The sequence below is a fragment of the Lentibacillus sp. genome, from assembly GCF_035301675.1.
Lineage (GTDB): Bacteria > Bacillota > Bacilli > Bacillales > Amphibacillaceae > Lentibacillus.
In genome coordinates this window covers 1-57,671 of sequence record NZ_DATGTT010000109.1, presented here as the reverse complement: position 1 = coordinate 57,671, position 57,671 = coordinate 1, and the positions used below count along the sequence as shown (strand labels likewise).

At 45.5% G+C, this 57,671-nt stretch carries 52 protein-coding genes and 3 riboswitches (1 of these 55 running past the window's edge); of the genes, 44 read left to right on the top strand and 8 right to left on the bottom strand.

What is annotated here, in order from left to right; genetic code table 11:
* From VK097_RS15080 to VK097_RS15015, 14 genes are all read left to right on the top strand, one after another.
* On the top strand, positions 1 to 907 hold the 3' portion of the coding sequence (locus VK097_RS15080; RefSeq protein WP_324212627.1) for an ABC transporter ATP-binding protein. Its footprint begins 689 nt before the window's first position; only the last 907 of its 1,596 coding nucleotides appear in the window; its start codon lies off the left edge, out of view; its stop codon occupies positions 905 to 907.
* Positions 891 to 1,670 carry an energy-coupling factor transporter transmembrane component T family protein gene (locus VK097_RS15075; protein ID WP_324212626.1) on the top strand — a complete coding sequence of 260 codons (780 nt, stop codon included), beginning with the start codon at positions 891 to 893 and terminating at the stop codon, positions 1,668 to 1,670. The genes VK097_RS15080 and VK097_RS15075 overlap by 17 nt, the downstream gene beginning before the upstream one ends.
* A gap of 142 nt (positions 1,671 to 1,812) precedes the next feature.
* Complete coding sequence (locus VK097_RS15070; protein WP_324212625.1) at positions 1,813 to 2,187, top strand: hypothetical protein; 375 nt, start codon at positions 1,813 to 1,815, stop codon at positions 2,185 to 2,187.
* 244 nt (positions 2,188 to 2,431) lie between these two features.
* Positions 2,432 to 4,522 carry an MMPL family transporter gene (locus VK097_RS15065; RefSeq protein ID WP_324212624.1) on the top strand — a complete coding sequence of 697 codons (2,091 nt, stop codon included), beginning with the start codon at positions 2,432 to 2,434 and terminating at the stop codon, positions 4,520 to 4,522.
* A 297-nt stretch (positions 4,523 to 4,819) separates the two neighbouring features.
* Positions 4,820 to 5,074, top strand: coding sequence for a YkvS family protein (locus VK097_RS15060; RefSeq protein ID WP_324212623.1), 255 nt, complete (start codon positions 4,820 to 4,822; stop codon positions 5,072 to 5,074).
* Complete coding sequence (locus VK097_RS15055) at positions 5,071 to 5,214, top strand: FbpB family small basic protein (RefSeq protein WP_324212622.1); 144 nt, start codon at positions 5,071 to 5,073, stop codon at positions 5,212 to 5,214. The genes VK097_RS15060 and VK097_RS15055 overlap by 4 nt, the downstream gene beginning before the upstream one ends.
* Positions 5,215 to 5,554: 340 nt before the next feature.
* Entirely contained in the window at positions 5,555 to 6,709 is a 1,155-nt protein-coding gene (locus VK097_RS15050; protein ID WP_324212621.1) for a betaine/proline/choline family ABC transporter ATP-binding protein, read from the top strand.
* 13 nt (positions 6,710 to 6,722) lie between these two features.
* Entirely contained in the window at positions 6,723 to 7,367 is a 645-nt protein-coding gene (locus VK097_RS15045; protein ID WP_324212620.1) for an ABC transporter permease, read from the top strand.
* Positions 7,368 to 7,432: 65 nt separating this feature from the next.
* A complete protein-coding gene (locus VK097_RS15040) occupies positions 7,433 to 8,314 on the top strand; it encodes an osmoprotectant ABC transporter substrate-binding protein (RefSeq protein ID WP_414672191.1) in 882 nt (293 codons plus the stop codon).
* Position 8,315: 1 nt separating this feature from the next.
* A complete protein-coding gene (locus tag VK097_RS15035; protein ID WP_324212618.1) occupies positions 8,316 to 8,963 on the top strand; it encodes an ABC transporter permease in 648 nt (215 codons plus the stop codon).
* Between the two features lie 86 nt (positions 8,964 to 9,049).
* A complete protein-coding gene (locus tag VK097_RS15030; protein ID WP_324212617.1) occupies positions 9,050 to 9,607 on the top strand; it encodes a GbsR/MarR family transcriptional regulator in 558 nt (185 codons plus the stop codon).
* Positions 9,600 to 10,493: a beta-keto acid cleavage family enzyme gene (locus VK097_RS15025; RefSeq protein ID WP_324212616.1), complete on the top strand. Its 894-nt coding sequence runs from the start codon at positions 9,600 to 9,602 to the stop codon at positions 10,491 to 10,493. Before VK097_RS15030 ends, VK097_RS15025 begins: the two co-directional genes overlap by 8 nt.
* Before the next feature lies 1 nt (position 10,494).
* Positions 10,495 to 11,466 carry a 3-hydroxyacyl-CoA dehydrogenase NAD-binding domain-containing protein gene (locus tag VK097_RS15020; protein WP_324212615.1) on the top strand — a complete coding sequence of 324 codons (972 nt, stop codon included), beginning with the start codon at positions 10,495 to 10,497 and terminating at the stop codon, positions 11,464 to 11,466.
* A gap of 23 nt (positions 11,467 to 11,489) precedes the next feature.
* Complete coding sequence (locus tag VK097_RS15015; protein ID WP_324212614.1) at positions 11,490 to 11,963, top strand: thioesterase family protein; 474 nt, start codon at positions 11,490 to 11,492, stop codon at positions 11,961 to 11,963.
* A 334-nt stretch (positions 11,964 to 12,297) separates the two neighbouring features.
* Here VK097_RS15015 and VK097_RS15010 read toward each other — a convergent pair whose 3' ends face one another.
* The 3 genes from VK097_RS15010 to VK097_RS15000 all read right to left on the bottom strand — a co-directional run bounded on the left by VK097_RS15010 (position 12,298) and on the right by VK097_RS15000 (position 14,428).
* Complete coding sequence (locus VK097_RS15010; RefSeq protein WP_324212613.1) at positions 12,298 to 13,065, bottom strand: ABC transporter permease; 768 nt, start codon at positions 13,063 to 13,065, stop codon at positions 12,298 to 12,300.
* Positions 13,062 to 13,790, bottom strand: a complete 729-nt coding sequence (locus VK097_RS15005; protein ID WP_324212612.1) for an ABC transporter ATP-binding protein — start codon at positions 13,788 to 13,790, stop codon at positions 13,062 to 13,064. Before VK097_RS15005 ends, VK097_RS15010 begins: the two co-directional genes overlap by 4 nt.
* 143 nt (positions 13,791 to 13,933) lie before the next feature.
* Positions 13,934 to 14,428, bottom strand: a complete 495-nt coding sequence (locus VK097_RS15000; RefSeq protein WP_324212611.1) for a hypothetical protein — start codon at positions 14,426 to 14,428, stop codon at positions 13,934 to 13,936.
* A gap of 439 nt (positions 14,429 to 14,867) precedes the next feature.
* Here VK097_RS15000 and VK097_RS14995 point away from each other — a divergent pair, with 439 nt between their 5' ends.
* From VK097_RS14995 to VK097_RS14970, 6 genes are all read left to right on the top strand, one after another.
* Positions 14,868 to 16,364, top strand: a complete 1,497-nt coding sequence (locus tag VK097_RS14995) for an amidase (protein ID WP_324212610.1) — start codon at positions 14,868 to 14,870, stop codon at positions 16,362 to 16,364.
* A gap of 156 nt (positions 16,365 to 16,520) precedes the next feature.
* A complete protein-coding gene (locus VK097_RS14990; RefSeq protein ID WP_324212609.1) occupies positions 16,521 to 17,486 on the top strand; it encodes an AAA family ATPase in 966 nt (321 codons plus the stop codon).
* Positions 17,483 to 18,751 carry a DUF58 domain-containing protein gene (locus VK097_RS14985; RefSeq protein ID WP_324212608.1) on the top strand — a complete coding sequence of 423 codons (1,269 nt, stop codon included), beginning with the start codon at positions 17,483 to 17,485 and terminating at the stop codon, positions 18,749 to 18,751. The genes VK097_RS14990 and VK097_RS14985 overlap by 4 nt, the downstream gene beginning before the upstream one ends.
* Positions 18,748 to 20,934 (top strand): transglutaminase domain-containing protein, encoded by a 2,187-nt coding sequence (locus VK097_RS14980; RefSeq protein WP_324212607.1) that lies wholly within the window; start codon positions 18,748 to 18,750, stop codon positions 20,932 to 20,934. Before VK097_RS14985 ends, VK097_RS14980 begins: the two co-directional genes overlap by 4 nt.
* 81 nt (positions 20,935 to 21,015) lie before the next feature.
* Positions 21,016 to 21,117, top strand: a riboswitch (purine riboswitch).
* Between the two features lie 406 nt (positions 21,118 to 21,523).
* On the top strand, positions 21,524 to 23,059 hold the full coding sequence (gene guaA / locus VK097_RS14975) for a glutamine-hydrolyzing GMP synthase (RefSeq protein WP_324212606.1): 1,536 nt from the start codon (positions 21,524 to 21,526) through the stop codon (positions 23,057 to 23,059).
* A 71-nt stretch (positions 23,060 to 23,130) separates the two neighbouring features.
* Positions 23,131 to 23,232: riboswitch (purine riboswitch) on the top strand.
* Positions 23,233 to 23,334: 102 nt separating this feature from the next.
* The gene (locus VK097_RS14970; RefSeq protein ID WP_324212605.1) at positions 23,335 to 24,669 is read left to right on the top strand and encodes an NCS2 family permease; all 1,335 of its coding nucleotides are present in this window, start codon (positions 23,335 to 23,337) and stop codon (positions 24,667 to 24,669) included.
* Between the two features lie 158 nt (positions 24,670 to 24,827).
* Here VK097_RS14970 and VK097_RS14965 read toward each other — a convergent pair whose 3' ends face one another.
* The 3 genes from VK097_RS14965 to VK097_RS14955 all read right to left on the bottom strand — a co-directional run bounded on the left by VK097_RS14965 (position 24,828) and on the right by VK097_RS14955 (position 28,472).
* Entirely contained in the window at positions 24,828 to 25,988 is a 1,161-nt protein-coding gene (locus VK097_RS14965) for an MFS transporter (protein WP_324212604.1), read from the bottom strand.
* Positions 25,989 to 26,277: 289 nt separating this feature from the next.
* Positions 26,278 to 26,814 carry a peptide-methionine (S)-S-oxide reductase MsrA gene (gene msrA, locus VK097_RS14960; protein WP_324212603.1) on the bottom strand — a complete coding sequence of 179 codons (537 nt, stop codon included), beginning with the start codon at positions 26,812 to 26,814 and terminating at the stop codon, positions 26,278 to 26,280.
* 98 nt (positions 26,815 to 26,912) lie between these two features.
* Positions 26,913 to 28,472: a hypothetical protein gene (locus VK097_RS14955; protein WP_324212602.1), complete on the bottom strand. Its 1,560-nt coding sequence runs from the start codon at positions 28,470 to 28,472 to the stop codon at positions 26,913 to 26,915.
* A gap of 229 nt (positions 28,473 to 28,701) precedes the next feature.
* On the opposite strand from VK097_RS14955, the gene VK097_RS14950 reads away from it, so the two are divergent.
* On the top strand, positions 28,702 to 29,409 hold the full coding sequence (locus tag VK097_RS14950) for an MOSC domain-containing protein (protein WP_324212601.1): 708 nt from the start codon (positions 28,702 to 28,704) through the stop codon (positions 29,407 to 29,409).
* A gap of 3 nt (positions 29,410 to 29,412) precedes the next feature.
* Here VK097_RS14950 and VK097_RS14945 read toward each other — a convergent pair whose 3' ends face one another.
* Positions 29,413 to 29,847, bottom strand: coding sequence for an Hsp20/alpha crystallin family protein (locus tag VK097_RS14945; RefSeq protein ID WP_324212600.1), 435 nt, complete (start codon positions 29,845 to 29,847; stop codon positions 29,413 to 29,415).
* Between the two features lie 214 nt (positions 29,848 to 30,061).
* Between VK097_RS14945 and VK097_RS14940 the strand changes: the two genes are divergently transcribed.
* The 14 genes from VK097_RS14940 to VK097_RS14875 all read left to right on the top strand — a co-directional run bounded on the left by VK097_RS14940 (position 30,062) and on the right by VK097_RS14875 (position 44,734).
* On the top strand, positions 30,062 to 30,694 hold the full coding sequence (locus tag VK097_RS14940; RefSeq protein WP_324212599.1) for a DUF2179 domain-containing protein: 633 nt from the start codon (positions 30,062 to 30,064) through the stop codon (positions 30,692 to 30,694).
* 101 nt (positions 30,695 to 30,795) lie between these two features.
* Positions 30,796 to 30,895, top strand: a riboswitch (purine riboswitch).
* Positions 30,896 to 31,435: 540 nt separating this feature from the next.
* Positions 31,436 to 31,927, top strand: coding sequence for a 5-(carboxyamino)imidazole ribonucleotide mutase (gene purE, locus VK097_RS14935; RefSeq protein ID WP_324212598.1), 492 nt, complete (start codon positions 31,436 to 31,438; stop codon positions 31,925 to 31,927).
* Complete coding sequence (gene purK, locus VK097_RS14930; RefSeq protein ID WP_324212597.1) at positions 31,914 to 33,044, top strand: 5-(carboxyamino)imidazole ribonucleotide synthase; 1,131 nt, start codon at positions 31,914 to 31,916, stop codon at positions 33,042 to 33,044. The genes purE and purK overlap by 14 nt, the downstream gene beginning before the upstream one ends.
* Positions 33,041 to 34,342, top strand: a complete 1,302-nt coding sequence (gene purB, locus VK097_RS14925; RefSeq protein ID WP_324212596.1) for an adenylosuccinate lyase — start codon at positions 33,041 to 33,043, stop codon at positions 34,340 to 34,342. Before purK ends, purB begins: the two co-directional genes overlap by 4 nt.
* Positions 34,342 to 35,055, top strand: coding sequence for a phosphoribosylaminoimidazolesuccinocarboxamide synthase (gene purC, locus VK097_RS14920; protein ID WP_324212595.1), 714 nt, complete (start codon positions 34,342 to 34,344; stop codon positions 35,053 to 35,055). Before purB ends, purC begins: the two co-directional genes overlap by 1 nt.
* Positions 35,052 to 35,303: a phosphoribosylformylglycinamidine synthase subunit PurS gene (purS, locus tag VK097_RS14915; RefSeq protein WP_324212594.1), complete on the top strand. Its 252-nt coding sequence runs from the start codon at positions 35,052 to 35,054 to the stop codon at positions 35,301 to 35,303. Before purC ends, purS begins: the two co-directional genes overlap by 4 nt.
* A complete protein-coding gene (purQ, locus tag VK097_RS14910; protein ID WP_324212593.1) occupies positions 35,300 to 35,983 on the top strand; it encodes a phosphoribosylformylglycinamidine synthase subunit PurQ in 684 nt (227 codons plus the stop codon). Before purS ends, purQ begins: the two co-directional genes overlap by 4 nt.
* Entirely contained in the window at positions 35,967 to 38,186 is a 2,220-nt protein-coding gene (gene purL, locus VK097_RS14905) for a phosphoribosylformylglycinamidine synthase subunit PurL (RefSeq protein ID WP_324212592.1), read from the top strand. Before purQ ends, purL begins: the two co-directional genes overlap by 17 nt.
* On the top strand, positions 38,171 to 39,577 hold the full coding sequence (purF, locus tag VK097_RS14900) for an amidophosphoribosyltransferase (protein ID WP_324212591.1): 1,407 nt from the start codon (positions 38,171 to 38,173) through the stop codon (positions 39,575 to 39,577). The genes purL and purF overlap by 16 nt, the downstream gene beginning before the upstream one ends.
* A gap of 18 nt (positions 39,578 to 39,595) precedes the next feature.
* The gene (gene purM / locus VK097_RS14895) at positions 39,596 to 40,618 is read left to right on the top strand and encodes a phosphoribosylformylglycinamidine cyclo-ligase (RefSeq protein ID WP_324212590.1); all 1,023 of its coding nucleotides are present in this window, start codon (positions 39,596 to 39,598) and stop codon (positions 40,616 to 40,618) included.
* Positions 40,615 to 41,184, top strand: a complete 570-nt coding sequence (gene purN / locus VK097_RS14890) for a phosphoribosylglycinamide formyltransferase (protein ID WP_324212589.1) — start codon at positions 40,615 to 40,617, stop codon at positions 41,182 to 41,184. The genes purM and purN overlap by 4 nt, the downstream gene beginning before the upstream one ends.
* A gap of 237 nt (positions 41,185 to 41,421) precedes the next feature.
* Complete coding sequence (gene purH / locus VK097_RS14885; RefSeq protein ID WP_324212588.1) at positions 41,422 to 42,945, top strand: bifunctional phosphoribosylaminoimidazolecarboxamide formyltransferase/IMP cyclohydrolase; 1,524 nt, start codon at positions 41,422 to 41,424, stop codon at positions 42,943 to 42,945.
* A gap of 18 nt (positions 42,946 to 42,963) precedes the next feature.
* Complete coding sequence (gene purD / locus VK097_RS14880) at positions 42,964 to 44,211, top strand: phosphoribosylamine--glycine ligase (protein WP_324212587.1); 1,248 nt, start codon at positions 42,964 to 42,966, stop codon at positions 44,209 to 44,211.
* A 250-nt stretch (positions 44,212 to 44,461) separates the two neighbouring features.
* Positions 44,462 to 44,734, top strand: a complete 273-nt coding sequence (locus VK097_RS14875) for a hypothetical protein (RefSeq protein ID WP_324212586.1) — start codon at positions 44,462 to 44,464, stop codon at positions 44,732 to 44,734.
* Positions 44,735 to 44,883: 149 nt separating this feature from the next.
* Here the strand turns inward: VK097_RS14875 and VK097_RS14870 are convergent, their stop codons facing one another.
* The gene (locus VK097_RS14870; protein ID WP_324212585.1) at positions 44,884 to 45,933 is read right to left on the bottom strand and encodes an NAD(P)/FAD-dependent oxidoreductase; all 1,050 of its coding nucleotides are present in this window, start codon (positions 45,931 to 45,933) and stop codon (positions 44,884 to 44,886) included.
* A gap of 203 nt (positions 45,934 to 46,136) precedes the next feature.
* Here VK097_RS14870 and VK097_RS14865 point away from each other — a divergent pair, with 203 nt between their 5' ends.
* The 9 genes from VK097_RS14865 to VK097_RS14825 form a co-directional block, all read left to right on the top strand.
* Positions 46,137 to 47,129: an ABC transporter substrate-binding protein gene (locus VK097_RS14865; protein WP_324212584.1), complete on the top strand. Its 993-nt coding sequence runs from the start codon at positions 46,137 to 46,139 to the stop codon at positions 47,127 to 47,129.
* Positions 47,130 to 47,295: 166 nt separating this feature from the next.
* Positions 47,296 to 49,035, top strand: coding sequence for an adenine deaminase C-terminal domain-containing protein (locus VK097_RS14860; RefSeq protein WP_324212583.1), 1,740 nt, complete (start codon positions 47,296 to 47,298; stop codon positions 49,033 to 49,035).
* A gap of 129 nt (positions 49,036 to 49,164) precedes the next feature.
* Positions 49,165 to 50,223 (top strand): DUF3048 domain-containing protein, encoded by a 1,059-nt coding sequence (locus VK097_RS14855; protein WP_324212582.1) that lies wholly within the window; start codon positions 49,165 to 49,167, stop codon positions 50,221 to 50,223.
* Positions 50,224 to 50,241: 18 nt separating this feature from the next.
* Positions 50,242 to 50,541 carry a YerC/YecD family TrpR-related protein gene (locus VK097_RS14850; protein ID WP_324212581.1) on the top strand — a complete coding sequence of 100 codons (300 nt, stop codon included), beginning with the start codon at positions 50,242 to 50,244 and terminating at the stop codon, positions 50,539 to 50,541.
* Positions 50,542 to 50,828: 287 nt separating this feature from the next.
* Complete coding sequence (gene pcrB / locus VK097_RS14845) at positions 50,829 to 51,515, top strand: heptaprenylglyceryl phosphate synthase (protein ID WP_324212650.1); 687 nt, start codon at positions 50,829 to 50,831, stop codon at positions 51,513 to 51,515.
* 39 nt (positions 51,516 to 51,554) lie between these two features.
* A complete protein-coding gene (pcrA, locus tag VK097_RS14840; protein WP_414672190.1) occupies positions 51,555 to 53,756 on the top strand; it encodes a DNA helicase PcrA in 2,202 nt (733 codons plus the stop codon).
* A gap of 14 nt (positions 53,757 to 53,770) precedes the next feature.
* Entirely contained in the window at positions 53,771 to 55,774 is a 2,004-nt protein-coding gene (gene ligA, locus VK097_RS14835) for an NAD-dependent DNA ligase LigA (protein WP_324212579.1), read from the top strand.
* Between the two features lie 12 nt (positions 55,775 to 55,786).
* Positions 55,787 to 56,950: a CamS family sex pheromone protein gene (locus VK097_RS14830; RefSeq protein WP_324212578.1), complete on the top strand. Its 1,164-nt coding sequence runs from the start codon at positions 55,787 to 55,789 to the stop codon at positions 56,948 to 56,950.
* Positions 56,951 to 57,202: 252 nt separating this feature from the next.
* Positions 57,203 to 57,671: helix-turn-helix domain-containing protein (locus VK097_RS14825; protein WP_324212577.1), on the top strand; the 469-nt coding region annotated here is incomplete at its 3' end.

Below are 57,671 nucleotides of genomic sequence, written 5' to 3'. Positions count from 1 at the left end.
GAAGCTTTTGGCTGATGATGCACCGGATCGCCTATTCTCAGAACAAAAACAGCTTCTGGAACGTGAAGGCATTTTTTTGCCTGGCGAATTTTCCAGAAGCACTGCATTTTGGGGAAAGCGGAATTGGGGCATGCAATCAGAGGAAAAGGTTCTTACTGTCCGTGATTTGTCTTGTTCCCGTGGAAAACAAAACGTATTGAAGAACGTGAACATGGATGTCCATGGCGGGGAGTTTATTGCCGTTGCCGGAGAGAACGGAGCAGGAAAATCAACGCTTCTTCAGCTGATGGCGGGGCTCCTGGAACCGGACGAAGGGGGCATTTCCATGTTTGACCGCTCACTGCGAAAATGGCAGGAGAACGAATTGCGGAAGCGGATGGGTTTTGTTTTCCAGAACCCGGAACATCAATTTATTACCGATACTGTCTATGAGGAGCTGACTTTCGGGATGAAACTGAGCGGCTATGCCGAAGCGAAGATGGAAAGTGCCGCTGGCCAGCTGATGGAGCAATTTCATTTGAAAGAGCATCGCCACAGCAATCCATTTGCTTTAAGCGGTGGACAGAAGCGTCGGTTAAGTGTGGCAACCGTGCTTGATGAGGCACCGGATATTTTGCTGTTTGATGAGCCGACGTTCGGACAGGACGCTGCCACAACAGCCGAATTAATGGATTATGTCATGGGAGTGAAAGCGAAGGGGACGGCTATAATTTTTGTCACCCACGATATGAATATTGTAGATGCCGCCGATTGTGTTGTTGTTCTGAAACAGGGCAAAGTTGCATTTTCCGGCACACCGAATTCTTTGTGGAAGAAAGAGAGGTTGCTCCATGAAGCCAGGCTGCGGCTTCCATCAAGGTTCCATCAAAAGCAGTGGGAAGGTGAGATTTATGATGTCACCCATTAATCCGTCCATTAAGATGGTTGCCGTCTTGATTCCGGGAATACTGCTCGGACTCACTTATGATGTCTTCACGCCGTTATCATATTTTATATTTATTTTGATTGTCACGATTACGTTGACTGGGATCCCGATTCTGCGCTGGCTGAAGTTTTTTAGTCCATTTCTTATCTTTGCCCTCGGTTTTGCTTGGATGACCATGCTTTATGCCAATCAAACCTTTTCCGGCGGTGAGGAGATTTTCAGCTTCTGGATGCTGGAGGTGACGGCCGAAAGTTTTCAGACTGGGATGAGTGTGGGGCTCAGGTCCCTTTGTTTCGGTGCGCTGTCTTTAATGTTTATCATGACGACGGATTCGACGAAATTAATGCTGAGCTTTATGCAGCAATTCAGGCTGCCGCCGAAAATCACATATGGCATACTGGCCGGCTACCGTTTTCTGCCGGTCTTCCAGCATGAGCTGCAGATACTCAGACAGGCCCACCGTATCCGTGGCATCAGCCGGGCGCGCGGAATTAAAGGAAGAATCAATCAATTTCGCCGTTATGCAATTCCGCTTCTGGCCAATGGTATCCGCAAAGCGGAGCGTGTCTCCATTGCGATGGAGTCGAAGGGATTCACCGGTGACACTGACCGCACGCATTATCATAATATGACTGTCGATAAGCGCGACTGGCTGTTTTTTGCACTAATGATCGGGGTATTGATTGCAGTATTTGTACTGTCATATTACCTTGGGTATTTGAGAATATTCGGAAAGCAGTTTTGAAAGACTTATGGTTGCGGAATACAAATAGATACCTTGTTTAATGCCATCAGGTCATGGAATCTGGTGGTTGCTTTTTTTAATAACTGATAATATGGTTATTGTATTGTTATTTTGGAATGAGTAATGAAAGGGGATAAATATAATGCCAGTTAACCTGCCTGCAAAACAAATCTATATGCTGAACACTATCTCCGGCATTCTGTTCTTCCTGGCAAGCGCCGTCACAAGCCTGGTGACTCCTGTTAACTTTCAAACGATGGTTATTCTCACACTCATCGTCATCGTATACTGGCTTCTGGCTGTGACCTTTACGGGGTTATATAAAACGTCTCGAAATATGAAACAGATACATCTTAAAACGCTGATCAGTATCGTTGTCATAATGATTTTTTTTGCTTTTCAGCAGCTTATGTTTATTAAAATACCATTTTCTGCAAGCACTTCATTTTTCGCTTTTAGTTTAGTGTTTCTGATCTTGCTTCATGTTATGTATTTCCGAACAAGATTTCACGATTGATTCATACTGCCCGTTAAGGCGGGAAAGATACAGGTTCAAAATATCAGAAAATAGGGCATAAGGCTAAGCTTAGGGACTTTGGGGCCCGCCGGCCATCAGGCTGGTGATTTAAGGAATCCATCAGCATAAAACAACTCACAAGAGAATAATAAATACTGATAGTAACTCCCGTTTGTGTCATTTTGTTAGATGTAAAATAACGCTTGTGTAGGCTTAATCCTGCTTCAAAAAGGAGTTTACATAAATGAAACGTTTACTGCAGGCAATTACAGACCCTTTAACAACGAAAAAAGGAATGTGGATAACGCTGGCAATCTGGCTGCTTGGCACGTTGTTGCTTGCCGTCTTTGCCCCAAGTGCCAGAGAATATCAGGTTTCCGGCATTGAGTCCATCCCGGACGATGCCCAGTCAATGCTAGCACAGGATAAGATAGATAACTATTTTGGTGAAAATGATGGGGTGCCGGGTATAATGGTTTTCCAGGCTGATAATGGAGAGGCCGGATTAGCAGATATTTCAGGTTTTCTGGAAACCGTTAAACAGGAAAAAGTCAATGGTGTGACGGGGATTATGCCACTGGAGGATTTGCCGCCTCAGGGCGCCACGCGATTCTTTTCCAACGATGGCACAACCGCAATGATTCCAATGACACTTGATCCGTCCCTGGAATCAGATGAAATGAAAGCTTCAATTGACACTATCTATGATCTTCAAGATAACGAAAATGTGACTATGAAGATTACCGGTCCGGCTGCAATTAGTGCTGACACTACTGAGTTATTTTCCAGGGCGGATATTGTTCTGATCATGTCCACCGTTGGGATTATCCTGGTGCTTTTGGTGGTCATTTACCGTTCACCTTTCCTTGCTTTAATCCCCTTATTGGGTGCGGCGTTTGTCTATGAGGCTGTAAACCAGATACTCGGTCTTATGGGGAAAGCAGGGCTTCAAATCGGACAGCAGTCGTTTTCGATTATGACTATTCTGTTGTTTGCAGCGCTCATTGACTATTCACTCTTTGTATTTTCACGCTACCGGGAAGAATTAAAGCAGCATGACAATAAATATGAAGCTATGAAACTGGCGATGCAAGGAACGGGTGTCCCTATCTTTTATTCAGGCGGCACTGTGCTTGCGGCGATGTTTGTCCTGTTTTTTGCCAATTTTGCCGAATATCGTAATTTTGCCCCGGTCTTTGGAACCGCCGTTGCAGTAGTCTTACTCGCTTCATTGACGCTTGTCCCTGCAATGTTCATGTTATTTGGACGAAAATCTTTCTGGCCAAAAGTACCGCATGTCGGAGATGAACAAGTTAAAACAAGCTCGCTGTGGAGCAAAGTTGGCCGGTTCGTGACCAGGAGACCAGTCAATTCCGCAGCCATCATTGGAATCTTTTTATTGGGCTCCGCAGCGAATGTATTTAATTTGGATTATGAATTCAATACAATGAAATCATTCCCTGATGATATGCCATCTCGGGAAGGATACGAAATCTTGGAAAAGAAATTTGAACCGGGAGATCTGGCGCCGACGACCGTCTTATTGGAGGCAAACGAAGCGGTCAGAGAAAAGGAGCGTCAGGAACTGGAGGATAATATATCAGAACAGCCGCTTGTCGAAAGTGTACGGGTGCAGAATATGACCAATGATCAGAAAGTGATTTCCTATCAAATGACATTTGGAGCGAATCCATATTCCGCTAAAGCAATGGATGCACTGGAGCAAATGATCAATAACCCGAATGATTTACTGGAAAATATTCATTTGCAGGGTGACTTGTATTTTGCCGGGGAAACAGCCACATCCGTTGATGACCGGTCATTGAACAACCGGGATTTAATCGTTATCGTGATCTTGGAAACCGTATTGATTTTCGGTATGCTCATCCTCTTAACACGATCGATCAAAATGCCGTTGTACATGATGGGAACCATTCTTGTCTCCTTTCTGGCAGCTCTTGGACTGGGCACATTATTGACAGATCTTTTGTTTGGTATTGACTCTGTCAGTAACCGTGTACCGCTTTATTCATTCGTATTTCTTGTGGCACTTGGAATAGACTATAATATTATGCTCGTATCACGCTTCATGGAGGAGCGGGAGAAACATCCAGTCAAAATTGCAGTGAAAAAGGCTGTTGCCAATACTGGCGGAGTCATCTCATCTGCAGGCGTAATTCTCGCGGCAACATTCAGTGTTCTGATGACACAGCCTATTCAGCTGCTGTTCGTATTTGGTTTTATTGTGGCAGTCGGCATTTTGCTGGATACCTTCCTGATCAGAGGTGCATTGTTGCCGGGATTGCTTGTGTTGTTTGAGAAAGATGAAGATTAGAACCGCGCATGAATGATTTGGCGGCAGGAACGATTGAGGCGGGTAGTTTAATAATCGTAATCAACAGAAAATAACAGAGTAGGTCAGCGAAGTCATCGTCCGCCCGAATAATCAGTAGAGTGAAGCTTCATTCTTGAAGAGGAGCAGTACAAAAATTTACGCATTTCTGCCACATTTTCACCGAATTTGTGCCAGAATCCTTCTGTAAAGTAGACCATAACCCCCTTCAATAGGGGTAAGGATTAACACGGTTTTATCGTCCAACCTAAAACCGAGCAGAATCCAAGGAGGAGCGAAATGTTTAAACCTGATCGAAACAAGGCCAAACCTGGTGACATCATCGAGTTTGAACAGAATGGCATTTTAGTACAGGGTGAAGTTCTGCCATCGAAGACAACAAACAGTATTGTTGCCGATATATCAGGCATAAAAGGCTATGAAAAGTTGAACCACGGCTACATGAATACTGTTGTCAGTCACAAAAGCTACAGGATCATTGATCAGACGTATGATGCAGTGAGAGAAACTGATTTAGGGAGTGTCTATGGATGAGAGCGAAACCTCTAAAGTTCGAGCAGCTGGTACAAGAAAATAAGCAGGAATTGATGTCTGATGCAAAACAAATCTCTCAGATTGAGCTGCGCCTGGACAAGAAACAAGCAGCAGTAATGAACGAAAAACAAGATGCATAGCGTCATATTGTTTGTATTATAATCCCCCTTTAAAACTTAAATTGAAACAAAACAGACCAAAGAGGCATGATTGAGAAAAATTATTTTTTCTTTAATCATGCCTCTTTTTTTGCTCTGATTACGATTATAGAAAAAAGAGAAAAAGTAAAAACTGTCAGACATGGTCGAAATCTGAAGGAATCCACAGGAATTCTACGATATAAACTTATTAAACTTTATACAATTAAAATTGCACAGATTTTTGAAATTGTATGGCGGTAAATGCTTGTTTGTCTATATGGATCTTTCCTCTATACTTGAAAAAGTGTTCAAACGGTAAGTAATTATGGAGGTGCAAACATTGTTAGAGTTTAAACATGTTTCCAAACAATATTCAGACGGAACAACAGCCGTCAATGATTTAAATCTTAAAATAAAAAAAGGCGAATTTGTTTGTTTTATCGGTCCCAGCGGATGCGGGAAAACAACGACAATGAAAATGGTAAATCGTCTGATTGACATAACGGAAGGTTCGATTCTGGTCGATGACAAAGACATTAGGGAACAGGATGCTGTGGAACTTCGGCGTTCGATGGGTTATGTCATTCAGCAGATCGGGCTGATGCCGCATATGACCATTAAAGAAAACATTGTTCTTGTCGGAACACTATTGAAATGGCCAAAAGAGAAGAAAGATGCACGTGCGCGTGAATTACTGAAGCTGGTTAACATGCCTGAAGAATATTTGGACAAATATCCGCATGAACTCAGTGGCGGACAGCAGCAGCGCATCGGAGTTCTGCGGGCACTTGCAGTCAATCCGCCGCTTATATTGATGGACGAACCTTTCGGCGCACTTGATCCAATCACAAGAGATTCACTGCAGGAAGAGTTTAAAAAACTGCAGAAGGAACTTAACAAAACGATTGTTTTTGTAACCCACGACATGGATGAAGCGCTTAAGCTTGCGGATAAAGTCGTCATCATGCGTGATGGCGAAGTCGTTCAGGCAGATACACCGGAGGAAATTCTAAGGAATCCGGCTAATGAATTTGTTGAGGAATTTCTTGGAAAGGACCGTCTTATCCAGGGAAGACCTGATGTAACGACTGTCGGACAAATTATGGAAGGATCTCCGGTGACAGTACAAACCGGCACAACGCTGAAATCGGCAATATCAACAATACGTGACCGGCGTGTTGACTCATTGCTTGTAGTTGATTCCGATAATACATTGCAGGGATTTATTGATATTGAGGCGATTCACCTAAATTATAAAAAAGCTGATCAAGTAGATGAAGTCATGGAAACAGAAGTCTTTTCGGTTTCCAAAGATAGCTTGCTGCGGGATACCGTTCATAAAATCCTTCGCCGCGGTGTCACCTACGTCCCCGTTGTGGATGAAGAACATAAACTGGCCGGTATTGTGACACGGGCAACGCTTGCCAATCTGGTTTATGACACGATTTGGGGCGACGGTATGGAACTTGAAGAAACAGTAGCTGCAGCAGAATAGGAGGTGCATGGCAATGATGGAATTTTTTGCAGAACATGGAAATGACCTGATTATAAAAACGTGGGAACACTTTTATATTTCACTGGCAGCTATCGTGCTTGGAGTAGTTGTTGCGGTGCCACTCGGGATTATCCTTTCGCGTGTACCGAAATTCGCTGATCGCTTCATTTCATTTATTGGTATTTTACAAACCATTCCAAGTTTGGCGATTTTGGCTTTTTTCATCCCTATAGTCGGTATTGGAAAGATCCCTGCGATACTGGCACTGTTTTTCTATTCACTGCTTCCGATTTTACGGAACACATATATTGGCGTTCGGGACGTTGATAATAGTGTTGTTGAAGCAGGCAAAGGCATGGGAATGAGCAATTGGCAGTCGATTTTAAAGATGGAACTGCCATTGTCACTTCCGGTTATTATGGCTGGTATACGGCTGTCTACCGTGTATTTGATTGGTTGGGCAGCTCTGGCGGCGTTTATCGGCGGCGGCGGTCTAGGTGATTTCATATTTGATGGATTGAATCTATATAAACCGTCGCTGATATTGGCAGGGACAATTCCGGCAACGATATTGGCTGTTATTGCGGATCGTTCGCTTGCTGTGATGGAAAATAAACTAACACCAGATGGATTGAAAACATCCTATGAAGCGTCATAATGTTGGAGGTGAACAAGGTGACAAAAAAGTTATATAGATCGGGTGTCATATTGATTTTACTTGTGATGCTTGCTGGCTGTTCATTACCCGGGCTTACGGGTACGTCACAAAATACGGTTGAAATCGGCTCGCTTACACAGTCGGAATCTGAAATTATGGCACAGATGCTGTCGATTATGATTGAACGGGAAACAGATGCACAAACTGATCTTGTTACAAAACTGGGTTCATCAATTGTGCAGCATCAAGGTATGGAGCGCGGAGATATTGATATATCCAGCACACGTTATACGGGGACAGATATAGCTGGTGCTCTTAACATGGATCCGATTAAGGATCCGGAAAAGGCGTTGCAAACGGTAAAACATGAGTTTCAGAACCGGTTCAATCAGACCTGGGCTGAGACTTATGGATTTGAGAATAGTTATTCCATAGCTGTTACACAGGAATTTGCTGAAGAGAATAATATTGAAACGATATCTGACCTTGAGCCATATGCTGAGGATCTGAGATTCGGTGTTGATAATGCCTGGGTCAACCGTGAAGGTGATGGTTACGAAGGATTTCAAGAGACTTATTTTAAATTTGGTGATGTTTATCCGATGAATCTTGGTCTTGTCTACCAGGCTGCAGCAACCGGGAATATGGATGTTGTTCTAGCCTATTCGACAGATGGAAGGATAAAAGAATTTGATTTGAAAGTGCTGGAAGACGATCAGCAGTTCTTCCCGCCATATGATGCTTCACCTGTTATTAATAATGAAACGTTGGAAAAATATCCGGAAATTAAAGAGATTACAATGCGTCTCGGCAACGAAATTTCCACAGAGGAAATGCAGGAATTGAACTATAGGGCTGATGTCGAACGGGTCAATCCACGAAAAGTCGCCAAACAATTCCTGGAGAAAAATAACTATTTCAAAGATACCGGAAAAGGAGGGGATTGATGTGGAAATGATACAGGAATTTATCAATTATGTGAGTGCGAACAGTGGCTATATTTGGACAGAATTTTACAGGCATTTCCTGATGGCTGTGTACGGCGTATTATTTGCAGCAATCATATCGATCCCGCTGGGTATCCTAATTGCAAAGTACGGTAAATTGAGCGGATGGGTACTCGCAGCAGGGAGCATTATTCAAACCGTCCCGGCTCTCGGCGCTATGGCAGTCATTATGATTGTTATGGGACTTGGCACAAACACAGCTGTTGTGACATTGATCCTTTATTCCATTTTGCCTATCACTCAAAATACGTATGTTGGGGTGAAGGATGTTGATAAAACGGTGGTTGAAGCGGCGTACGCCTCTGGCATGACCCGATTTCAGATATTGCGGATGGTTGAGCTGCCTCTTGCTGTTAGTGTGATCATGGCTGGCTTGCGGACAGCACTTGTTATTGGCATTGGTATTGTGGCCATCGGTGCATTTATTGGAGCCGGCGGACTTGGTGCTATAATTGTGACAGGCACTAACGCCACAGATGGAACACCCATTATCTTGGCAGGAGCGATTCCTACAGCATTAATGGCCATTATTGCTGATTTGGCACTGGGATGGATCGAAAGGAGGCTGCAGCCCGGTAAAGCAACCTAAGATTAAAAACTTCAGAGAGTAAGTTATTGCTTAACAGTTATCAAGAAATTATTTAGGTGTTAATTTTCTAAATAAGGGAGATTGGCATGTCAAATCAAAACGAAAAAATTGAAGATGTGAAAACGCAATTTATTGAAAAAATAACAGATAATATGAATGCTTTTGGGGCCCCGACAAGCGTTGGCCGTGTTCTTGGGATTATTTATATGAACAGGGATCCGATGACGCTGGATGATCTGGCCGCCGAAACGGGTATGAGCAAGACCAGGATGAGCCAGATTGTTCGTGAAATGATTGATATGAACATTGCCGAACGTGTATTTAAAAAAGGTGTTCGAAAAGACCTGTATCAGGTTGAAGAAGACTATTATGAAACATTCATTTCGCTGTTTACATCGACATGGCAAAGGGCAATCAGCCGGAGCCGTCACTTTGAACAAAGGCTCATGAAAAAAATAGATGAATTAAAGCAGGATCCGGAATTGACGAAAGAAAATGAACAGGCAATTAATGAATTGCTGACTGAACTTCACGAATGGACGGAATACTATGATTGGATCCGCAGGGTAAACGACTTTTTCGAAAGCGGAGAAATTTTTAAGCATGTACCTAAACAACAAACAGGAGGCGGTAAAGATGAGTAAAAAAGTAATTCTATCATGTGCGGTGACAGGAGCAGGGGATACAACGGCCAAAAGTCCACACGTGCCGGTAACGCCGAAAGAGATAGCTGATTCTGCGATTAAAGCTGCTAAAGCAGGTGCGACGATCGCTCATATCCATGTGCGTGATCCGGAAACCGGCGGGTTGAGTCATGATGTCAATTTATTTCAGGAAACGGTGGAACGAATTCGCGAATCGGATACCGATGTGATTATTAACATCACGTCCGGTGGCGGCGGTGACTGGGTGCCGAGTGAAGATGACCCGACCAGAGGCGGTGAAGGAACAGATATCCAGACGCCTGAAGAACGCCATGAACCGGTTGGCAAACTGCTGCCGGAAATGTGCACACTTGACTGCGGAAGCACCAACTTTGGCAATATGCTGTATGTCAGTCCGACTGACTGGCTGCGCAGACAGGCAAAACTTGTGCAGGAAAGCGGTGTGAAGCCTGAGCTTGAATGTTTTGACACAGGTCATGTGCGTTTTGCGAATCAATTGATTAACGAAGGTTTAATTGACGGTGATCCGCTGTATCAATTCTGTCTTGGTATCCCGTGGGGAGCGGCAGCTGATGCTGAAACGCTGTCTTATGTGAAGAGCCGTATTCCGGAAACCGGCAGATGGGCAGCTTTTGGAATCGGCCGGATGCAGATGCCGGTTGTTGCAGAGTCTGTTCTGCAGGGCGGCAACATCCGCGTCGGTCTGGAGGATAACTTGTATTTGAAAAAGGGACAACTGGCAACTAACGAGCAGCTCGTTGATAAAGCAGCTGGTATTGTGCAAACCCTAGGTTCTGACATCATGACACCGGCCGAAGCACGTAACGAATTAAATCTCTTGAACCCATATGGAAAGGAAGACTGACATGACAGTGCAGAAAGAATCGATTAACAACATTACTGTTGTTGGGACAGGTGTCATCGGAAACGGATGGATCACGCGATTTTTAGCAAACGGCTATCGCGTGACGGCTTCGGATTTAGATTCTGCAGCCGAAACGCGGACGCGTGAAGCCGTGAAAAGAGCGTGGCCAAAGATGGAAGAAATGGGGCTGGCAGAAGGCGCTTCGCAGGATAACCTATTTTTTGAACCGGATTTGGCCTCAGCCTTGGCAGATGCAGACTTTGTACAGGAAAATGTTCCGGAGCGAGAAGAATTAAAACGAAGTGTGATTGCCGATATCGATAAGCATGCTCCAAAAGAAGCGGTGATTGCATCGAGCACATCCGGTATATTGCCGAGCACGCTGCAGGCGGATTGCGAACATCACCCTGAACGCGTGATGGTTGCGCATCCGTTCAATCCGGTTTATTTGGTGCCGCTTGTCGAGGTTGTCGGCGGCAATAAAACCGGCGAATCATATACGGAGAAAGCCAAAGATTTTTATGATGGTCTGAAGATGAAGCCGCTTGTTGTGCGCCATGAGATTGAAGGACATATTGCTGATCGCCTGATGGAGGCTATTTGGCGTGAATCATTGCATATCGTTAATGATGGTGTGGCAACAACTGAAGAAGTCGATGCCTCGATCATTTATGGTCCGGGACTTCGCTGGGCATTGATGGGACCATTCATGACGTTGCACATGGGCGGCGGCAAACAGGGCATGCGCCATTTGCTGAAACAATTTGGCCCGGCATTAAAATTGCCATGGACGAAGCTGGAAGCACCTGAATTAACAGACGAACTGGCAGATAAGGTGGTAACCGGGAGTGAAACACAAACCGGTGACGTGGAAATGGAAAAACTTGAAGAACGGCGTGACCAATTTTTAATCGAACTGCAGCAACTGCTGGAAAAGTATTGGCCGGGAGCCAATCTCGAAGGCAGACTATAATAGTATGTTAAGGGGGATTACCGATGGGTGAACCAAAAGTGATTATTCAGCATACGGTTCCGGAAGAATGGATTGATTACAACGGTCATATGAATGATGCTGAATATGTCCGTGCATTCAGCTGGGGTGTCGATCACTTCATGAAATTGATCGGACTTAACGAAGATTTTCGTGAGCGAAGTCAGTATACCATTTATACGATGGAAACGCATGTTTGCTACTTGGATGAAATGAAACTCGGCGAACCATTTGAAGTCCACATGCAAATTCTCGATTATGATCCCAAGCGTGTGCATGCGTTTTATGAGCTATTTGGAGAGAACGGCAAACGTGCGGCAACAAGTGAACAAATGCTCATGGGGATTGATCAGTCAGCCGGCAGGGCAGCACAATTTCCCGAAGAAATCTTTGCAAACATCCAGCAACTGGCAGCACATCATTCACCTGATGAAAAGCCAAAAGAAGCCGGACGTGTGATTGGGATAAAGCGAAAATAACCGTGTCATCCGGGGCGGGGGACATGAATGATCAGCTGACGACTTAATCTTGGTCGAAAAGTTGATTGAAAGAAGCAAAAGTGCTTTTGCGAAAAAACATTGTGGTTGGAAAAACTTCGGCATTTGCCTCGTCTTATAGTGAATGCTGAAGTTTTCTGACGTTACAAAAATAGAGAGCCGCTGACGTTGGTCAGCGGCTCTCTATTCATCTGAAACTTTAGCATGGGCGTGATATTCGGGTGCGAGAGCCGGAACATGGGCTTGAAATCGGAAACATCGGCGCGAAAATCCGAATATGATCGTGAGCCGAAACCGTCTCTTTTTACCCATGTTCTCACTCTGGATCCTGATTTGCGCCACCCACAAGCTGCATCCGATGATTAAACAAGGTTGGATAGGATAAATAACCAAGCATGATACTGGTGACAACGGCTGTCGTCAGCAGAAGGAACAGAACGAGCAATTGAAAGAGCACTGCCTGGACGGGATCGGCGCCAGCAATGATTTGACCGCTCATCATTCCGGGCAATTGGACAAGTCCTATTGTTTTCTGACTTTCAATTGTCGGGATGGTGCTTGCCTGAATGGATGTAATCAGCTGTGTATGAATGGCTTGTTTTGGTGTCCCCCCGAGTGACAGAATAAGTTCGGTTTCATCCTGATGATTCTCAATTTCCGATGTAAACCGGTTAAGGAACAAGATAGCGAGGACCATAGAATTGCCGACAACCATCCCACTGATAGGGATAATATATTGCGCCGTTGCCGGTGTGATGTTCAGCCCGAGCAAAATCGCCTGTGTCAGAATTTCCACAAAAATAAATGTGACGACGAGCTTCCAAATTATTCCCTTGATGGCGGACCCTTTTCGCTGGGCATTGTGTGTTGCAGCCACAATCATAAGCACAACCATCAGTATAATATAAATCATATTTTCGGAATTGAAGACAAATTGCAGAACATACCCGACAGCAAGCAGCTGAATGATTGATCGTACCGCTGCGATGAACGTATCTTTTTCCAGACCAAGGTTGAGCGTTTTGGATAAAACAAGTGGTATGATTACGAACAAGAGCGAGATCGATAACGTCAGAAAACTCATTCGATTTCACCTCGCACAAACTGTTTTACCCGATCATTTTGCGGGTTTCTCAGAAAACTGCTCTCACCGGTCTCAATGAGTTCCCCGTCCATCATGACCCAGGTATAATTACCAATTGACAGTGCCTGCTGCAGATTGTGGGTAATCCATAGAATGGTTGTCCCATACTGATTGTTAATTTTTTCGATGAGTTCTTCAATATCCTGCCGTGAGACGCTATCCAGCGAAGACGTGATTTCATCAAGCAGCAAAATATCAGGACGGTTCACGAGAGTGCGGGCGATCGATAGTTTTTGCTGTTGTCCGCCTGATAAGTCCTTTGCTTTCTTTTGTAAAGATACTTCAGCCAAACCGACCGTTTTCAGCAAGTCATTGGCACGGTCTTCTTCCAATTCTTTTCCCTGCAATTTTAGTGGCAGCCCCATGTTTTGTTTGACAGTACCTTTGATCATCGTTGCTTTTTGCAGGGCAATTCCGACATTCCGGCGCAATTCAACAGGTTCATAACGTGTGATGTCTCTGTCTTTGATAAAAATTTCACCTGAATCAGGTGATTGCAGACCATTGCACAATTTGAACAAGGTTGTTTTTCCAGCACCGGAAGGGCCGACTATCGTTGTAATTTTTCTCTCTGGAATGGATCCTGTAATGTTTTTCAGAATATGTATGCCACCTACGGAATAATCAACATGATCAAACCGGATGGCATCACCGGGAGTTGTCATATATGTCACGTCTCCTACGCCCAGTAAATTTATTTTACAGCTGAATGAATATCGTACAAACAGTATAAAATGGGTAAGAAGTTTTTGAAAGTGATTCGGCCGTCCGCTGCAGATTCGAAATTAGCGATGTTGAAGTAACATCCCTATGTTTTCCCGTTTCGTTCCAGCTTTTTCAGCAGCAGCCAGCGAATGATCCCGCCAACGATCAAACCGATCGGTAAACCGCCCAGCATCGGCAGCCACATCGGGCCGATCAGCTGGTCGAATAATGTAAATGACTGTGAAAAGATCAACCCTACAGTTACGAAATAAGCAGAAAATACGAATGGAATAAAGGCGTACGGTTTACTTTCGCCTTCAGCATCTTTGTATGCATCCCACATGGCAAAAAAATAAAGGCACGGATAAAACATAAGCCATCCATAGTTTGTTTGATTGATCGCTTCCTGGATTTCCCCATTAAAACTTAGAATGATGATGGTATTGAAGTTTCCGAATATGTTCACAATGAATTCAAGCGCGATAAGTAACAGACCTTTAAAATATCTGCGATTTAACAGCTGTCCAAATCCGGGCAGGGCAATACTCCATAGCAACGCTTCAAGCTTATCTTTGTTTTTCCCGTTTTTCCTGGTCATTCGTTCTCTCTTTCATCGTTTGGTTCAGCCATATTATGTCTCCCGGGCACTGCTGTTTATTAAGGCTGCCCTGTTACAACTATGATATACCATGCTCTGTTCGCTTAACATTATCGCTTTCTCCTTTCACGATTACAGACATGCATTCCCGGACTGTACCTTAGTTTGGGTGGGAATGAGGGGTCTTATACCGTATAAATCATACATTTTAGGGAAACCAAAGAAAAATGACAGAAGATTCCGGCCGGTGATGTCACTGCAGGTGAGTGTCTGCGCGTGCTTTCAACGGTCTGATGTATGAAGGCTTAGAGAAAATCAAAATTGCATAAAGCAGGGTAAACCTCCGTGGGAAAAAGATAAGGTGAAAGATGTATCAGAAAATCGGCAATTGAAAGATAACATGGTACAATAATGGCAGTACATAATCAGGAGGAGAATGATGAACTTACAAACATACATGCAACTGGATGCTGCCGATATCGCTGAATTGATACAAATGAAAGAAATGACCCCGGTGGAATTTCTTAACCTTGCCTTCCAGCGCCTTGAACAAGTCAACCCCACACTGAATGCCGTCGTACATGACCGCAGTGACTGTGTGGTGGCTGAGGCGATGGATATGGAAGCAGACCGTCCTTTTGCAGGTGTTCCGATGCTTCTGAAAAACCTTTCCCAGTCACTTGAAGATGAACCGATCACATCTTCTTCAAAACTGATGAAGGATCATATCAGTCGTCGGGACTCCAACTATGTCAGCAAATTACGTTCGGCCGGATTTTTATTTATGGGGCATACGAATACACCGGAATTTGGCCTGAAAAATATTACCGAGCCAGAAATGTATGGACCGACGCGGAACCCTTGGAATACAAATCACACTTCGGGAGGTTCCAGCGGAGGTGCCGCCGCGGCAGTTACCTCCGGCGTGGTCCCGGCAGCGGGTGCCAGTGATGGCGGTGGATCGATTCGCATCCCGGCTTCATTCACCGGGCTGTTCGGTTTAAAACCGACGCGCGGGCGCACACCGGTCGGCCCCGGTGCCGGGCGGCAATGGCAAGGGGCCTCCATTGATTTTGCCCTCAGCCGGAGTGTACGGGACAGTGCGGCATTGCTAGATATTCTGCAAGTTGTTCAGCCTGAAGCAGCGTTTCAGACACCTGCATTTCCGGGATCTTACAAAAAGGATATGGCGGTGCCTTTTATGGGACCACTCAGGATCGCTTATACAACACAATCGCCGGTCGGTACACCTGTTTCAGACGATGCACGTGAAGCAGTTGGCAATATGATCCGCTGGCTGGAAAAAGCCGGGCATACCGTCGAGGAGCAAAATCATGATGTTAATGGCGTCCGGTTAATGCAGGATTACTATATGATGAACAGCGGCGAAATTTCAGCTGTTACTGCCCAACTGGAACATTCGCTGGGCAGAGAACTCACTCCTGACGACGTTGAAATCGAAACCTGGCTGCTGCATGAGGCGGGGAAATCAGTATCCGCAGCGGATTTTTCAGCCAGTCTGGCGTCGTGGGACATGGCAGCAGCCCAAATGGAAGCATTCCACCGGACGTATGATTTTTTCATCACACCGGCTACAGCATATACAGCACCTAAAGTAGGTGAACTGTCCCATTCATCCGGGGACCAGGAATTGTGGCGCAGCAAGATGAAGGCAGCAGATAAAGCTGAACAGCAGGCAATCATTTGGGATATCTTTTTGCCGAGTCTCACCTACACACCATTTACTCAACTTGCCAACCTGACCGGCCAGCCGGCAATGTCTGTTCCGGTGCATCTTTCAAAAGAAGGGCTTCCGCTGGGAGTTCAGGTGATGGCGTCCAAAGGTAAGGAAAATATGTTGCTTAAGTTAGCCTATCAGCTGGAGCAGTCTGATATTTGGATAGGGATGAAAGGTAATCCAATGCTGAACGTATAAAAAGGCAGTTTTTAATGCATAATAGATTCTAGTATTGATAGAGTTAAGAGGGTGACATGGGATCCGACACTCTGTCCCGCTCAAACTCTTCTTTTGCTCACAGGCCGTTTTTAGTATAGTAAAAATGTAATAAAATGCTGGGGAGGCGTTTGCCGGATGATGCAGGATACTGCGGTTTACAATGAGAAGATTGAGAGAGTCCTATCAAATATAAATAAAGTCATGATCGGTCAGGAGGAAGAAGCAACACTCAGTCTTGTGGCGCTTTTAGCCCAGGGTCATGTTTTGCTGGAAGATGTGCCGGGTGTCGGTAAAACGATGCTTGTCAGAACATTGGCTAAATCATTGGATTGCGATTTCAGACGTATCCAGTTCACGCCGGATTTGCTGCCTGCTGATGTGACGGGGGTATCAATTTATAATCCCAAGGAACTGGAATTCGAGTTTCGTTCAGGGCCGATTTTGGGCAATATTGTGCTTGCTGATGAGATCAACCGTACATCACCAAAGACACAGTCGGCACTGCTTGAAGGCATGGAGGAGATGAATGTCACGGTTGACGGGACAACGATTCCGCTGAAGCGGCCTTTCTTTGTCATGGCGACCCAAAATCCGATTGAATATGAAGGAACTTATCCACTTCCTGAGGCACAGCTTGACCGGTTTATCCTCAAAATGAAGCTCGGCTACCCATCAGCTGAACAGGAGATGAGGATGCTGGAACGAACGTCCAAAAATCATCCGATTGAGGAGATTTCAGCTGTAATGGACAGAGACGAATTGCTGGCTGTACAGGAAGAAGTCAAGAGTGTCTATATTGATCGGAGCGTGCAGCAATACATTGTCAGACTTGCAACCGGAACACGGAATGACAGTGCAATTTATCTTGGCGTCAGTCCGCGTGGTTCGATTGCCTTGATGAAAGCAGCCAAAGCGTATGCTTATATTTATGGCAGAGATTATGTTCTGCCGGATGATGTAAAGTATTTGGCGCCGTTCATAATGGCTCACCGGATTATTTTAAACACCGAGGCCAAATATGACGGTTTAACAACTCATTCGATTATTGAACACATTGTCCAAAATACACACATTCCAATTCGAAAGGAATTTAATTCATGAAAGATACGATCAGATTTGCAGGCAAATTGAGTTTCGTTATCTTTCTGCTGCTGCTTCTTTTTTCATTTGCGATGTTTCAGGGTGGGTTTGTCAGCTGGTTTTTATTTTTTGCCACCCTTCCGATTTTTTTATATCATTTAGGGTTATTGTTTTATCCCATTAAAAACTGGCATATGACACGAAATCTCTCCCGCTATGTCGCCAGAGCAGGCGATTGTATTGAGGTAACTCTTCACATTAAACGTTCCATTCCATATCCGCTGTATTATTGTATTTGTGAAGAGGTGTTCCCGGATTCACTTCGGAAAGCCGATGATTTTAGTGAGCGACACCGTTTCTTAGGACAGTCGGACAAACTGAACATCTCCCGCAGGCTTAAAAAAATCATCTTCCCTGGATTTAAACGCGAAATTGAATTGCCTTATGTTATTGACCAAATACCACGCGGCGAACACCGGCTGCAGGCAGTACGCGTCCGTGCCGGCGATGTATTCGGGATCGTGACAAAGGAGCATGTTTTTCATGTGGATGACCGGATTGTCGCCATGCCGAATGAGCGGCCGGTGAGGATGACAGAAAGCATGAACAGCTTTGATCAAGGATCGGCTTCATCCCATTCAGTGCATTTGAAAAATACGAATGTCGCCACAGGCATCCGTGAGTATATGCCGGGGGATAAATTTTCCTCGATCGACTGGAAACAGACGGCGAAAAAGAATACAGTCATCACAAAGGAATTTGAACAGGAAAAAAGCACGAATACACTGCTCGTCCTCGATGCCTGCCATTATGAAGGGCTAAATGAGCTTGCCTTTGAAACGGGAATTGAACTGACGCTGTCGCTGCTTGAAACGGTTCAAAAACAGACCTCCCGGACGGGCTTTTTGTCAATCGGTGAAAACACGGCTTATTTTCCGCTGCATCACGATCCAGGTAAAAAAGATTGGATTAGAAGGCACTTGACCAGGATTCAGCCCGGCGGAACGGTTCCGTTTTCCGTAAAATTGAGGGAAGAGATGATGCAAATCACATCCGGAGCCAACATGATTTTTGTTACAACCCATTTAGACTATGAATTCCAGGACGTAATCAAGCAGGTCAGACAGCGAACCAAAAATCTGGTGGTTGTACTGATTCAGGCTTCAGGACTGATTTCAAGGCACGAGCACAACATGATCCACCAGCTCCGGTCTGAGGGCCTCGTGATAAATGTTTTAACCGAAGATGAATTAGCCCAAAAAATGATTGAGGTGAATATCGTTTGAAACCAAAAATCACCTATATATACACCTCGCTTTTATATGTTTGTGCGTTCATTCTATTTCTGGAATGGCTGTATCCTGTCAATCAAGTCGGTGATGTCACCAATATGTCCGTATTCATACTGTACACCGTGTTTTGCTTCTTAATTTCGATGCTCGGTGTGAAATGGTGGCTGTCAATGCCGCTGAAAGGTCTGGGACTCATATTTATAATCGATAGCCTATATATGGCAGCTCCGGTTTTGAGCAGAACCTGGATTGAGCAACTGCTGCTGGAAGTTGGCTATAATTTGAATGCTTTAATAACACAGCAATGGTATGACCTGACGCCATTGTTCCGCAGTGTGTTGTTTTTGCTGCTTATTTGGATGCTGAGTTATCTGCTTCACTATTGGTTTATTGTCATGAAGCAGGTGTTTGTGTTCGTTTTATTGACATTTGTTTATTTGAGTTTATTGGATACGTTCACTGTGTACGAGGCAAATGCTGCCATTGTCCGCACGTTTATCGTATCATTTGTGGCTCTTGGCATGTCGAATTTTTATAAAGAGATTGACCGTGAGTCGGTCCGCTTTGCATGGCTGAAAAAATCTCCCATATGGGCAATGCCCCTCATTAGTGTAGTTCTGTTTTCAACCTTGGTTGGATATGCCGCCCCTAAATTTGACCCGCAGTGGCCCGATCCGGTTCCATTTATCCAAAGCGCTGCCCAAAATGCCGGCGGTCCCGGCAGTGGTGCAGGCATACAAAAAGTCGGATACGGTGAGAATGACAGTCAGTTGGGCGGTTCGTTCGTACAGGATTATACGCCGGTTTTCCAGGCTGCGGCGAAAGAAGAACATTACTGGCGGGTAGAGACGAAAGATCTATACACCGGAAAAGGCTGGGAAAAATCAACCGATCCCAACTATGAATTGCAGCATGGCGGCGACATCGGCCTAGAGACATTTTCGGGTAACGTTGAAACAGAAGAATTTGATACGATGATTGATTTTCAGAATGAAAGTCATATGGAAAAAATTGTCTATCCGTATGGTGTATCCGAAGTCGAGTCAGAACAGCAAGTTGATTTACAGCTGGATCGCAGGTATGGGGAGATCCGGACAGAGCTTGACGGTGATGGGATGCGTCTTGATCAATATACCATCACTTATGAATCACCGTCGTTTGCAATTGATAAGCTGCGAGAGGCAAGCACCGGTGAAGACCCTGAAACCATAATGGACCGTTATACACAGCTTCCGGATTCACTCCCGGATCGGGTAGGCGAACTGGCGGCAGATATTACGGAAGATGATGAGAACCGTTACGATAAAGCACAATCCATTGAATCGTATTTTGGACGGAACGGATTTACGTACCAGATCAGTAATGTTCCTGTTCCAGAGGAGGATCAGGATTATGTCGATCAATTCCTGTTTGATTCAAAAGTGGGCTACTGCGATAATTATTCCACATCGATGGTCATCATGCTGCGATCGCTCGATATCCCGGCACGCTGGGCAAAAGGGTTTACCAGCGGCGAGGTTATCCAAAATGGTGAGACAACAGATGATTACGATATTTACGAAGTCACGAATGCCAACGCCCATTCCTGGGCAGAAGTCTATTTTCCGGGGTCAGGCTGGGTGCCGTTCGAGCCAACTCAAGGCTTTTCGAACCTGGGGAACTTCCATATGAATGTAGATGAAACCAGTCAGGACAATGCATTGGATTCTGAAGAACAAGAAACACCTCAGGGCCAGCAAGAACAAGTGCGTGAGGAGGAAGCCGAGGAAGCAGCAGCTCAGAATGATAATAATACAACAAATTTTGGAGTGAACTGGTGGTATCTGCTGATTGGCACCGCGGCTGTCGGGATAATCGTCTGGATTATTTACCGCACGAGATTCCGCTGGCGGACGGCATATTTATTCCGTAAGCTGATGCGCCGCAGAGACGCCGAAACATTCCAGGATGCATTCCATTGTCTGCTGGAACTTCTGCAACATAAAGGCATGGCCAAAAAACCGGACCAGACATTGCGCGAATACGCCAAGCGAGTTGACTTTCGCTACGGCACACATGAAATGCATCACCTAACGGCCCATTATGAACGCATCCTGTATAAAAATGAGATGAACAATCAGGATACCGCTAAATTAAGCCGGTCATGGAAATATTTAATGAAGCAAATAATAGCTTGACCAATGTTTCACTGGTTAGGTAGAATTAAATCATCCAGTTAGGGTGCACTTCTTCCGTTAGGCGGGACAATAGTGCTAAAAAAGTGATAAATAGACGTCATTCATATATCCTCGATAATATGGATCGAAAGTTTCTACCGGGGTACCGTAAATATCCTGACTATGAAGGCGGATTTCAATAGGTTGACATGATATGTAACCTGGATTTCTGCCTTCCTGCGGCTTTTGACTGTGTGCAGGCAGAAATTCAGGTTATTTTTTGGCAGTTAAGAAACTATAAATACTTTCTTACTTCATGAGTGCAACTTAGGCTTTCGCCATTAAAACTTGGCGATAAGCCAAGTTTTCTAATGTGAAGCCCCCCCCCGGTTCGCGCAGGTTGTCTCTGATACGCGTGACAATCACTGAATTCGCGCGAGGCACCAACAAATTCGCGCGACAACACCATTATTTCGCGCGAAAAGTAAGAAAATCGCGCGACACTTACTGAACTTCGCGCGAGGTCCCCATGAAATCGCGCGACACAAGCAATGATAGGATTTTTCCATAACAGAATAGTGCAAAAAGCACTGGTTAGGAGCGGAAGCAAATGGAGCAGAATGAAATGATTTTAGTACTGGACTTTGGCAGCCAGTACAACCAGCTGATCACCAGACGTATCAGGGAACATGGTGTTTACAGTGAATTGCACTCACATAAAATAACAGCTGATACGGTCAGGCAAATGAATCCAAAAGGCATCATCCTTTCAGGCGGTCCGCACAGTGTATATGATGACAACAGTTTTCGCTGTGCCCCGGAAATTTTTGAATTGGGGATTCCGATTCTTGGTATTTGCTATGGCATGCAGCTGATGGCTCTGCACTTTAGCGGCGAGGTATCCAAAGCATCGAACCGTGGGTATGGCAAGGCGGAAATACACCTGGATAATAATCCGATATTGTTCGGGGATACGCCTGAGAAGCAAACTGTCTGGATGAGCCATGGTGACAAGGTGCTGAAGACACCGGATGCATTCCGGACGGATGCAACGAGCCCATCGACACCGATTGCAGCGATGAGCAATCAGGACCGTCAACTATACGGTGTACAGTTTCATCCGGAAGTGCGTCACTCAGAATATGGCCATCAGTTGCTGAAGCACTTCGTTTATGAAGTGTGCGCCTGTGAGGGCAATTGGACGATTGAAAATTTTATCGAGATGGAAGTCGACGATATCCGGAAGCGGGTCGGTAACCGGAAAGTGCTGTGTGCTCTTAGCGGCGGCGTTGATTCATCGGTTGTCGCTGCGCTCATCCATAAAGCAATCGGCAAGCAGCTGACGTGCATTTTTGTCGATCATGGATTGCTGAGGAAAAATGAAGCGGATGAGGTTACAAAAACGTTTTCGGAAGACTTTGATATGAATTTCATTAAAATTGATGCCGCTGACCGGTTTTTGTCCAAATTAGAAGGAGTTGATGATCCGGAACAGAAGCGGAAAATCATCGGAAATGAATTCATATACGTTTTTGATGATGAGGCTGACAAGTTAAAAGATATTGATTTTCTGGCACAGGGGACGCTTTATACAGATGTAATCGAAAGCGGTACGGACACTGCCCAGACAATTAAGTCGCACCACAATGTCGGCGGTCTTCCGGAAGACATGCAATTTGACCTGATCGAACCGTTGAATACACTGTTTAAAGATGAAGTGCGCGAACTTGGCCTGCAGCTTGGGCTGCCGCAAAATATAGTTTGGCGTCAGCCGTTTCCTGGACCAGGTCTTGCTATCCGTGTTCTTGGCGAGGTAACCAAAGAAAAGCTTGCGATTGTTCGTGAATCAGATGCTATTTTGCGTGAAGAAATTGCTGCTGCCGGGCTGGAGCGGGACATCTGGCAATATTTTACTGTTCTCCCTGACATCCGCAGTGTCGGTGTTATGGGTGATGCCCGGACATATGATTATACAATCGGCATCAGGGCGGTCACATCAGTAGACGGCATGACATCCGACTGGGCGCGCATTCCGTGGGATGTTCTTGAGCATATTTCAACACGTCTGGTGAATGATGTTGAGCACATTAACCGCGTGGTTTACGATGTAACCAGCAAACCGCCCGCAACAATCGAATGGGAATAACGAATGATAAAAAAATATATTGATCGAACGTTCGTGTTTTGATTGACGTTATCGAATTTTTATAGTAACCTGACAGTATAATTTAATCGTTGCGTATAATTTCGGGAATACGGCCCAAGAGTTTCTACCGGACCACCATAAATGGTCTGACTACGCAGGAACGAGTCATGATGATGAGCAGTTTAATGTTTCTTCTGATTGCTTTTTCCTTGCTCTGTGTGCACTCTTGCCCCGGCAGGAGTGCTTTATTTTGGGGAATTTTGGAGGAGAAGACAATGAAAAAATATTTTCGCTTTGACGAATTAGGCACAAACTACAGACAGGAATTCATGGCGGGTATGACAACGTTTTTGGCGATGGCATATATTTTATTTGTGAATCCTGCGACACTCGCATTAGTCGGTGTTGAGGAACTGCCTGAAGGGGTAACGCGGATAGATCAAGGTGCAGTCTTCACAGCTACTGCAGTCGCAGCCGCTCTCGGTACTTTGATCATGGGGGTGCTCGCGAAATACCCGATTGCCCTGGCTCCCGGAATGGGCCTGAATGCGTTCTTCTCCTACACGGTTATTTTAGGGTTTGGGATACCTTGGGAAACCGCGCTTGCCGGTGTTTTGGCATCCGGACTTATTTTTATTATATTGACATTGACCGGCTTGCGCCAAAAAGTGATTAATGCGATTCCCTCCAACCTGAAAATGGCAGTCGGCGCCGGGATTGGTGTTTACATTGCCTTTATCGGTTTTCAGAATGCCGGCATTATAGTCGGGGATGATGCGACACTTGTGGCATTGGGCGATTTGACATCACCTGCTGTACTGCTTGCTGTTTTTGGTGTTGTGATTTCAGTTATTTTATTGAGCCTCAATATTAAAGGCGGTATTTTTTACGGCATGATCCTGACCGCAATTGTCGGGATGATCACCGGTTTGATTGACACACCGTCTGGTATCGGCGGTATTGTTGGTGAAGTACCAAGTGTCGCGCCGACATTCGGCCAAGCAATTATCCACTTTGGTGATATTTTTACGATTGAAATGCTTGTCGTTATTTTGACGTTTTTATTCGTTGATTTCTTCGATACAGCAGGGACGCTTGTGGCAGTGGCCAACCAGGCAGGATTAATGAAAGATAACAAATTGCCGCGTGCCGGGAAAGCACTGTTTTCTGATTCGGCTGCTACGGTTGCCGGTGCGGTTGTGGGGACATCGACGACAACGTCTTATATCGAGTCAACAGCAGGTGTTGGAGCAGGCGGCCGCACAGGTTTTGCGTCTGTCGTGACAGCAGGGTTTTTCATTCTGGCATTATTTTTCTCACCGCTGCTCAGCGTTGTGACGGCAGAAGTAACCGCACCGGCCTTGATTATTGTTGGCGTGTTGATGTCATCTTCCCTGAAAGACATCGCCTGGGATGAGTTTGAGATTGCTGTACCGGCATTTTTGACGGTCGTTTCGATGCCGCTCGCCTACAGCATTGCAACCGGGATTGCCATCGGATTCATTTTCTATCCGATCACCATGATCCTGAAAGGGCGCATCAAAGAGATTAATCCGGTTATGTATGGTTTGTTTGTCATCTTTATCCTGTATTTTATATTCTTGAGTTAGGGAAAAGAGCGTTTGACACCTTGTCTCTCACCTGAGCTAGTAAAAAAGGGCGGAGTCATCTGTGGATGGCTCCGCTTTAATATTTTAATATTCTTTTTGTGAATATTCTCTCAATCCTCGCAGTTTATGGAGTTTGTATTCAACATTCTATTCAAGTGCTAGCCCCGTGACGTTTTCTTGATCGGCAGCGCATGGTATGCCAATAATAGCAATGTACCCGTTAAAGAGAAACCGCCCATTACGGCATACAATGCACCACCGCCGTACGAATCGATTAACGCCCCGCCGATAAGCGAGCCAATGATGCCGGAGAAGCCAAAGAATACAGAATAAAACATCAAGTGTCCGGTCGACTGCAACAGTTTCGGGATCATCCTAGTGACATATTCCAAGGCTGCCAGGTAAAATACACCGAATGTAATCCCATGCAGGAATTGGAAGAGAATAATATAAATCGGATCGTCAACGGCTGCATAAATAAACCAGCGTATAGTGTAAACGGCTCCGGCAAAGATGACAAAGATAAGTGTGCGATATCGCCTGAACCATTTCCCAGCAAAGGCAAACACCAGAGCTTCACTGGCTACGCCAACAAACCATGCAACACCAACCAGGCCCTCATTTCCTCCCAACTGTGTAATGTACAACCCGATAAAACTGTCACTTGCGCGGTGTGAAGTCGTGATGAACATAATAAAAAACAGAAAGAGAATGTACGGTTTATTTTGAATGAGTTTTTTGATATCTCGGAATTGCACCGGGTCCGATTCCACGTTCACATCGGTCAGACGGAGTGCAACGATCAGTGCAATGGTGCCGAAAAACAGATACGGCCAGATCATATATTCAATGCCAATTTCCGTAAGAATCTGGCCGACTATCAGTGATGAAACTGCAAACCCGATGGAGCCCCACGTACGGATGGCTCCAAACGATACATTTAAATCATCCGCCCGCCGCTGCCCGAGGCTGTCACCAAGACCACCGATCGGCGAGGTGAAAAAGTAAAATACGAAACCGGCCAGCAAAATGGCAACGAGACCATTCATTTGGAAAAATACGACACTGCTCAACAGCAGGCCGATGATACAAATCAGCAATATGTATTTCACGGTTTTATATTTGTCGCTCATATAGCCCCAAAAAGGCTGGGCCACAATGGCGGCTAAAGGACCGACTGCCAGCACCCACCCAATTTCCGTGCCATTCAAGCCCTTATATTCCAGATAAAGCGGCAAATAGCTGAGAATGATTGTATTTGTCGCATGAAAACTGAATAACAGCATTTTTAATGGTGTCAGTGATTGATTGTTTGTCATTGGTTCGCTCCCGTACTAAAAATTACCTGAGACTCAAGTATATGGCAGTGTATTACGATTCACAAGAAAGACGATAGGTGGCTGGAGGTATCAGTGGAGGACAAAAAGAATCTGCAGAAGGGAGGGGATATCTACAGAAGAACGGTGATATCTGCAGAAACGGGGTGATATCGACGGAAGAAAGAGTTTATCTACAGATGAGAGAAAATATCGACAGAAGAAAAAAAGTATCGGCACAAGAGAAGCAATATCAACAGAAGAATCCCCATAAAAAGAGGGAGAGGAGGCTTTACACCTTCTTCCCCCATACATTCTTTATGAATTCATCACGCCCGGATTCGGCCCGGTCTTTTTGATAGTGTTCTTTGTTCTTTTTGTAATAATCCTGATGATAGTCTTCGGCTGGATAGAAAACCGCAGCCGGCAAAATTTTTGTGACGATCGGGTCCTTAAAGTTTCCGTTCTCGGCAATCGACTGCCTTGATTTTTCAGCGAGCTCCCGCTGGTCATCATCATGATAAAAAACAGCCGTCCGGTATGAGTCCCCGCGGTCATGAAACTGGCCGCCATCATCGGTCGGGTCGATCTGCTGCCAGTAGATTTGCAAAATTTCTTCATACGGCATTACAGCCGGATCGTATGTGATTTGCACCGCTTCATAATGACCGGTTGATCCGTTCTTCACATCTTCATACGCCGGGTTCGTTGTATGGCCGCCGGTATAGCCGGAAACAACGCCATGAATCCCATCCCATTGATCGAATGGTTTTACCATACACCAGAAGCAGCCTCCTGCAAACGTCGCTGTCTTCAGTTGATCCATCATGTCTGCTTCCTCCAAATGACTTTATTCGTTCATTTACTATAACATACATTCGGCCGGCTGGAATAATAAATGGTTTTGTATAATCCCCGGCATTCACTTTAAAAGTAGTACGGCCCGAAAAATGTTACGAGCATCAGGATGTGTGCCCCGGCAAAATAGATGATCCTCGCTGGTGCATACCAGTCGCGTGTCGCTTTCGTTGATTGTGTGGCAATGAAGGCAATCAGGGCGAAAACAAGGATGAAAATGTATGAGCTTCCGGCAAATGTTAAATAATCCGGCGCCCTGGCCAGCATTCTATCAATAAAAACAATCCCGCGGAAAATAAAGACAGCCAGCATGTAAATCGCTATTCCGGCATAAAAGAACCATGAGTTATCTTCATCAAGCTTTCTGCCCTTAATCACATACATGAGCACAATGAACACTACCGGGCAGATAAACCAGATGGTGGTAACCAGGATTGTGATCAGAACCTTTGCCAGCATCCCGAATGTCTTTCCCAAAGCACGCAGCCAGTCATCCTGTCTAAGTCCTGATGCCTTGTCAATGATTGATGGATTGCTGGAGGAAACAAAAACCTCGTTGCGTTCAGCTCCTTGTTCAAGCCACATGACGGTTGATTCGTTCAGCCACTGCGGGTCAACAGCACCTTTGGGTGAGTTGCTTTTCCGTGCAGACTGAATCTCGCCTCTGTCTGTGATGGTGGCCGAATAGACGTTGAATGCCTGGTTTTTCCGGTATTTTGTTTCCGTGAAGCCGCCCGCGCTGAAGAGGAGCTGAACCGTTTCATTCTGATATGAAACTGTTATATCGCTGGCTTCACTCAAGCTGCCTCTTCCTGCCGGGTCCGGAAAAGTCAATGATTTCAGTGATGGCACCTGATCACTGCTGAGCGAAGTTTCTGCCACATATGTATAGAATTCAGGCGAACCTTGGCTTTGCTTCTGGACAGTTTCCAGCGTGTAGGAAAGATTGTCGTCATTAATGGCAAAATCAATATTTTCCACCGTCTGCATGGCATCGATTTGAAATGATTCCGTATGTACACGCTTCGCATCACCATTGTCAGCTAATTCATAAATACTAAGCTCTACATCATTATTAAGGGAGTGTTCCGTCATGAAGTAAAGCTGCTGTTCACCCTGAAATGGGACGATGTCCTCATTCCCCTTATTAAGTTCCATTATTTTTGCAGACGAATGGTCATCCGGATTGAGTTCATATAAATTATTTTCTTTTATGTAGAGGATCGTGCTGTCCATTGGATAGAACCGCTCGGCATCTGAAACAATAATATTACCATCGTGATTGTATATATCGCTGTAATCATGGTAAATCAGATGATCCTCGTCAAGAAAAACCCGGGTCCATTTATCAAGCGGGATATCATATGCTGCTTCATCGATCAGTTCAAATTCGTTATTGAATGTTTGCGCCCGCAACATATCTTCTTCATAAGTCTGAATGACGAAATTGCCATCACCGGTTTCCCGGACAGGAAGTGTTTTATCAACGGTGGTCGTTCCAATCTTTAAACCCCTGCTCCAGTCTTCTTCTGGTTGTTCGGTCACATCGGCAATACTCTGATTAAACATCAGAACAATTCCTGTGATTATAACAATGCATGGCAAAATCCAAAAAAGCTGTTTTTTCATTTTCCCCTCCCCTGTCTGTATGATAATTTTATCACAAACCATTGAAAATTTTGTATATTTTTACACTGGATAATTGTAGTGCATTTTGAACGGTGTTTTCCTAAAGCTTTAATGTATCGATTTGTTCGCTTGCAGCGGATTCGTGATTCACTCATCCCATATAACAATGTGTGCTGTTTTCGTTTTTCCGGGATTAAAGATACAATATGAAATAAGGGGGATGGATCGGATGACGAAACCAATCGTAAATGTAATTTTGACAGGAAAAGTGAAGCGGATGGGCAGTCCGGATGCTGAGGACCGGATGGATAGACCGTGGGAGAGCGGCATCTTCAAAACTAAAGCAGATGGCAATCAGTGGATTGGGCTTGAGGGGTTTACCGGTGATGAAATAGCCGACAAGAAAGTTCACGGGGGCCCGGAAAAAGCTGTTTTCGCCTATCCGTCAAAGCATTATACTTATTGGAAGGAAGACTTGAAAATAAACGACATCGGTATTGGGGCAATGGGGGAGAACCTCTCGCTTGAAAATGCTGATGAGACATCTGTCTGCATAGGTGATACATACCGGTTCGGCGGAAGCATCATTCAAGTTTCACAGCCCCGCCGGCCGTGCTGGAAGCCTGCCCGTCGCTTTCGGGTGATGGATTTTGCTTTAAGAATCCAAAACAGCGGGCTTACAGGCTGGTATTACCGTGTGCTGCAGGAAGGATATGCCACGGCGGGGATGGAAATGGAACTCATCGATCGTCCGCATCCCGAATGGACCATTGCTGCCTGCAACGAGGTTATGTATGTGAAAAAACGGGATCTCGATCTTGCTGAGCAGCTGGCATCGTGCGACCTGCTCGCGCCCAATTGGAAGAAGTCGTTGAACAAGCGATTGCAAGGGAAACAGTCGTCCGATGCCAAGCGCGTATATGGGCCAAACAAATAAGGACTAAGTCTGATCTGTCAGGCGGATGTTCACCTTATTTCGGCCGGTTTCATCTGAAATTAGCCGGTGCAGATGAATGATCACCAGACCATTGTTATAGGTGGCATTAACTTTGTCGCGCCTAACGGGATACGGCAGCGTAATCGTTCGTTCAAAAACACCCTGGAGAATCTCTTCTTTAACAACGGTGCCGCCAGCATAGCCAATGTCGATGTCGCCTTTCAGTTCGAGAGTTGCGTGGTCCACATAAATATCAATTTTATTCAAATCGGTTAACCCGGGTATGCTGGCCACACAAATCAGTTCATGATCATGCTGATAAATATTGATTTGCGGAATTGTTGGCTTTATAATATTTTCAAATTCATTCCAAAAATTGTCGCCAAAAAAATGATCCATATTTTTCCGCCAATCAGACATTTGTTTAAAAGGATCCAAGATGACACCCCATTTCGTAAAGTGAAACTTCATTCAGTGGAGCGTATTTCTCCACTGAATGTTAGTTGAACCGAACCGGGCATTTAAGGTCAGTTAGCCGTCGTCATATCGGGATAAAAATGTTGCTATATTTTATGCATCGGCGGAACAGTAGGTGAATATCATGGTTCAGGAAAATTCATCATCCCGGCAGTAACCGGTAGGAGGTAAAAAGTTGCTCAGTAATGCGTTCGTTATGGTAGCTATTATATTAATCATCAATATTGTTTATGTGTCGCTTTCGACCATGCGGATGATTCTGACGTTAAAAGGGCGCCGCTATATGGCTGCATTTGTCAGCATGTTCGAAGTTGTTATGTATGTTCTCGGACTGGGACTTGTCTTGGACAACTTGAACGAAATTCAAAATATCCTTGCCTATGCCATAGGTTTTGGCATTGGTGTTATTGTCGGGACCAAAATTGAAGAAAAGCTGGCGCTGGGCTATATTACCGTCAATGTTATTTCATCTGATCCTTATATCGAATTTACTCGGAAGCTTCGTGATAAAGGGTATGGCGTGACAAGCTGGTTTGCTTACGGAATGGAGGGCGACCGGCTTGTCATGCAAATTCTGACACCCAGAAGATATGAACTGAAGCTTTATGAAACGATTAAAACAATTGACTCAGGAGCGTTTATTATCTCCTATGAACCGAAACAGATCAACGGCGGTTTTTGGGTGAAACAAGTACGAAGGGGCCGGCTGTTCAATAATCATAAAAATAATGGTGCAGCGACTCCGCCGGCAGCTCAAAAGTCAATTACAAAGCCGGGAAATGATCGGAGTCAGCATCATTTTGACTAATAAATTGATAGCTAAATACCAAAAGACGAACATTAAATATTACATGGAACTAATTGTTCGATTTTTGTTGACATACTCGATCTGCTTCTGCTATGCTTATACCATAAATTCATACGTTACCTCATATATTTTCGGGAATATGGCCTGAAAGTTTCTACCCGGTACCGTAAATGCCGGACTATGAGGGAGGATGGGACCGCTGTGACGGATGCGGCTGTTTAACCTGTGTATCTGGGCCAGCTATGCGTCAGGATTTCAGCAGCATACGTTTATTTAGTTGTGCTAAGTCTATTCATCTTCTCTCATAGAAATGAGGGAGGCGGGATAGACTTATTTTTATTTGATCTGTATCTACTTTTATTTCTGTTTAATCCTTACTGTTGATATAAACTGCGACGTAAACCAGGGATTTAGTGAGTATCTCTAACGACGCAGCTGGAATATACTCGCTTTCCGTGGGCTCACCACGAGCCTCCTCGCTCGCAAAGAACGCTCGCTGTGGGGTTTCTTAGGCTCGCTGTCCCACAGGAGTCTCGCATATTCCAGCTGCTCGTTTTGATGAATAAAATATTTTGTTTTATCAAGATGTCTTGAACAAAATTTAGCGAAGTGTATTTCCGAAGCGGCGTCAATCCGCTCAACCATTACTCTTTGTGTCGCAGTTTATGGATTTTGCTCCAAAAACAAGATACGATTAGAAAATAGCTGCTATTAACTATAAATCGCGAAAAGAGGGATATGATGGCACGAGTTGGCGTCATTATGGGAAGCATCTCGGATTGGGAAACGATGAAACATACATGCAGCATATTGGATGAATTGCAGATACCTTATGAAAAAGAGGTGATTTCCGCACACCGGACACCCGAAGACATGTTCACTTATGCGAAAGAAGCGCGGGGAAAAGGATTCAACGTGATTATCGCGGGAGCCGGCGGAGCGGCACATCTGCCCGGTATGACAGCAGCACAGACGACACTCCCGGTCATCGGGGTGCCGGTCCAGTCAAAAGCACTGAACGGCATCGACTCACTGCTGTCAATCGTGCAAATGCCCGGCGGTGTGCCAACTGCTACGGTGGCAATTGGAAGATCTGGTGCAAAAAATGCCGGGCTCATGGCTGCCCGGATGATTGGCGCATTCGACAATGATGTTGCTGAGAGACTGCAAGATTACCGGGAAAACATGAAACAATCAGTGGATGAAATGAGGGATGAACTTGCAGAACAATAAAGTGATACTTCCCATGAAAACGATCGGCATTATCGGCGGCGGCCAGCTTGGACGGATGATGGCCATCGCGGCAAAGTATATGGGCTACCAAATCGCGGTTCTCGACCCGACCCCAAACTGCCCGGCCGCGCAGGTTGCCGATCAACAAATCACAGCAGCTTATGATGATATGGACGGAATCCAGAAATTGACTGACATCAGTGATGTGATCACATATGAATTTGAAAATGTCGATCTTGATGCAGCTGCTTATATTGAGCAAAAAGACAAACTTCCCCAAGGTGCATATGCACTGGAAATCACCCAGAACCGCGAAAAGGAAAAATCGGTCATGGGTGATGCCGGGCTTCCGGTGCCCGCCAATAAGATTGTCAGGGACAGTGATATGTGTGCGAGCGCACTTGAAAACATGCCACTCCCGGCTGTCATTAAAACAGTGAGCGGGGGATATGACGGCAAAGGTCAGTTAAAGATAAATACGACTGATGACATGAAGGCGGCATGTGAATTTGCCGATCAGCATGACGTAAGCATTATCGAACAATGGGTTCCTTTTGATAGGGAAATATCCGTCGTGTTCACCCGCGGGCAATCCGGTGAGATCACTTTTTTCCCGATTTCGGCGAACGAGCACAAGGATCATATTTTATACAAGACGACAGTACCGGCTTCCATCAGCGCTGCGGTACAGCAAAAAGCGCTTGATGCAGCGGGAATACTTGCGGAAAAAATGAATATTGCAGGAACGTTTGCGATTGAAATGTTCGTTAAGGGCGATGATATTTACCTGAATGAAATGGCGCCAAGGCCGCATAACTCAGGCCATTACACGATTGAGGCATGTAATCTGTCGCAATTTGAACAGCATATCCGAGCCATTTGCGGTTTGCCGCTGATGCCAATCGAACTACTCAGGCCTGCTGTTACAGTCAATATTTTGGGTGACGATGCGGGAACGGCTTTGAATATGCTTCCGGAAATGCAGCATGGTTTCCTGCATTTGTACGGTAAAGAGGCAGTCAAGCCTAAACGGAAAATGGGCCATATCACATTTATTGCAGATACATTGGATGAAGCAAAAAAACAGCTGGCAGTATACGAGGAGGCAAAACAATGATTGAACGATATACCCGGGAAGAAATGGGTGCGATCTGGAGCGAGGAAAACAAATACAATGCATGGCTGGAGGTGGAACTCCTCGCATGTGAAGCATGGAGCGAACTGGGCATTATTCCGGCTGATGATGTGGAGAAAATACGCCGGAACGCTTCTTTTCATGTTGAGCGGATTCAGGAAATCGAACAGGAAACACGACATGATGTGGTCGCCTTTACCCGAGCGGTCTCCGAAACGCTGGGAGATGAACGCAAGTGGGTACATTACGGGCTCACCTCGACAGATGTTGTCGACACCGCACAATCCTATTTGTTGAAACAGGCAAACGACATTATTCGTAAAGATCTGCACCATTTTATCGATGTCCTGAAAAATAAAGCGATCGAACACAAACACACCGTCATGATGGGGCGTACACATGGTGTTCACGCCGAACCGACAACGTTCGGATTGAAAATGGCACTCTGGTATGAAGAAATGAAACGCCATTTGGAACGCTTTGAGCTCGCGGCAAATAATATCGAATTCGGCAAACTGTCAGGCGCAGTCGGAACCTATGCGAATATCGATCCGTTCGTTGAGCAATATGTGTGTGAACAGCTCGGGCTGACACCTGCACCGGTATCGACCCAGACATTGCAGCGTGATCGTCATGCCGCGTATACTTCCGCCCTATCGCTGATTGCAACGTCGATTGAAAAATTCGCTACTGAAATCCGCGCTCTTCAGAAAACGGAGACGCGTGAAGTGGAAGAGTTTTTTGCAAAAGGACAAAAAGGTTCCTCAGCAATGCCGCATAAGCGCAACCCGATTGGCTCGGAAAACATGACCGGTCTTGCGCGTGTCCTGAGAGGGCATATGGTGGCAGCGTACGAAAATGTTTCTCTCTGGCATGAACGGGACATCTCCCACTCATCGGCAGAACGGATTATTTTGCCTGATTCAACAATTGCACTGAATTACATGCTGAACCGTTTTTCACGTATCGTCAGCAAACTGACCGTGTTCCCGGAAAACATGAAACAGAACATTGATAAAACCCACGGCGTTATTTTTTCCCAGCGCGTCCTGCTCGTACTTGTTGATAAGGGCATGAGCCGTGAGGAAGCTTATGATCTGGTTCAGCCAAAAGCGATGCAGGCATGGGAGACTGGAACGCATTTTAAGGCACTGGTTGAAGCTGACGAGCGAGTCAATACGAAGCTGACACAGGATGAGATTGACGATTGTTTTGATTATACGTATCACCTGAAAAATGTGGATGCTATATTCAACCGAATCGGACTTGAGGTGGAGTAATGAAAACAGATTTGTTATATGAGGGAAAGGCAAAACGGGTTTATCAGGCCAAGGATAAAACAGGGCAGCTCGTGCTCGATTACAAAAATGATGCAACGGCATTTAACGGGGAGAAAAAGGAAGTTTTTATAGGAAAAGGCCGTCTGAACAATGAAATCTCCGCCTATATTTTTAAGGCTCTAAATGAACAGGGGGTTCAGACACACTTTATCGAAAAGCTTTCAGAAACTGAGCAGCTTGTCCACCAAACGGAAATCATTCCGCTGGAAGTTGTCGTCCGGAATGTGGCTGCTGGGAGCATTACACGACGACTTGAGATTGAAGCTGATACGCCATTCACCCCGCCGCTTGTCGAGCTGTTTTACAAAGATGACAAACTGGGCGATCCGCTGATCAATGATGAGCACGCTTTATTCCTGAGTGATGTCACCAGATCCGAACTTCAGGAGATAAAAGCAAAAGCACTGGAAATCAATCAGCAGCTGACAACATTATTCGAGACGGTCGATCTTAAACTGGTTGATTTCAAACTGGAATTCGGGCGGCTGGCGAGCGGATGCATCGTGCTGTCTGATGAAATCTCGCCTGATACGTGCAGGCTTTGGGACATAACGACAAACGAAAACCTGGATAAGGATGTATTCCGGCAGGGAACCGGTGATTTGCTGGAAGTTTATCAAAAACTATTGAATCGACTGGAGGCCAGGACATGAAAAAAGTTACCATCCATATTATGCCGAAGCAAGGTGTGCTCGATCCGCAGGGTAAAGCCATTCAGACATCACTTAACGGGCTGGGATTTTCTGAAGTGGAAGACGCACAAACAGGGAAGCTTGTTGAACTGTTCGTGGAAAATCATGAAGATATTGACAAACGTGTCGGCGAAATGTGTGACAAACTATTGGCTAATCCGGTTATGGAGGACTATCACTTTGAAGTGGAGGAGGTCGCGCACACATGAAGTTTGCAGTCATCGTTTTCCCCGGTTCGAACTGTGACCGTGACATGTACCATTCCGTGAAACACGTTCTTGGGATGGAAGCTGATTTAGTCTGGTACGAAAATAGCAATCTCGAAAACTATGATGCAATCCTGCTTCCCGGCGGGTTTTCATACGGTGATTATTTGCGTTCGGGAGCTATTGCATCGGCATCGAATGTGATGCAGCAAGTCAAAGCACATGTTGATGCGGGCAAGCCGGTTCTGGGCGTCTGCAATGGATTTCAAATACTGCTGGAAGCCGGTTTGCTGCCCGGCGCCATGCTTCCTAATGAGAATCTGTCATTCATGTGTCACCACGAAGCACTTGCTGTTGCCAACGATGCAACACGCTTCACGACAAACTTTAAAAAAGGCGAGGTCATTCATTTGCCGATTGCCCATGGTGAAGGGAATTATTTCACTGATGATGAAACCTTGTCAGAGTTGAAAAAGAATAATCAGATTGTCTTTGCTTATGAGAACAACCCGAATGGATCGGCTGCAGATATCGCTGGCATTATCAACAGCGAGGGCAACGTGCTTGGGATGATGCCGCATCCGGAACGCGCGGTGGAAAAATTGCTCGGCAGTGATGATGGCACTAGGCTTTTTCAATCACTAATCGAAAATTGGAGGGACACCTATGCAGTTAATGCATAATATCAGCCCGGAAAAAGTTGAACAGGAAAATCTGTATCTTGAGATGGGGCTTAGTGATGACGAATTTGAAAAGGTTAAAGACATTTTAGGGCGGCGTCCAAATTTTATAGAAACAGGAATTTTTTCGGTCATGTGGTCGGAGCATTGCAGTTACAAGACGTCAAAGCCGCTTCTGAAAAAATTCCCGGCAGATGGTCCTGATGTTTTGCAGGGTCCCGGTGAAGGTGCCGGGGTCATTGATATTGGTGACGGGCAAGCGGTTGTTTTCAAAGTGGAAAGCCATAACCACCCATCAGCTGTTGAGCCGTATCAAGGTGCTGCAACAGGTGTCGGCGGCATCATCCGCGATGTGTTTTCGATGGGGGCACGACCGATTGCCTTAATGAACTCATTGAGGTTTGGCAATTTGACAACAGGCCGGACGAAGTACCTGTTTCAGGAAGTCGTTCATGGGATCGCCGGCTATGGAAATTGTGTCGGTGTTCCAACAGTTGGCGGTGAGGTTCAGTTTGATGACAGCTATGAGGAGAATCCCCTTGTTAATGCGATGTGTGTTGGGCTAGTTAATCATGAGGATATTCAAAAAGGCATCGCTGCCGGTGTCGGCAACACGGTTATCTATGCGGGGGCACCAACCGGCCGTGACGGCATCCATGGTGCAACATTCGCCTCAGATGATCTAAGTGAAGAATCTGACGGGGACCGTCCATCTGTTCAGGTGGGTGATCCGTTTATGGAAAAACTGCTGATTGAAGCTTGCCTGGAAGTCATTCACTCTGATGCCCTTGTTGGGATGCAGGATATGGGGGCGGCCGGGCTGACGTCATCAGCAAGTGAGATGGCGAGTAAAGCCGGTACAGGTATCGCCATGAACTTGGATTTGGTTCCACAGCGTGAAGAGGATATGAATGCGTATGAATTAATGCTGTCTGAATCACAGGAGCGGATGCTGCTTGTTGTAAAACAGGGGCGTGAACAGGAAATCATTGACGTTTTTGAAAAATATGGTTTGCAGGCAGTCGCCGTCGGAGAAGTCACCGAGGAAAAATCATTCTTGCTCAAACAACATGGTGAAGTTGTTACTGATATTCCGGTTGACGCACTGGCGGAAGAAGCACCAGTTTACCATATGCCGGCTAAAGAAGCAGCGTATGTCAAAGCGTTTCAGCAGATGGAAAATACTGTACCGCATGTCGGGGATCACGGTGCGATGCTGAAGCAGCTTCTGCAGCAGCCGACAATCGCCAGCAAGGAATATGCCTATGATCAGTTCGATTCGACGGTACAGACGAATACAGTTGTGAAACCGGGATCAGATTCAGGTGTTATACGGATCAAAGGAACGGATAAAGCGCTGGCCATCACAACAGATTGTAATTCGCGCTACATCTACCTCGATCCGGAAACCGGCGGCAAGATTGCTGTAGCAGAGGCAGCGCGAAACATTGTCTCTTCGGGGGCGCGGCCGATCGGTTTGACAGACGGGCTGAACTTCGGAAACCCGACGAATCCGGAAGTTTTCTGGCAGATGAAGCAAAGTGTGGAAGGTATGAGTGAGGCTGCCCGTATGTTGGAAACACCGGTGGTCAGCGGAAATGTATCACTTTATAACCAATCAAACGGCAGGTCAATTTTCCCGACCCCGGTCGTTGGCATGGTTGGTCTGATTGAATCGCTCGAGTATTTGACACCGAACTTTTTTCAGGAGCCGGGAGATCTGATCTATGTGATTGGAGAAACGAAGGCTGAATTTGGCGGCAGTGAGCTGCAAAATGTGGTTGAAGGCACGTACCAGGGAAAAGCACCTTCCATTGATTTGCAGGTGGAGGCTGAACGTCAGAAACAGCTGCTGGCAGCAATCCGGCAAAATCTTGTCCAATCAGCTCATGACTTGGCTGAAGGCGGTCTTGGTGTTGCACTTGCTGAAAGTGTTTTTAATGGCAAGGGACTTGGTCTGAAAGCCGATATTTCCGGTGATCCGACGACTGCAATGTTCAGTGAATCCCAATCGCGTTTTCTTGTTTCGGTCAAGCCGGAACAGAAAGGAAAGTTTGAAGCGGTAGTTACTGCTGCCCGTCAGATTGGCAGAGTCACCGGTGATGGTAAGTTTGTTGTAAGGGCAAATGATGGGGCTTTAATCGATGAAAATGTCCAGATATTGCATGATTTATGGAAAGGAGCCATTCCATGCCTGCTGAAATAAAAGGCATTAATGAAGAATGCGGTGTGTTTGGAATTTGGGGACACGAAAAAGCAGCCGAACTGATGTATTATGGCCTTCATTCGATGCAGCACCGTGGACAGGAGGGTGCAGGTGTTGTGGTCAGTGACGGGCAGAAGCTGAAGGCTCATAAAGGGCTTGGTCTTGTCAACGATGTTTTTAAACATGCCGATTTCAGTAAGATCTCTGGCGCCACAGCTGTCGGTCATGTCCGCTATTCCACCCAGGGTGACAGAGCTTTTGAGAATGTCCAGCCATTGGTATTCCGATCACAGACTGAGGGCATGGCACTGGCACACAACGGCAGCATCATGAACGCTGAATTATTGCGCAGCGAACTTGAAGACCAAGGAAGTATTTTACAGACGTCTTCCGATACAGAAGTACTGGCCCACTTGATTAAACGCAGAGGAATGGGAATTAACGAAACGTCTATTTCTGATGCGATTAATAAGATTACCGGCGCATATGCGTTTGTCATATTGACCGAGGAGAAGATGTATGCAGCGCTTGATCCGAGCGGAATCAGACCGTTATCAATCGGCAGGCTTGGCGATGCCTATGTGGTGGCATCTGAATCGTGCGCTTTTGACCAGATTGGAGCAACATTTGAACGCGAAGTTTTGCCGGGTGAATTGGTGACAATCAGTGATGAAGGGGTAGCCTCAACCCGTTTTGCCATGAGAGGCCAGCGAAAAATGTGTGCGATGGAATATGTCTATTTGTCGCGTCCGGACAGTGATGTCAATGAGGTGAATGTTCACGCGTCACGTAAACGGATGGGAAAGGAGCTGGCTAAAGAAGCGCCGGCAGACGCCGATATGGTCATCGGAGTTCCGGATTCCAGCATTTCATCGGCTATCGGTTATGCGGAAGCGAGCGGTCTCCCGTATGAAATGGGCATTATCAAAAATCGCTATGTCGGAAGGACGTTTATCCAGCCTTCCCAGGAACTGCGTGAACAGGGTGTGAAAATGAAACTCGCCCCGGTTCGCGGGATTGTCGCGGGAAAGCGGATCGTCATGATTGATGATTCCATTGTTCGCGGAACAACGAGCAAGCGGATCGTTCACATGCTGAGACAGGCAGGTGCGGCGGAAATCCATGTCCGGATCGCCTCACCATCGATTCAGCATCCATGCTTTTACGGGATTGACATGTCAACACGGGACGAATTGATTGCTGCCAATCATTCGATTGATGAAATTGGTGAAATTATCGGAGCGGACAGTATGGCGTATTTATCTGAATCCGGGCTGGAACAAGCCATCGTCAAAGATAAAACGATCCATCAGGGGATTTGCATGGCTTGCATGACCGGAAATTATCCCGTGAAGGAAAACGAAGCTCAGGAAATTGCCTGCAAAGGATGAAGAGAGGTGGAGCAAGCGATGGGGAATGTATACAAATCAGCCGGAGTAGATGTTGAAAAAGGCTATGATGCGGTTGAACGCATGAAAAAACATATCGCAAGAACCGCGCGTCAAGAAGTGCTCGGCGATATCGGCGGGTTTGGCGGGCTGTTTGAATTGACATCATTCAACTATCAGGAACCCGTCCTTGTTTCAGGGACAGATGGTGTCGGCACAAAGCTTAAGCTGGCGATTGATCTACAGAAACATGATACGGTCGGCATTGATCTTGTTGCCATGTGTGTCAACGATATTGTCGCCCAGGGGGCACAACCGCTGTTTTTTCTCGATTATATTGCATGCGGCAAAAATGATCCGGCAATGATCGAACAAATTGTGACAGGCATTGCTGATGGGTGTGAAGATGCTGGGACAGCGCTGATTGGCGGTGAAACAGCGGAAATGCCCGGCGTGTATGATGATACGGATTATGATTTAGCCGGTTTTACCGTTGGATTGGTAGAAAAATCACGATTAATAACCGGGGAGGCCATTACAGGCGGCGATGCTGTCATAGGCCTGGCTTCAAGCGGCATTCATTCCAATGGTTATTCACTGGTGCGCAAGCTGGTGCAGGATTTGGATTTGACGAAAACATATGATGGACTGGGTGATCAGCGGCTTGATGATGTGCTGTTAAAGCCGACCAGAATCTATGCCAAATCGGTTGGCACGGTTATGAAAAATCTACCTGTAAAGGGGATTTCTCATATAACCGGAGGCGGATTTTACGAAAACCTGCCCCGGATGATGCCTGTCGGGCTTGGTGCGGAAATCGATCCACTGAGCTGGGAACATCCGCCGATCTTTCCATTTTTGCAAAAGCTCGGAGGTATTGGCGATAAGGAGATGTACAGTATTTTTAATATGGGTATCGGGATGGCGCTTGTTGTTGCACAGGATGATGCAGAGGCTGTGCTGAGAATTCTCAGGGAACAAGGTGAAACAGCGTCAGTTATTGGCAAAATTGTATCAAAAGAAGGAGTGCATATGACGTCATGACAAAAGTGCGGGCAGCCGTTTTTGCATCCGGAACCGGCAGTAATTTTCAGTCCATGATGGAGACGGACGACCTGGGTTGTGATATCGTGCTGCTTGTGTGTGACAAACCGGGTGCTGCTGTCATTGATAAAGCGGAAAAGTTTGGGGTGCCGGCATTTATTGTTAACTCGAAAGAATATGATTCAAAAGCCGATTATGAACGTGCCTTGCTGGAAAAGCTGCGTGAAACGGATGTGACGTGGATCTTTCTTGCCGGTTATATGCGGATTGTCGGTCCGACCCTTTTGGGTGAATTTCCGGCCGGGATCATTAACATTCATCCGTCACTTTTGCCTGATTTCCCCGGTTTAGATGCCATCGGTCAGGCTTATGAAGCAGGTGCAGATACAACAGGTATCACCGTGCATTATATTGATGATGGAATCGACACAGGCCCGATTATTGAACAGCAGGAAGTCCCGATTTACCCGGGTGATACGAAGGAACAACTGACAGAGCGTGTTCAACAAGCTGAGCACAAGCTTTATCCGCAAGTGATTCAGAAGCTGGTTAAGGCAAAAGAGTGAATCAGCAAGCGTTCTGACTTTGGAGATCGTACGGGGGTCTCGGTCGAACCGTGCAAGAAGCGGTCCAAACCGTGCGGGAAGCGGTCTGAATCGTGCGAGGCGTAATCCAAACCGTGCGGAAACCATCCTCAATCGTGCGACAGCAGTATCAAATCGTGCGAGAGCCGCCCGAACTTGTGCGGTTTCCTTCGTGAGGTGCACCACCATTACAAAACCACTAGGACAAGGAGTTTTTCCATGAAAAAGCAGGCATTGATAAGTGTTTCCGATAAAACCGGTATTACTGATTTTGCCAAAGGATTGGCAGAACAAGATTATGACATCATTTCAACCGGTGGCACTTTGCGCACAATTCAGGAGGCTGGCATCGAGGCAACGGCTGTGGAAGACGTAACAGGGTTTCCCGAGATGCTGGAAGGCCGTGTCAAAACACTTCACCCGGTAATTCATGCAGGGCTGCTGGCCAAACGGGATGATGGCACACACAAACAGCAGCTTTCAGATAAAGGCATTACCCCGATTGATGTTGTTGTCGTGAATCTTTATCCATTTAAACAAACGCTTGATCAACAGAATGTGACTGAAGAGGAAATCATCGAAAACATTGATATTGGCGGCCCGACAATGCTGCGGGCAGCTGCAAAAAGTTTCCGTGATGTGACGCCCGTTGTTGATCCGGATGATTATGATGAAATCTTGCAAGCCATTCAAAATGATGAGCTCGATACGGCAATGCGGAAAAATTTAGCTGCAAAGGTTTTCCGTCACACAGCACAATACGATGCGCTGATTGCCGGCTATTTTACTGATGAAGCATTTCCTGAAAACTACACCGTTACATATGAAAAGGTCCAGTCTTTAAGATACGGCGAAAATCCGCATCAGGAAGCGGCATTTTATAAAAAACCAATTGAATCACCGATGAGTCTTACATCTGCCAAGCAGCGGCATGGCAAAGAGCTATCCTACAACAACATCCAGGATGCGAACGCGGCACTTGGCATCATTGCGGATTATGACAGACCGGCAGCCGTGGCTGTGAAGCATATGAACCCATGCGGTATTGGAATGGCGGAGGATTTGAACACAGCATTTTCGAAAGCTTATAACGGTGATCCAGTTTCGATTTTTGGCGGGATTGTTGCCTGCAACCGGACAATTGATGTAGACACTGCTAAACAATTGAGCGGTATTTTTCTGGAAATCATCATTGCCCCGGCATTTACCGATGAAGCCTTCATGATTTTGACAAACAAGAAAAATATCCGGCTGCTTGAATTGAAAATGGATGAAGCAAAGATCAACTCTCACAAATTAACGAGTGTTAACGGCGGGATACTTGTTCAGGACAACGACAATAAGGAAATCAGCCGCAACAATCTCACATTCCCGACCGAGAAAAAACCGACGGAAGCAGAGCTGGATGATTTATTGTTCGCCTGGAAAGCAGTCAAACACGTGAAATCGAATGCTATTGTACTGGCAAACGATATGCAGACCATTGGTATCGGTGCAGGTCAGATGAACCGTGTTGGCGCAGCAAGGATAGCGCTTGAACAGGCAGGGGATAAAGCTAAAGGAGCAGCTCTTGCATCCGATGCATTTTTCCCGATGCCTGATACCGCCAAAGAAGCAGCGAAGGCGGGCGTAGCAGCAATAATTCAGCCTGGCGGATCCAAACGCGATCAGGACTCAATCGACATGTGCGACCAATATGGAGTTGTGATGGTTTTTACAGGCGCACGGCATTTCAAACACTAGACAGGAAGGGGTTTTCCTATGAATTTATTCGTCATCGGACGCGGTGGCCGTGAGCATAGCATGATCATGAAACTGGCTGAAAGCGATAAAGCTGATAGGATTTATGCAGCACCGGGAAATGGCGGAATCGGCGATGCTGCAGAGTGCGTGGATATTGATGAGCTGGATATTGATGGGTTGATAGACTTTGCCCGGAAAAAGGAAGTTGACTTAACTATTGTCGGTCCGGAAACCCCGCTTCTCACCGGGATTGCCGACCGTTTTCGCGAAGCAGGTCTCGCCATTTTTGCACCGGAAAAAAATGCGGCTTTAATCGAGGGGAGCAAACGGTATGCGAAAATTTTTATGGAGGAGAACGGTATCCCTACAGCTGCATATGCCAGTTTTACAGACGCGGGTGGAGCCAAATCCTATATAAAGAAACAAGGCGCCCCAATTGTCGTCAAAGCTGACGGGCTTGCTGCCGGTAAGGGTGTGATTGTTGCACAGACAGTGGACGAGGCAATGAAAGCCGTTGATGATATTCTCGTAGGTAAGGCTTTTTCCGGAGCGGGCAAGTCTGTTGTTATAGAAGAATGTCTTTCTGGCGAGGAATTTTCACTGATGGCATTTGTTCATGGTGCAAACGTATTTCCTATGATACCGGCACGTGATCATAAACGCGCTTATGACCAGGATCAGGGTCCGAATACCGGCGGGATGGGAGCCTACGCGCCGGCCAAAGATATTTCCCGGAAGACGCTGGCATTCGCAGCTGAAAATGTTCTGCAAAAAGCTGCTGACGGGATGGTTGCAGCGGGACGGCCGTTCACCGGAATTTTATACGCGGGATTGATTATGACAGACGATGGACCGAAAGTGATTGAGTTCAACGCCCGTTTCGGTGACCCGGAAACCCAGGTCGTACTTCCGCTTTTAGAAAATGATCTGCTGCAGGTCTTCCTTGACGTGCTCGATGGAAAAGATCCCTCTCTGCAATGGAAAAAACAAAGCTGTGCCGGTGTAGTGCTTGCCTCGAAAGGGTATCCTGGCAGCTATAATAAAGGCGTCGCGTTGCCTGAAATGCAACTGGATGCTAGCTCGTTTGTTGTCCATGCCGGAACCCGGAAAACGGAACACGGAATCGTTTCCGACGGGGGAAGAGTGCTTCTTGCGGGAGCAAAGGGAGCCGACCTGTCTGAAGCCGCTGAATGCGCATATAACTGGCTGGACAAAAATGTGAACTCAGAGGAGTTTTTTTATCGGAAAGATATTGGTAAAGGTTAATCTTTTTTAATTCATGAAAGAGATTCATTTTAGGTCAGAGATAAGTCTTTTACCAGCCCCTATTTATTTAAACGGATAATAGACTTGGTTGACCGTAAATTAGATTTTTTCATTTCCCATGTAAACTTCAAAAGGTTGGTTGGCGATCTGTGCTGACAAATAATTTTATTATTGATTTCAATAAATTCAACCATCATACTTTACTCGAGGATGACATTTAAATATAGGTCACTAGGAATTGGTTAACCTGATGGTAACTGGTACTGCGATGTCGGTCTCAGGTCTATTAGCACCAGTGATGTTTGGATTATTTTGGAAAATAGTGACGAACGCCGCTGGTGTTGCTTCAATGTGGAGTGGTTTGGTCACAGCCGTCATTTGGCAGATTTTAGGCCATCCATTTGATTTACATCCTGTTTTTATCGGTTTGCCAATATCGATTGTAATCCTACTGATTGTAACGTTTTCAACAAAGCAAAGTCATAAAAAAATAGGGTTGAGAATTATTTTAAATCAACTTTAGTCAAAAGCTGTACACACTGAATGTCAGTTTCACTTTTAGCTGCATGTAATGGGCAGTAATCCACCAGAAAACGGCGATAACTAGCCCCTAGATGTCCGATTCGGTTCAACTAACATTCAGTGGGAAAAAACGCCGCACTGAATGAAGTTTCAATTTATCATTTGCTTTTTTATTTCTTCGTTGCGTTTCTTGAAAATGTCGTTATGTGAGGAGACCATTGGAGCTTTATCGGCATCGGGCTGGATAAATAGCTTTGCCTGATTGACGGCATTGGCAGCGTCCTGAAAAGCGCCTGCTATCAGATTCAGTTTGCCTTCATGCATCAGAATGTCACCGGCAGCATACAGTCCCTCCAGAGACGACTCGCTATTGGCATTGCCTGAAATGAAATAATTATCGGCGATGGCGATATCCAGTTCACTGTTTTCCAAAAGTGATGTATCGCGTTCGTATCCGTGATTGACAATCACGTCATCAACAGGCAAATAATTGACGGCTCCTGTTTCATGGTTGCTCAGCTCAACTTCCTTAATCGTTACACCGTCATCATTTGCCTTCAGATCTGTGATCGATGTATGAAAGAAACAGACAACGGAACTGTTTTTCAGTTGGGTTGCCTGCGATTCATGACAGTCAAAATTGTTCTTTCTGCATGTAATGAAAACGCGGTCAGCAACAAATTCCAGTTCATTTGCCCAATCGGTTGCGGAGCTCCCTCCGCCTGAAATCATGACGGTTTTACCTTTAAAACGCTGTAAAGACTTCACGGAATAATGCAGATTTGAACCTTCAAACTGTTCTGCACCAGCGATGCTTAGCTTTTTTGGATTTAATATGCCGCTTCCAACTGCAACAATGACAGTTTTGGTGTAGTGAATGCGTCCCGAATCGGCATGCAGTTCATAAATACCCTTTTTGTTACGGGTTATTGTTTCAATTCTTTCGTTCAATACCACTTCAGGCTGAAACGTTAATCCCTGCTCAGCAATCTGATCAATGAATTTTGCACCGGGGAGTGGCGGTATTCCTCCGACATCCCAGATCATTTTCTCCGGATAGACGTGAACTTTACCGCCTAATTCAGGCTGATATTCAATAATTTTTGTTTTCATTTCCCTGAGCCCGCTGTAAAAGGCCGAAAAAAGCCCGGCAGGTCCACCGCCTATAATGGTCACATCAAATAGTTCATTTTTGGTCAAGTCTGCTCACTCCTCAGCATGCAATTGACTGATTATCATTCTCATCTAATCATACACCATTTAATCATGAATGAAAAGGTTGACATTCATTTGGATACACGATAAGTTAAACTATATCAATAATGATAATCATTATCAGTTGTTACTGGTTATCATTATACATAAAAGAATCGCATAACTGAATATGGGAAGGAGTGGAAGAAATGCAAAAATGGGTGCTAATACTTAATGTTTTGGTCCTTACAATGTTAGCAGCGTGCGGTTCAAATGGAAATGAAGCGGGTGGAGGCAGTGATGATGAAAGTGCTTCTGAGCGCAGCGTTACCATTGAAGACGCCACGGGTAAAAAGACAATCGAGGGTATCCCTGAAGATATCGTTGCATTGGAATGGTACAACGCGGAACAGTTGCTTTCCCTAGGTGTCCAGCCAGCCGGTGTGCCAAATATAGACGGATTTAATGCCTGGATGAATATTGACGAGGAATTGGCCGATAGTGTTGGAGATGTCGGGACACGCCAAGAGCCAAATCTTGAAGCCATTTCACGAATGGATCCTGATTTGATCATAGCGGCAAAATTCAGACATAGTGAGATATTAGATAGATTGGAAGATATCGCACCGGTTGTGACGTTTGCACCATACAGTGAAGAAGGGTCCGCCGATTTGTATAATGAGTTAATGAATGAATTTAAAACAATCGCTCAAATTACAGATAAGGAACAGGAAGCTGATCAAGCGATTGCAGATTTGAACGATTTTTACGACAAGCAGAGACAGCGTTTGGCGGATGCTGGACTGGAAGGCTCAAAATATATAGCAACAATGGCCTTCTCCTCTCAAAACTCACCAGTGCTAAGGCTTTATTCCGATAATTCTTTCCCGGCAGCAGTAATGGAAAACCTGGGTTTTGAGAACGCCTATAAAACTGATGAAGTTAAGCAGTATGGGTTTACGGAAGTTGGTTTAGAGACCTTGCAAAATTTCCAGAAAGAAAACCTTCACTTTTTCTCTGTTGTTCAAGAAGATGATAATATCTTTGAAAATCATTTGAAAGGGAACAGCGTATGGGAGAATTTAAGCTTTGTTAAAAATGGGAATACTCATTACCTGCCCGGCGACACACCTGTGATTGGCGGTGTATCATCCGCGAAGGCACTGGCTGAGCAGATTGTTGATACGATATTGAATGAGTGAAACTTGTTCGGGAGGAATCGAATTTCCTTCCGTTTTTTGTGAATATAGGGTGATTCCGTTTGGGATTTTTGTCATAAAAAATTCAATTCCCCTTTGTAAAACAATACCAAATGAAAGCGCATTATGTGTTACGATAGATAAAACAATATATTGGAGCGTTGATGTTATGTCAGAAAGCATCTATTGGAGAAACCGTGAATTAAGAAAACATGTTGCCGTTATTGATGGGGAAGAAGCGCCAACAATTGTATTAAAAAACGGCACCTATCTAAATACTTATACAAAACAATGGCTGCGTGCCAACATTTGGATTTTTCATGACCGGATTGTCTATGTCGGGGATAAACTTCCGGAAAAAAATCAATCAACGGAAGTTATCGACTGTGACGGTAAGTACCTGGTACCGGGGTATATCGAGCCGCATGCCCACCCTTTCTTATTGTACAATCCTGAAAACCTGGCAATGCATGGGGCTGAATATGGCACGACGGCATTTATAAATGATAATCTTATGCTGAATTTTTTATTGGATAGAAAGAAAGCGTTTACTTTGCTGGAGGAATTTAACCAATCACTGGTTACAATGTATTGGTGGGCACGATTTGATTCACAGACAGCACTGCAGCGTCCGGAGGAATATTTCAGCACGGAGCCAGTATTGTCGTGGCTTAAGCACCCATCCGTCATTCAGGGTGGCGAACTGACAGCGTGGCCGCATCTGCTTGATGGGGATGACCGTCTGCTCTATTGGATTCAGGAGGCAAACCGGCTTGACAAACCGGTTGAAGGTCATTTGCCTGGGGCGTCTGAAAGAACGTTAACCAAGATGAAGCTGTTGGGTGTGGACGCAGAGCATGAGGCTATGACCGGAAAAGAAGTGATTAAACGTCTGCAGCTTGGATATCAGGCTGGCCTTCGCTATTCATCAATCCGTCCTGACCTGCCGAATATACTGGAAGAGATGCTGGCAGAAGGCGTATACACATTTGACCATGTCACGATGAACACGGATGGAGCAACGCCCTCCTTCTATGAAAAGGGCATTATGAATGTTTGTGTGGAGATTGCGATTGATAAAGGCGTGCCGCTGGCGGATGCTTACCGGATGGCATCTCATAACGCCGCAGCACATTATGGATTGATTGATGATATTGGATGTATTGCACCAGGCAGGATAGCAAATGTTAATATTTTACAGGAAAAAGAGAATCCGCATCCGATCAGTGTTTTGGCCAAAGGTGAATGGATGAAAAAAGATCATAAAGAGAAGAAACTTTCCTCAAAAATCGACTGGGGTAACTATGGAATTGAACCGATCGCATTTGATTGGGATCTGACATTGGAAGATATGCAGTTTTCCGTCCCAATCGGGCTTAACATGATAAATGATGTTATTGTTCAGCCGTATGCCATCAAAACAGACGTGACACTCAATGTGATCCCGGATAATACTGATGATGCCTTTCTTATGTTGATTGACAGGGAAGGGAATTGGCGTGTTAATACGGCCATTAAAGGCTTCACGAAACGGCTGGGAGCATTGGCCAGTTCATTTTCGACAACCGGCGACCTCATTTTCATCGGAAAAAGTAAACAGGATATGCTGCTTGCCTGGAGGCGCCTGAAAGAACTGGGCGGCGGGATTGTGCTTGCCCATAAGGGTGAAATCTTATTTGAACTGCCGCTGGCTCTGAGCGGAAGCATGTTCTCCGGAACGATGCCCGAACTGATGGAAAAAGAAAAACAGCTGAGAAAATTGCTGGCGGACTTCGGCTATGCATTTGGTGATCCGGTCTATTCAATTTTCTTTTTATCAGCAACCCATTTGCCATACATCCGGATCACACAACAGGGGGTTGTCGATGTGAAAAAGCGTGAAGTACTCTTTCCAGCAACGATGCGATGACGTATAATAAACGAAAGAAGTCAGTCATCATCCACCGAAATGGTTTGAAACAAGCCGGATGCATACTGCCTGCAACGATGAAATCAGCAGCAAACTTTAACAAACGCTTTTAAAAAGGGGTGGGGGATAATGAGAAAAGTTATTGTTTGCTTGCCGTTGTTCATGCTGCTGTTGTTTGCAGCATGTTCAGATGATCAGGGGGGAAATGCAGAAGACAGTGAATCCAAAGAAAGTTCTGTAGCAGAAAAAGAAGGGCCTGCAGCCCCGGATAATATGAACACATTCCCGCTGACAGGGATTCAAACCGATCAGCCGGTGACCAATCGGATCGTCAGCGTGATGATCAATAATCACCGTAAAGCCCGGCCGCAATCAGGTCTCAGTAAGGCGGACATTGTTTTTGAAATTCTGGCGGAAGGGCGAATCACACGCTTCTTGGCCATGTACCAGAGCGAAATGCCGGATGTTGCCGGTCCTGTCAGGAGCGCACGGGAATATTATTTTGAACTGGCCGATGGTTATGATTCAATTTACATTTATCACGGAGCAGCTAACTTTGTGAACGATATGATTCAAAACCGCGGAATTGAACATTTGAACGGCTCCGTTTATGATAATAATGGAAGCTTATTTAAACGGGAATCATTCAGAGATGCGCCGCACAACTCCTATCTGCAATTTGCCGGCGTATATGATACGGCAGAGCAAAAAGGATATAATGTGACACAAACATATGATTCTTTGCCGTTTACAACAGAAAAGGGAGCAGACAGCATATCCGGTGATCCTGCAATGAACGTTGAAATTGATTATTCCGATCGGCAGACATACGTGGTCAACTACAAATACGATGAAGACAGCGGGACGTATATCCGGTACAGTGACGGGGAAAAATCTGTCGAGCTGAATTCCGGAGAACCGATAACAGCCGATAATATTTTCATTGTGGAAACGCCGCACCAAGTCATTGATGATGCAGGCAGGCGTGAAATTGATTTGACATCAGGCGGCGATGCTTATCTGGTGCAAAAAGGCCAAATCCGCCAAGTTAAGTGGAAAAACCGTGATGGCAGAATCGTTCCGGTAAAGGATGGCAAACCGGTGAAGTTTGTTCAGGGCAAAACATGGATAAACGTCGTTCCGTCAGACCCGGGGATCAGCCAATCGGTTACGGTATCAAATGATTAGAAGGCAGGTGATGTCATCATGCAGATAGACAAGCTGCGCGGGGAACAGCTGGACCAACTGTTTGACGCGATTCTGTCGCTAGAGAATCGCGAGGAGTGCTATAAATTTTTTGATGATATTGCAACGATGTCCGAGGTTCATTCGATCGCCCAGCGGCTGCAGGTTGCCAAAATGCTGACAGAGGGCTATACCTATAACTTTATAGAAGAAGAAACAAGCGCATCGACTGCAACAATATCACGTGTACGCCGCTGCATTAATTATGGCAGTGACGGATATAAAATTGTCCTGGATCGGTTACTTGATCATAACGTGTAAATCAACTGCTATCTCCACGTTCGGGGATAGCTTGTTTTATGCAGCAGACAGCAGGACGGTGTTTACTGCCCTGTTCGTACTCATTAGGAAATTCCTCAATTTTTATCCCACTTAATCCTAAATTCATCGCGCAATTTTTGGTATACTTTAAGAATGAAGGTGAATCGTGTTTGCTATAGACTGTTTGCGCATTAACAGCATTCCTATAAAATAGGTGACAGTCAGCATGTACAGAATGCTGATTTCTGAATCAATTATTAAATATGGGGGACTTTACGGTGAATGAAATCTTAACAAATTGGGAGCATTTATTTAAGCTGGACCCTGCCAAAGAAATCCCGGATGAGGATCTTGACGCAATTTGCGAGTCGGGGACTGATGCCGTAGTGGTCGGCGGCACGGATGACGTAACACTTGATGGTGTGCTTGATTTGCTTTCGCGCATCCGCCGGCATACTGTCCCATGTATTTTGGAAATATCCAATATGGCATCAATCACACCTGGTTTTGACTTTTACTTTATCCCGATGGTGATGAACAGTACGGAGAAGAAATGGATGATGGATCTTCAGCATCAGGCTATCAAGGAATACAGGGATTCGATGAACTGGGATGAAATCTTTATGGAGGGCTATTGTATTTTGAACGAAAATGCCAAAGCCTTTAAAGAGACGAAGTGCGAGATGCCGGATCATGAGGATGTTGTGGCATATGCCTATATGGCGGAGTATATTTTCCGGCTTCCGGTATTTTACATGGAATACAGCGGGACGTATGGCCGTCCAGAACTCGTCAAAGATGTGAGGAATCAGCTTAACAATACAAAACTGATATACGGCGGGGGGATTGAAAGTGATTCCCAGGCTCGTGAAATGAAGGAACAAGCCGATACGATCGTTGTCGGAAATCTGATTTATTCGGATATCAACAAAGCCTTGAAAACAGTTAAAGCAATTAAAGATATGAATGAATAATAGTTCATCTAAAGGTGGTGTGTCATGGTGAGTCAGACAATGCACGACTTACTGAACGGATTAAACAAAGAACAGCAGGGGGCTGTCAAACATACGGAAGGGCCATTACTGATCATGGCCGGAGCGGGGAGCGGCAAAACACGGGTATTGACACACCGGATTGCTTATTTGCTCGGTGAAAAGGATGTGCCCCCAAGAAATGTGCTGGCGATTACATTTACGAATAAGGCAGCACGGGAAATGAAAGAACGTGTCAATAAGCTCACGGGAGCAGATGGCGGGCAAATCTGGGTCTCCACTTTTCACTCAATGTGTGTACGTATTTTGCGCCGGGATATTGACCGAATCGGCTATAATCAAAACTTTACGATCCTGGACAGCGGTGATCAGTTATCCGTCATTAAACAAATCCTGAAAGATCTGGACATCGACCCGAAAAAATTTGAGCCGCGGGCAATGCTTGGACAGATCAGCGGTGCGAAAAACGAACTGATTACACCGGAAGCATACAGTAAAAACGTCGGCGACTTTTTCCAGCGACAGGTTTCGCAAGTTTATGAACGCTATCAAAAAACACTTCAGAAGAACCAGGCACTCGACTTTGACGACCTGATCATGCAGACGATTCATTTATTCAAGCGTGTTCCTGAAGTGCTTGAATATTATCAGCGCCGGTTCCAGTATATCCATGTGGACGAGTATCAGGATACCAACCATGCTCAATACTATTTGGTGAAGCAGCTGGCAAACCGATATCAGAATCTTTGTGTTGTCGGGGATTCAGATCAGTCGATTTACCGCTGGCGGGGCGCGGACATTGCGAATATCCTGTCATTTGAAGAAGATTATCCGTCGGCACGGGTGATTTACCTTGAGCAAAATTATCGTTCAACCAAATCAATTTTGGATGCAGCGAATAAAGTGATTGAAAACAATTCCGGCCGCAAACCTAAGAATCTTTGGACTGAAAATGATGACGGCAAGAAGATTCATTATTTCCAGGGCGCGACCGAACAGGAAGAAGCATTATTTGTGACGGATAAAATTCAGGAGCTGACCGGTGAAGGGATTTCTCCGAATGATATTGCGATCCTTTACCGGACGAATGCCCAGTCGAGGGCTGTAGAGGATACGCTGATAAAATCGGACATCGGTTATCAGATGGTCGGCGGCACCAAATTCTATGAGCGAAAAGAGATTAAGGATTTGACTGCTTATTTGCGTCTGATCACCAATCCTGATGATGATATAAGTTTCGAACGGGTTGTCAATGTTCCGAAACGCGGAATCGGAAAAACATCTGTCGACAGGCTGCGCGCATATGCGGCCGAACATGCGATTTCATTTAACCAGGCAGTGAAAGAAGTCGATTTTATCGGTGTTACGAAAAAAGCAGCCAATGCACTGGCGGAATTCGGCAACCTGATTCAAACATTAACGCAGCAGCAGGAATTTTTGACGGCTACCGATATGGTTGAAGCAATCCTGGAGCGGACAGGCTATGAAAAAATACTGAAAAACGAACGATCACTGGAGTCGCAAAGCCGTCTTGAAAACCTTGAAGAATTCAAGACCGTTACCCAGGACTTTGAAGAAGACGCTGAAGATAAAACATTGATCGCTTTTCTGACCGACCTGGCATTAGTGGCCGATATCGACCGTGTCGATGAGGAAGAAATGGACAACGAACCCAAGGTGACGCTTATGACCCTGCATGCTGCCAAAGGACTGGAATTTCCGGTCATCTTTTTAGTCGGCATGGAGGAAAACGTCTTTCCGCATAGCCGGTCGATGTTTGACAATGAAGAGATGGAGGAAGAGCGCCGTCTGGCCTATGTGGGGATCACCAGGGCTGAGCAGCAGCTTTACCTGACCCATGCCAAAATGCGCACAATTTATGGCCGGACGAATATGAATCCGATCAGCCGTTTTATAAATGAAATCCCGGAAGATTTGGTTGATGGAATCGAGCAGGTACGAACGATGATGTATGGCTCAAATGAAAAACCGGACGAGAAACGATCACAGCCAAAACGCCGTGCCGGAAGAATGCAGCAAACAACCGGAGCGGAATCACAGACCTGGGGTCCGGGTGACAAAGCTGAACATAAGAAATGGGGTGTTGGCACGGTCGTTAAAGTCCAAGGGAAAGGTGACGGGATGGAGCTTGACATTGCCTTTCCTGCGCCGACAGGCATAAAACGGCTGCTGGCCAAATTTGCACCAATCACGAAACAATAGGAGGTGCCTGGCGCTTGGATAAACAGCAAGCACAGCAACAGATCAAGGAATTGAGAAAACTATTAAATCAATATGGCCACGAATATTATGTGCTCGATAACCCCAGTGTTCCCGATTCAGAATATGACCGGAAAATGCAGGATCTTCTCAAGTTGGAGGAAGAATTTCCGGAGTTGGTCACAGCTGATTCTCCTTCACAGCGTATTGGCGGAGAACCTTTAGATGCCTTTCAGAAAGTGCAGCACAATGTAGCCATGATGAGCCTTGGCAATGCGTTCAATGAAGGCGATCTGCGTGATTTTGCCCGGCGCGCGAATGAAGGGACAGATGAGCCGATTTCATTTGTCTGTGAATTGAAAATTGATGGTCTCGCGGTTTCGCTCACTTACGAAAATGGCAAATTTGTCCGCGGTGCGACACGTGGTGACGGCACAACCGGCGAGGATATTACCAGCAATCTGAGAACGGTTCGCAGTATCCCGCTTTCCATCCGGGAGGAGAATACAATTGAAGTGCGCGGCGAGGCGTTCATGCCGCATAGATCGTTTTTGAAGCTGAACGAACAGCGGGAGAAAAATGGCGATGCGGCCTTTGCCAATCCGCGTAACGCAGCAGCTGGATCATTGCGCCAGCTTGATCCGAAAATCGCAGCAAGGCGCAACCTGGATATTTTTCTGTATGGTGTTGGTGAATGGGAGTCGGGCACATTGGCATCACACAGCGAGCGGCTCAACTATTTGCAGGAGCTCGGATTCAAAACAAACCCCGAGTGGATGCGGTGCAGCACAATTGATGACGTCATCAATTACGTTAAGAACTGGGAAGAAAAGCGCTCGGACTTAAACTACGAAATCGATGGCATCGTCGTCAAAGTGGACAATCTGGCTCAGCAGGAAGAATTAGGGTTTACCGCAAAAAGCCCGCGCTGGGCCATTGCCTATAAATTTCCGGCCGAGGAAGTAATGACAATTCTTCGTGATATTGAACTGAGTGTTGGCCGGACAGGCGTTGTCACGCCGACAGCTGTCTTGGATCCGGTCAGGGTTGCCGGTACAACCGTACAGCGTGCCTCACTCCATAATGAGGATTTAATCCGGGAGCGGGATATCCGGCTTGGAGACACAGTTGTCATCAAAAAAGCCGGTGACATTATCCCTGAAGTAATCCGTGCTGTTGAGGACAAACGGACAGGCGATGAAAAGGAGTTCTTTATGCCTGATGAATGCCCGGCATGCGGCAGTGAACTTGTCCGTCTTGAAGAAGAGGTCGCGCTGCGCTGCATTAATCCGAATTGTCCCGCCCAATTAAAAGAGGGCCTCATTCATTTTGTTTCGCGTGATGCAATGAACATCGACGGACTAGGGGAGAAAGTGATTATCCAGCTATTCCGGGAAGATCTCGTTCACACAATTGCCGACTTATATCGTCTTGAACGTGACGACTTATTGCAATTGGAACGGATGGGCGAAAAATCAACCAGTAATTTACTCCAGGCAATTGATGCATCAAGAGGGAACTCACTGGAACGGCTATTATTAGGGCTTGGCATCCGTTTTGTCGGTTCAAAAGCAGCACGGACACTTGCCAGCCATTTTGAAACGATGGAAAACCTGCAGCAGGCTTCATTTGAAGACATAACCGCGATCAATGAAATGGGTGAAAAGATGGCTGACTCGATTGTCCGTTATTTTGCCGAAGATGAAGTGAAACATCTGCTTCAAGAATTGGATGAACTTGGTCTGAATATGGAATACAAAGGGCCAAAAGCGCAGGAAGTGGGAGAAGACACTGCATTTTCCGGCAAGACAGTCGTTTTAACCGGGAAAATGGAGGAATTCACACGGTCGGAGGCAAAGGCTTTGGTTGAGCGGCTGGGCGGATCTGTTACCGGCAGTGTGAGCAAGAATACCGATATTTTGATTGCCGGGGAAGATGCCGGTTCAAAATTGGATAAAGCAGAAAAACTTGGCGTAGCGGTTTGGGGCGAACAGCAGCTGAGAGAAGTTTTGGACGATTAAGGAGTGGGCGACGTGTTAAAAAAAATAACGATGATACTGGCAGGTGCCATTCTGGTCCTGACAAGCTGTACACCATCGATCGAAAATGACGATGAAGTTGTCCAGAACGAAGATGATAAAGAACAAAAGCAGAAATCAATCGTTTCCAGCCACCAATTGTCAGATGAAGAATACCGGACTATTCTTCCATATCGACCAAGTGCGTCCCGGGGTGTTATCACGAATCAGATGGGGAACCGGGTGGATATTGATGAGATGGAAACAGGACTGAGAAGGCTGTCAAAGGATTATTTTGATCCGGAGAAATATTTTTTTGAAGCAGGCCAGTACTTAACATCTGACATGCTTTATAATTGGCTGGATACTTATCCGACGAACGAAGAGGAAGCGGATAAAGAAGATAAGCTGGCATTAAATCCTCCGCTGGATGAAGAAAACGCTACAAAAGAAGATTACGAGAATAACCCAAAGTATCTGACGCATATAATGGAGCAAAATTTTCTGAAGAAGAATGACGATGATACAGTTGAACTGGCTGGTGCATCACTCGGCATAGCATTAAAGTCGGAATTCACCTTTGAAGTTGGAGGCAATACCTATCATAAAAAGATTTCAAAGTCGAAAATGATGGAAAAGGGAAAAGAGATAGCCCAGACTGTACTGAAACGTGTCCGCAATATTGATGAAATGAGCAACATCCCCATCATGATTTCATTATACAGGGAAGAAGCTCAAAGTTCGCCGGTCCCCGGCAATTTTGTAGCCAAAACAAGTGTTGAAGGTGACCAGGCATCAATCGGGGAATGGAAAACTGTAGCAGAGGAAAACATTCTTTTCCCGTCTGAAGAAGGTAAGGAAAAATACGCCGATACACAGAAATTAGTCCAAAATTTTAGTACGCGCATTGAAGAGTATTTTCCGGATTATGTCGGTGTGATCGGTGAAGGTTTTTATATTGATGAAGAATTGCAGAAACTGACGCTTGAAATCCCGCTTGAGTTTAACGGAAAAGGCGAGATCATCGGCTTTACACAATACACGTATGGTCTCGTAGAAGAAATGTTCAAGAATTATTACGACCTTGAAGTGAAAATCAAATCCAATCAAAAAATGGAAAGCCTCATCTACCGAAACGCAGGTGACGATGAAGCCACCGTCCATATTTATGATTCATAATCAAAAATCAAATATAAGTCAATAGACCTAAGAATGGCAAAATAGCTCTTTTTCTGAAAGAAATATGCGGAAAAAGGGCTATTTTTGACTAACTTTCCTCATTTCAGGAAAGTAGGCAAGTTGCAGATGGGTTTATTGCTATATTTACCCCTCAACTTTCCCAATATGAATTTTTGGAATTTATGTTATGATATAATCATAGTATTAATATAAAACCATTCTAAAAATTCAGCTAGTGGGGTGGGTAAAAAGATGGAAATCGGAGCCTATATCAAACTTCACAGAATCAAACAGGAAATGACCCAAACGGAACTGGCTGAAGGTATTGTCTCAAGCGCTTATTTATCGAAAATCGAAAATGAGAAGACCGAGGCAAGCCCGAATGTGATAAGCTTATTATGCACCAGGCTGGGTATTCAGCTGGACACAGGAACTGATGATATGATCAGAGAAAAGCTGCAGAACTGGTATGGCATGCTGTCTTCAGAACACGATATGGACGAAATGGTTCAAAGCTACCAGGAATTGAACCGGGTGATGTATGATAACCATTCAGCTGACAGTCTGGTTATGTTTGAAATTCACAAGATACGCTATTTCCTGGTAATAGGTAAAAGTGATGAAGCTCTAAGCCAAATTAATAAACTAGCTGAAATGTCCGGTACGTTTGACACCCTGCACCAATTCTACTGGTATAAGTTTAAAGGGAATTACAATTCTG

Coding starts and splice junctions, on each gene's coding strand:
- VK097_RS14950 (WP_324212601.1), top strand. CDS start 28,702: ATGACGAAACCAATCGTAAATGTAATTTTGACAGGAAAAGTGAAGCGG.
- guaA (WP_324212606.1), top strand. CDS start 21,524: ATGGAGCAGAATGAAATGATTTTAGTACTGGACTTTGGCAGCCAGTAC.
- purD (WP_324212587.1), top strand. CDS start 42,964: ATGAATTTATTCGTCATCGGACGCGGTGGCCGTGAGCATAGCATGATC.
- purS (WP_324212594.1), top strand. CDS start 35,052: ATGAAAAAAGTTACCATCCATATTATGCCGAAGCAAGGTGTGCTCGAT.
- VK097_RS14990 (WP_324212609.1), top strand. CDS start 16,521: ATGATGCAGGATACTGCGGTTTACAATGAGAAGATTGAGAGAGTCCTA.
- purH (WP_324212588.1), top strand. CDS start 41,422: ATGAAAAAGCAGGCATTGATAAGTGTTTCCGATAAAACCGGTATTACT.
- purL (WP_324212592.1), top strand. CDS start 35,967: ATGCAGTTAATGCATAATATCAGCCCGGAAAAAGTTGAACAGGAAAAT.
- VK097_RS15010 (WP_324212613.1), bottom strand. CDS start 13,065: ATGAGTTTTCTGACGTTATCGATCTCGCTCTTGTTCGTAATCATACCA.
- VK097_RS15005 (WP_324212612.1), bottom strand. CDS start 13,790: ATGACAACTCCCGGTGATGCCATCCGGTTTGATCATGTTGATTATTCC.
- purQ (WP_324212593.1), top strand. CDS start 35,300: ATGAAGTTTGCAGTCATCGTTTTCCCCGGTTCGAACTGTGACCGTGAC.
- VK097_RS15075 (WP_324212626.1), top strand. CDS start 891: ATGATGTCACCCATTAATCCGTCCATTAAGATGGTTGCCGTCTTGATT.
- purF (WP_324212591.1), top strand. CDS start 38,171: ATGCCTGCTGAAATAAAAGGCATTAATGAAGAATGCGGTGTGTTTGGA.
- VK097_RS14855 (WP_324212582.1), top strand. CDS start 49,165: ATGAGAAAAGTTATTGTTTGCTTGCCGTTGTTCATGCTGCTGTTGTTT.
- VK097_RS14995 (WP_324212610.1), top strand. CDS start 14,868: ATGAACTTACAAACATACATGCAACTGGATGCTGCCGATATCGCTGAA.
- VK097_RS14965 (WP_324212604.1), bottom strand. CDS start 25,988: ATGACAAACAATCAATCACTGACACCATTAAAAATGCTGTTATTCAGT.
- VK097_RS15040 (WP_414672191.1), top strand. CDS start 7,433: ATGCTTGCTGGCTGTTCATTACCCGGGCTTACGGGTACGTCACAAAAT.
- VK097_RS15020 (WP_324212615.1), top strand. CDS start 10,495: ATGACAGTGCAGAAAGAATCGATTAACAACATTACTGTTGTTGGGACA.
- VK097_RS14875 (WP_324212586.1), top strand. CDS start 44,462: ATGGTAACTGGTACTGCGATGTCGGTCTCAGGTCTATTAGCACCAGTG.
- VK097_RS15015 (WP_324212614.1), top strand. CDS start 11,490: ATGGGTGAACCAAAAGTGATTATTCAGCATACGGTTCCGGAAGAATGG.
- purB (WP_324212596.1), top strand. CDS start 33,041: ATGATTGAACGATATACCCGGGAAGAAATGGGTGCGATCTGGAGCGAG.
- VK097_RS15070 (WP_324212625.1), top strand. CDS start 1,813: ATGCCAGTTAACCTGCCTGCAAAACAAATCTATATGCTGAACACTATC.
- VK097_RS15045 (WP_324212620.1), top strand. CDS start 6,723: ATGATGGAATTTTTTGCAGAACATGGAAATGACCTGATTATAAAAACG.
- VK097_RS15000 (WP_324212611.1), bottom strand. CDS start 14,428: ATGACCAGGAAAAACGGGAAAAACAAAGATAAGCTTGAAGCGTTGCTA.
- VK097_RS15065 (WP_324212624.1), top strand. CDS start 2,432: ATGAAACGTTTACTGCAGGCAATTACAGACCCTTTAACAACGAAAAAA.
- VK097_RS14985 (WP_324212608.1), top strand. CDS start 17,483: ATGAAAGATACGATCAGATTTGCAGGCAAATTGAGTTTCGTTATCTTT.
- purM (WP_324212590.1), top strand. CDS start 39,596: ATGGGGAATGTATACAAATCAGCCGGAGTAGATGTTGAAAAAGGCTAT.
- VK097_RS14970 (WP_324212605.1), top strand. CDS start 23,335: ATGAAAAAATATTTTCGCTTTGACGAATTAGGCACAAACTACAGACAG.
- purC (WP_324212595.1), top strand. CDS start 34,342: ATGAAAACAGATTTGTTATATGAGGGAAAGGCAAAACGGGTTTATCAG.
- VK097_RS15060 (WP_324212623.1), top strand. CDS start 4,820: ATGTTTAAACCTGATCGAAACAAGGCCAAACCTGGTGACATCATCGAG.
- VK097_RS14865 (WP_324212584.1), top strand. CDS start 46,137: ATGCAAAAATGGGTGCTAATACTTAATGTTTTGGTCCTTACAATGTTA.
- msrA (WP_324212603.1), bottom strand. CDS start 26,814: ATGATGGATCAACTGAAGACAGCGACGTTTGCAGGAGGCTGCTTCTGG.
- purE (WP_324212598.1), top strand. CDS start 31,436: ATGGCACGAGTTGGCGTCATTATGGGAAGCATCTCGGATTGGGAAACG.
- VK097_RS14860 (WP_324212583.1), top strand. CDS start 47,296: ATGTCAGAAAGCATCTATTGGAGAAACCGTGAATTAAGAAAACATGTT.
- VK097_RS15055 (WP_324212622.1), top strand. CDS start 5,071: ATGAGAGCGAAACCTCTAAAGTTCGAGCAGCTGGTACAAGAAAATAAG.
- VK097_RS14955 (WP_324212602.1), bottom strand. CDS start 28,472: ATGAAAAAACAGCTTTTTTGGATTTTGCCATGCATTGTTATAATCACA.
- VK097_RS15025 (WP_324212616.1), top strand. CDS start 9,600: ATGAGTAAAAAAGTAATTCTATCATGTGCGGTGACAGGAGCAGGGGAT.
- pcrA (WP_414672190.1), top strand. CDS start 51,555: ATGCACGACTTACTGAACGGATTAAACAAAGAACAGCAGGGGGCTGTC.
- VK097_RS14850 (WP_324212581.1), top strand. CDS start 50,242: ATGCAGATAGACAAGCTGCGCGGGGAACAGCTGGACCAACTGTTTGAC.
- VK097_RS15030 (WP_324212617.1), top strand. CDS start 9,050: ATGTCAAATCAAAACGAAAAAATTGAAGATGTGAAAACGCAATTTATT.
- purN (WP_324212589.1), top strand. CDS start 40,615: ATGACAAAAGTGCGGGCAGCCGTTTTTGCATCCGGAACCGGCAGTAAT.